52 protein-coding genes and 2 pseudogenes (1 of these 54 only partly in view) are annotated in these 56,351 nt (G+C 71.8%); 33 read left to right on the top strand and 21 right to left on the bottom strand.

Features of this window, described 5'->3' with window-relative positions; all coding sequences use genetic code 11:
• The 13 genes from ACFVXA_RS29235 to mug all read left to right on the top strand — a co-directional run.
• Positions 1-1,690: the 3' portion of an FtsX-like permease family protein gene (locus tag ACFVXA_RS29235; protein ID WP_383746317.1), read on the top strand. The gene continues 878 nt to the left of window position 1, outside the view; the window shows 1,690 of its 2,568 coding nt (coding positions 879-2,568); its start codon lies beyond the left edge, outside the window; the stop codon is at positions 1,688-1,690.
• A gap of 38 nt (positions 1,691-1,728) precedes the next feature.
• Entirely contained in the window at positions 1,729-2,619 is an 891-nt protein-coding gene (locus tag ACFVXA_RS29230) for an LLM class F420-dependent oxidoreductase (protein WP_383746319.1), read from the top strand.
• 55 nt (positions 2,620-2,674) lie between these two features.
• Positions 2,675-3,100, top strand: a complete 426-nt coding sequence (locus tag ACFVXA_RS29225; protein ID WP_383746320.1) for a GNAT family N-acetyltransferase — start codon at positions 2,675-2,677, stop codon at positions 3,098-3,100.
• Between the two features lie 160 nt (positions 3,101-3,260).
• On the top strand, positions 3,261-4,604 hold the full coding sequence (locus ACFVXA_RS29220; RefSeq protein WP_362034024.1) for a hemolysin family protein: 1,344 nt from the start codon (positions 3,261-3,263) through the stop codon (positions 4,602-4,604).
• The gene (locus ACFVXA_RS29215) at positions 4,601-5,614 is read left to right on the top strand and encodes a hemolysin family protein (RefSeq protein ID WP_362034027.1); all 1,014 of its coding nucleotides are present in this window, start codon (positions 4,601-4,603) and stop codon (positions 5,612-5,614) included. Before ACFVXA_RS29220 ends, ACFVXA_RS29215 begins: the two co-directional genes overlap by 4 nt.
• 481 nt (positions 5,615-6,095) lie before the next feature.
• Entirely contained in the window at positions 6,096-6,893 is a 798-nt protein-coding gene (locus ACFVXA_RS29210; protein ID WP_390027518.1) for an SGNH/GDSL hydrolase family protein, read from the top strand.
• A 36-nt stretch (positions 6,894-6,929) separates the two neighbouring features.
• Positions 6,930-7,268, top strand: coding sequence for a DUF4326 domain-containing protein (locus ACFVXA_RS29205; RefSeq protein ID WP_362027551.1), 339 nt, complete (start codon positions 6,930-6,932; stop codon positions 7,266-7,268).
• A 112-nt stretch (positions 7,269-7,380) separates the two neighbouring features.
• Positions 7,381-8,013, top strand: a complete 633-nt coding sequence (locus ACFVXA_RS29200; protein ID WP_383746323.1) for a hypothetical protein — start codon at positions 7,381-7,383, stop codon at positions 8,011-8,013.
• A 100-nt stretch (positions 8,014-8,113) separates the two neighbouring features.
• Positions 8,114-8,347, top strand: coding sequence for a ferredoxin (locus ACFVXA_RS29195; RefSeq protein ID WP_362027555.1), 234 nt, complete (start codon positions 8,114-8,116; stop codon positions 8,345-8,347).
• Positions 8,344-9,738, top strand: coding sequence for an NAD(P)/FAD-dependent oxidoreductase (locus ACFVXA_RS29190; protein ID WP_383746325.1), 1,395 nt, complete (start codon positions 8,344-8,346; stop codon positions 9,736-9,738). Before ACFVXA_RS29195 ends, ACFVXA_RS29190 begins: the two co-directional genes overlap by 4 nt.
• Positions 9,739-9,779: 41 nt before the next feature.
• Positions 9,780-11,012 (top strand): cytochrome P450, encoded by a 1,233-nt coding sequence (locus tag ACFVXA_RS29185; RefSeq protein WP_390027516.1) that lies wholly within the window; start codon positions 9,780-9,782, stop codon positions 11,010-11,012.
• Between the two features lie 150 nt (positions 11,013-11,162).
• Positions 11,163-12,605: an adenylosuccinate lyase gene (purB, locus tag ACFVXA_RS29180; RefSeq protein ID WP_383906921.1), complete on the top strand. Its 1,443-nt coding sequence runs from the start codon at positions 11,163-11,165 to the stop codon at positions 12,603-12,605.
• Positions 12,606-12,649: 44 nt separating this feature from the next.
• Positions 12,650-13,150, top strand: a complete 501-nt coding sequence (gene mug, locus ACFVXA_RS29175; protein WP_389468168.1) for a G/U mismatch-specific DNA glycosylase — start codon at positions 12,650-12,652, stop codon at positions 13,148-13,150.
• Positions 13,151-13,154: 4 nt separating this feature from the next.
• On the opposite strand, the gene ACFVXA_RS29170 is transcribed toward mug, so the two are convergent.
• Genes ACFVXA_RS29170 through ACFVXA_RS29160 form a run of 3 tightly spaced genes read right to left on the bottom strand, consistent with a single transcriptional unit; the run spans position 13,155 to position 15,365 of the window.
• Entirely contained in the window at positions 13,155-13,583 is a 429-nt protein-coding gene (locus ACFVXA_RS29170) for a hypothetical protein (RefSeq protein WP_383746328.1), read from the bottom strand.
• A gap of 58 nt (positions 13,584-13,641) precedes the next feature.
• Positions 13,642-14,427 (bottom strand): ABC transporter permease, encoded by a 786-nt coding sequence (locus ACFVXA_RS29165; RefSeq protein ID WP_362027567.1) that lies wholly within the window; start codon positions 14,425-14,427, stop codon positions 13,642-13,644.
• A 2-nt stretch (positions 14,428-14,429) separates the two neighbouring features.
• Positions 14,430-15,365, bottom strand: coding sequence for an ATP-binding cassette domain-containing protein (locus ACFVXA_RS29160; protein WP_390027514.1), 936 nt, complete (start codon positions 15,363-15,365; stop codon positions 14,430-14,432).
• 108 nt (positions 15,366-15,473) lie between these two features.
• Between ACFVXA_RS29160 and ACFVXA_RS29155 the strand changes: the two genes are divergently transcribed.
• The 3 genes from ACFVXA_RS29155 to ACFVXA_RS29145 all read left to right on the top strand — a co-directional run bounded on the left by ACFVXA_RS29155 (position 15,474) and on the right by ACFVXA_RS29145 (position 18,584).
• Positions 15,474-16,628, top strand: a complete 1,155-nt coding sequence (locus tag ACFVXA_RS29155; protein WP_390027512.1) for a sensor histidine kinase — start codon at positions 15,474-15,476, stop codon at positions 16,626-16,628.
• A 14-nt stretch (positions 16,629-16,642) separates the two neighbouring features.
• Entirely contained in the window at positions 16,643-17,305 is a 663-nt protein-coding gene (locus tag ACFVXA_RS29150; protein WP_362027576.1) for a response regulator transcription factor, read from the top strand.
• 121 nt (positions 17,306-17,426) lie between these two features.
• Positions 17,427-18,584, top strand: a complete 1,158-nt coding sequence (locus ACFVXA_RS29145) for an ROK family transcriptional regulator (protein ID WP_362027579.1) — start codon at positions 17,427-17,429, stop codon at positions 18,582-18,584.
• A 137-nt stretch (positions 18,585-18,721) separates the two neighbouring features.
• Here ACFVXA_RS29145 and ACFVXA_RS29140 read toward each other — a convergent pair whose 3' ends face one another.
• Positions 18,722-19,483, bottom strand: coding sequence for a GntR family transcriptional regulator (locus ACFVXA_RS29140; RefSeq protein WP_390027509.1), 762 nt, complete (start codon positions 19,481-19,483; stop codon positions 18,722-18,724).
• 260 nt (positions 19,484-19,743) lie between these two features.
• On the opposite strand from ACFVXA_RS29140, the pseudogene ACFVXA_RS29135 reads away from it, so the two are divergent.
• Positions 19,744-20,322, top strand: a pseudogene (locus ACFVXA_RS29135) (transposase); the annotation flags it as partial.
• Positions 20,323-20,357: 35 nt separating this feature from the next.
• Here ACFVXA_RS29135 and ACFVXA_RS29130 read toward each other — a convergent pair.
• Positions 20,358-21,242 (bottom strand): RNA polymerase sigma-70 factor, encoded by an 885-nt coding sequence (locus tag ACFVXA_RS29130; RefSeq protein WP_362027584.1) that lies wholly within the window; start codon positions 21,240-21,242, stop codon positions 20,358-20,360.
• A 362-nt stretch (positions 21,243-21,604) separates the two neighbouring features.
• On the opposite strand from ACFVXA_RS29130, the gene ACFVXA_RS29125 reads away from it, so the two are divergent.
• Positions 21,605-22,435 carry an alpha/beta fold hydrolase gene (locus ACFVXA_RS29125; RefSeq protein WP_362027586.1) on the top strand — a complete coding sequence of 277 codons (831 nt, stop codon included), beginning with the start codon at positions 21,605-21,607 and terminating at the stop codon, positions 22,433-22,435.
• 93 nt (positions 22,436-22,528) lie between these two features.
• Here ACFVXA_RS29125 and ACFVXA_RS29120 read toward each other — a convergent pair.
• Positions 22,529-23,317, bottom strand: a pseudogene (locus tag ACFVXA_RS29120) (EamA family transporter); the annotation flags it as partial.
• 47 nt (positions 23,318-23,364) lie between these two features.
• On the opposite strand from ACFVXA_RS29120, the gene ACFVXA_RS29115 reads away from it, so the two are divergent.
• The 3 genes from ACFVXA_RS29115 to ACFVXA_RS29105 all read left to right on the top strand — a co-directional run bounded on the left by ACFVXA_RS29115 (position 23,365) and on the right by ACFVXA_RS29105 (position 28,693).
• Entirely contained in the window at positions 23,365-24,813 is a 1,449-nt protein-coding gene (locus tag ACFVXA_RS29115; protein WP_390027506.1) for a PLP-dependent aminotransferase family protein, read from the top strand.
• 194 nt (positions 24,814-25,007) lie between these two features.
• The gene (locus tag ACFVXA_RS29110) at positions 25,008-26,603 is read left to right on the top strand and encodes an alkaline phosphatase D family protein (protein ID WP_389753182.1); all 1,596 of its coding nucleotides are present in this window, start codon (positions 25,008-25,010) and stop codon (positions 26,601-26,603) included.
• A gap of 647 nt (positions 26,604-27,250) precedes the next feature.
• A complete protein-coding gene (locus tag ACFVXA_RS29105; RefSeq protein ID WP_390027503.1) occupies positions 27,251-28,693 on the top strand; it encodes a GNAT family N-acetyltransferase in 1,443 nt (480 codons plus the stop codon).
• On the opposite strand, the gene ACFVXA_RS29100 is transcribed toward ACFVXA_RS29105, so the two are convergent.
• Positions 28,690-29,952, bottom strand: coding sequence for a trans-sulfuration enzyme family protein (locus tag ACFVXA_RS29100; protein WP_390027500.1), 1,263 nt, complete (start codon positions 29,950-29,952; stop codon positions 28,690-28,692). The two genes, ACFVXA_RS29105 and ACFVXA_RS29100, sit on opposite strands and share 4 nt — an antisense overlap.
• A gap of 60 nt (positions 29,953-30,012) precedes the next feature.
• On the opposite strand from ACFVXA_RS29100, the gene ACFVXA_RS29095 reads away from it, so the two are divergent.
• Together ACFVXA_RS29095 and ACFVXA_RS29090 are read left to right on the top strand one after the other, a co-directional pair.
• Positions 30,013-30,540, top strand: coding sequence for an Lrp/AsnC family transcriptional regulator (locus tag ACFVXA_RS29095; RefSeq protein ID WP_362027601.1), 528 nt, complete (start codon positions 30,013-30,015; stop codon positions 30,538-30,540).
• 63 nt (positions 30,541-30,603) lie between these two features.
• Positions 30,604-32,295 carry a DUF885 domain-containing protein gene (locus ACFVXA_RS29090; protein WP_390027497.1) on the top strand — a complete coding sequence of 564 codons (1,692 nt, stop codon included), beginning with the start codon at positions 30,604-30,606 and terminating at the stop codon, positions 32,293-32,295.
• Positions 32,296-32,414: 119 nt separating this feature from the next.
• On the opposite strand, the gene ACFVXA_RS29085 is transcribed toward ACFVXA_RS29090, so the two are convergent.
• Complete coding sequence (locus ACFVXA_RS29085) at positions 32,415-32,927, bottom strand: immunity 21 family protein (protein WP_383906945.1); 513 nt, start codon at positions 32,925-32,927, stop codon at positions 32,415-32,417.
• A gap of 99 nt (positions 32,928-33,026) precedes the next feature.
• Positions 33,027-33,491 (bottom strand): rhodanese-like domain-containing protein, encoded by a 465-nt coding sequence (locus ACFVXA_RS29080; protein ID WP_390027537.1) that lies wholly within the window; start codon positions 33,489-33,491, stop codon positions 33,027-33,029.
• A 366-nt stretch (positions 33,492-33,857) separates the two neighbouring features.
• Between ACFVXA_RS29080 and ACFVXA_RS29075 the strand changes: the two genes are divergently transcribed.
• Positions 33,858-34,304 carry an Lrp/AsnC family transcriptional regulator gene (locus ACFVXA_RS29075; protein ID WP_362027609.1) on the top strand — a complete coding sequence of 149 codons (447 nt, stop codon included), beginning with the start codon at positions 33,858-33,860 and terminating at the stop codon, positions 34,302-34,304.
• 85 nt (positions 34,305-34,389) lie between these two features.
• Positions 34,390-34,617, top strand: a complete 228-nt coding sequence (locus ACFVXA_RS29070) for a hypothetical protein (RefSeq protein WP_390027494.1) — start codon at positions 34,390-34,392, stop codon at positions 34,615-34,617.
• Positions 34,618-34,689: 72 nt separating this feature from the next.
• Here ACFVXA_RS29070 and ACFVXA_RS29065 read toward each other — a convergent pair whose 3' ends face one another.
• The 4 genes from ACFVXA_RS29065 to ACFVXA_RS29050 form a co-directional block, all read right to left on the bottom strand.
• Positions 34,690-35,007: a hypothetical protein gene (locus tag ACFVXA_RS29065; RefSeq protein ID WP_390027491.1), complete on the bottom strand. Its 318-nt coding sequence runs from the start codon at positions 35,005-35,007 to the stop codon at positions 34,690-34,692.
• A gap of 314 nt (positions 35,008-35,321) precedes the next feature.
• Positions 35,322-38,327, bottom strand: coding sequence for an AAA family ATPase (locus ACFVXA_RS29060; protein ID WP_390027488.1), 3,006 nt, complete (start codon positions 38,325-38,327; stop codon positions 35,322-35,324).
• 82 nt (positions 38,328-38,409) lie between these two features.
• Entirely contained in the window at positions 38,410-39,573 is a 1,164-nt protein-coding gene (locus tag ACFVXA_RS29055; protein ID WP_362027621.1) for an exonuclease SbcCD subunit D, read from the bottom strand.
• Between the two features lie 199 nt (positions 39,574-39,772).
• Positions 39,773-40,399: a YigZ family protein gene (locus ACFVXA_RS29050; RefSeq protein ID WP_390027486.1), complete on the bottom strand. Its 627-nt coding sequence runs from the start codon at positions 40,397-40,399 to the stop codon at positions 39,773-39,775.
• A 309-nt stretch (positions 40,400-40,708) separates the two neighbouring features.
• Between ACFVXA_RS29050 and ACFVXA_RS29045 the strand changes: the two genes are divergently transcribed.
• Positions 40,709-42,700, top strand: a complete 1,992-nt coding sequence (locus ACFVXA_RS29045; RefSeq protein ID WP_362027627.1) for an amino acid transporter — start codon at positions 40,709-40,711, stop codon at positions 42,698-42,700.
• A gap of 3 nt (positions 42,701-42,703) precedes the next feature.
• On the opposite strand, the gene ACFVXA_RS29040 is transcribed toward ACFVXA_RS29045, so the two are convergent.
• Together ACFVXA_RS29040 and ACFVXA_RS29035 are read right to left on the bottom strand one after the other, a co-directional pair.
• Positions 42,704-43,246 carry a SixA phosphatase family protein gene (locus ACFVXA_RS29040; protein WP_390027483.1) on the bottom strand — a complete coding sequence of 181 codons (543 nt, stop codon included), beginning with the start codon at positions 43,244-43,246 and terminating at the stop codon, positions 42,704-42,706.
• Entirely contained in the window at positions 43,243-43,983 is a 741-nt protein-coding gene (locus ACFVXA_RS29035) for a hypothetical protein (RefSeq protein ID WP_390027480.1), read from the bottom strand. The genes ACFVXA_RS29040 and ACFVXA_RS29035 overlap by 4 nt, the downstream gene beginning before the upstream one ends.
• Before the next feature lie 693 nt (positions 43,984-44,676).
• Here ACFVXA_RS29035 and ACFVXA_RS29030 point away from each other — a divergent pair.
• From ACFVXA_RS29030 to ACFVXA_RS29015, 4 genes are all read left to right on the top strand, one after another.
• Complete coding sequence (locus ACFVXA_RS29030; protein ID WP_390027478.1) at positions 44,677-45,639, top strand: alpha/beta hydrolase; 963 nt, start codon at positions 44,677-44,679, stop codon at positions 45,637-45,639.
• 172 nt (positions 45,640-45,811) lie between these two features.
• On the top strand, positions 45,812-47,458 hold the full coding sequence (locus ACFVXA_RS29025) for an APC family permease (RefSeq protein ID WP_390027475.1): 1,647 nt from the start codon (positions 45,812-45,814) through the stop codon (positions 47,456-47,458).
• Between the two features lie 244 nt (positions 47,459-47,702).
• Positions 47,703-48,110 carry a CoA-binding protein gene (locus ACFVXA_RS29020; RefSeq protein WP_384024208.1) on the top strand — a complete coding sequence of 136 codons (408 nt, stop codon included), beginning with the start codon at positions 47,703-47,705 and terminating at the stop codon, positions 48,108-48,110.
• Positions 48,111-48,180: 70 nt separating this feature from the next.
• Positions 48,181-48,621, top strand: a complete 441-nt coding sequence (locus ACFVXA_RS29015; protein ID WP_384024210.1) for a GNAT family N-acetyltransferase — start codon at positions 48,181-48,183, stop codon at positions 48,619-48,621.
• A gap of 25 nt (positions 48,622-48,646) precedes the next feature.
• Here the strand turns inward: ACFVXA_RS29015 and ACFVXA_RS29010 are convergent, their stop codons facing one another.
• Both ACFVXA_RS29010 and ACFVXA_RS29005 read right to left on the bottom strand, forming a co-directional pair.
• Complete coding sequence (locus tag ACFVXA_RS29010; protein WP_384024212.1) at positions 48,647-49,495, bottom strand: alpha/beta fold hydrolase; 849 nt, start codon at positions 49,493-49,495, stop codon at positions 48,647-48,649.
• 237 nt (positions 49,496-49,732) lie between these two features.
• Positions 49,733-50,092, bottom strand: coding sequence for an ArsR/SmtB family transcription factor (locus tag ACFVXA_RS29005; protein WP_383906966.1), 360 nt, complete (start codon positions 50,090-50,092; stop codon positions 49,733-49,735).
• 62 nt (positions 50,093-50,154) lie between these two features.
• Here ACFVXA_RS29005 and ACFVXA_RS29000 point away from each other — a divergent pair, with 62 nt between their 5' ends.
• Positions 50,155-51,432 carry a cation diffusion facilitator family transporter gene (locus tag ACFVXA_RS29000; RefSeq protein WP_383748425.1) on the top strand — a complete coding sequence of 426 codons (1,278 nt, stop codon included), beginning with the start codon at positions 50,155-50,157 and terminating at the stop codon, positions 51,430-51,432.
• A 211-nt stretch (positions 51,433-51,643) separates the two neighbouring features.
• Here the strand turns inward: ACFVXA_RS29000 and ACFVXA_RS28995 are convergent, their stop codons facing one another.
• Both ACFVXA_RS28995 and ACFVXA_RS28990 read right to left on the bottom strand, forming a co-directional pair.
• Positions 51,644-52,201, bottom strand: a complete 558-nt coding sequence (locus ACFVXA_RS28995) for a YbaK/EbsC family protein (RefSeq protein ID WP_383748427.1) — start codon at positions 52,199-52,201, stop codon at positions 51,644-51,646.
• A 43-nt stretch (positions 52,202-52,244) separates the two neighbouring features.
• A complete protein-coding gene (locus ACFVXA_RS28990; RefSeq protein WP_362027652.1) occupies positions 52,245-52,817 on the bottom strand; it encodes an XRE family transcriptional regulator in 573 nt (190 codons plus the stop codon).
• Between the two features lie 93 nt (positions 52,818-52,910).
• Here ACFVXA_RS28990 and ACFVXA_RS28985 point away from each other — a divergent pair, with 93 nt between their 5' ends.
• Entirely contained in the window at positions 52,911-53,768 is an 858-nt protein-coding gene (locus tag ACFVXA_RS28985; RefSeq protein WP_390027472.1) for an EamA family transporter, read from the top strand.
• 13 nt (positions 53,769-53,781) lie between these two features.
• On the opposite strand, the gene ACFVXA_RS28980 is transcribed toward ACFVXA_RS28985, so the two are convergent.
• On the bottom strand, positions 53,782-54,579 hold the full coding sequence (locus tag ACFVXA_RS28980) for an acyltransferase (protein ID WP_362027656.1): 798 nt from the start codon (positions 54,577-54,579) through the stop codon (positions 53,782-53,784).
• 156 nt (positions 54,580-54,735) lie between these two features.
• Here ACFVXA_RS28980 and ACFVXA_RS28975 point away from each other — a divergent pair, with 156 nt between their 5' ends.
• Positions 54,736-55,248, top strand: coding sequence for a gamma carbonic anhydrase family protein (locus ACFVXA_RS28975; RefSeq protein WP_362027829.1), 513 nt, complete (start codon positions 54,736-54,738; stop codon positions 55,246-55,248).
• Between the two features lie 278 nt (positions 55,249-55,526).
• On the opposite strand, the gene ACFVXA_RS28970 is transcribed toward ACFVXA_RS28975, so the two are convergent.
• Positions 55,527-56,177 carry a DedA family protein gene (locus ACFVXA_RS28970; protein ID WP_389753208.1) on the bottom strand — a complete coding sequence of 217 codons (651 nt, stop codon included), beginning with the start codon at positions 56,175-56,177 and terminating at the stop codon, positions 55,527-55,529.
• Positions 56,178-56,351 lie beyond the last annotated feature (174 nt).

Raw genomic sequence — 56,351 nt, 5'->3', positions numbered from 1 at the left:
CACCCGCGAACTGGGCCTGTTGCGCGCGCTCGGTGCCGACCGTCGCCAGGTGCGCCGGTCCGTGCTCACCGAGGCCCTGCTGCTCGGCCTGGTCGGTTCGACGCTCGGGCTCGCCGCGGGGATCGGGCTCGCGCTGGGACTGATCAAGCTCATGACCGCGTTCGGCATGAACCTCAAGTCGACCGAGATGGTGATCGGTTGGGCGACACCCGTCTCCGCGTACGTCGTCGGAGTCGGCGTGACGTTCGTGGCGGCGTATCTCCCGGCCAGGCGCGCGGCGGGCGTCTCTCCCATGGCTGCCCTCGCGGACGCCGAAGTCGCCGGTGTGGGACGGCCGTTGCGGGTGCGGGCCGTGGTGGGCACGGCCGTCGGCGCGGTCGGCGTGGCCGCGCTGGCGGGGTGTGCCGCGTCGTCGAAGACCTCGACGGCCGCCTCGCTGCTGGGACTCGGCGTCGCCCTGACGCTCATCGCGACCGTGATCGCGGGGCCGCTCCTGGTGCGGCCGGTGATCCGGATCCTGGGCGGTGCCTTCCCGGCGCTGTTCGGCTCGGTCGGCCGGATGAGCCAGCGCAACGCGCTGCGCAATCCACGCCGCACCGGCGCCACCGCGGCCGCCCTGATGGTGGGCCTCGCCCTGGTCGGCGGAATGTCCGTGGCCAGCGCGTCGATGACCAAGTCCTTCGACCAGCAGATCGACAAGACGCTGGGTGCCGACTTCGTGATCCAGAACAGCAATTTCGTGCCGTTCCCACAGGACCTCACCGACAAGGTGCGCGGCACGCAGGGCGCCGGGCTCGTGGTCCGCCAGCGGTTCTCGCCGGTCGCGGTGCGGCTGCCGGACGGCAAGAGGATCGAGACGACCGCGGCGGCCTACGATCAGCGGCTCGACGACGTCGCCCATGTGACGTACGCGCAAGGGAACACCGCCGCGGCGCTTGCCGACGGGCACATCGCGATGGACGTGAAGTTCGCGAGGAAGCACGGCGTGCGCGTCGGCAGCGTGATCCCCGTCGAGTTCCCGGCCGATCGCAAGACCGAGCTGACCGTGGGGGCGCTCACCGACCAGGACAACGGCGGGGGCTTCGGTATGCAGGGCGGCCTCTACTTCGGCTTCGGCACGATCGAGAAGTACGTGCCCGGCGGTCAGGACTCCGCGCTCTACGTGAACGCGGCCTCGGGTACCAGCGCCGACCGGTTGCGCGCACGTCTCCAGCAGACGCTCGACCCGTATCCGCAGGTGAAGGCGCTCGACCAGGCCGACTACAAGAAGCTGATCCACGATCAGATCGCCGTGCTGCTCTACCTCGTGTACGCGCTGCTCGGTCTCGCGATCGTCATCGCGGTGCTCGGCGTGGTCAACACTCTTGCCCTGTCGGTCGTGGAGCGCACCCGCGAGATCGGGCTGCTGCGCGCGATCGGGCTCGCCCGGCGCCAGTTGCGCCGGATGATCCGCCTGGAGTCGGTGGTGATCGCCGTGTTCGGTGCGGTGCTCGGCCTGGCGCTGGGGATCGTCTGGGGCGTCTGTGTGCAGCAAGTGCTCGCCCTCCAGGGCATGAAGGCACTCGCCATCCCCTGGACGACCATCATCGCGGTCGTGATCGGTTCGGCGGTGGTGGGCATCGTGGCCGCACTCCTGCCGGCGTTGCGCGCGTCACGGATGAACGTGCTCGCGGCGATCGCGCACGAGTGAGGTGCACGCTGCGAGTCGCCCCCGGATGAGGAGAGTCCATGGCCCAGTCCCCACGCCCCTTCCGTTTCGGCGCCAACATGCTCTCCCCCGCGCCCGTCGACGAGTGGCGGGCGAAGTGCCAGAGGGCCGAGGCACTCGGCTATGACGTGATCACGGTGGCCGACCACCTCGGTATGCCCGCCCCCTTCCCTGCCCTGGTCGCCGCCGCCGAGGCGACCGAGCGGCCCCGTCTGGGCACCTTCGTGCTCAACACGGGCTTCTGGAACCCGGCGCTGCTGGCCCGCGAGGTGGCCACCACGGACGCGCTCACGGGCGGCCGCCTCGAACTCGGCCTCGGCACCGGTTACGTACAGGCGGAACACGAGACCGCCGGGCTCCGCTGGGGGTCACCGCGTGAGCGCGTCGACCATCTCCTGCGTACGGTGGAGGAGTTGGACCGCCTCCTGGGCTCGGACGCGCATCAGCCGCAGGCCCTGCAGAAGCCCCGGGTGCCGCTGCTGATCGGGGCCAACGGCGACCGGATGCTGCGGATCACGGCCGAGCACGCGGACATCGCGGCGTTCACCGGCGCACGCACCCTGGAGGGCGGCACGCTGGTCCCGGTCACGGCCGAGGAACTCGACGCACGCGTCGCCGTCCACCGGGAGGCCGCCGCCGGGCGCAAGGAGCCCGCCGAGCTCAATCTGCTGATCCAGATCGTGAGCGTCACTGACGACCGCGCCGCCGCCGTGGCGCCCTGGCTGCCCCGGATTCCCCACTTGACCGAACGGCAGGTCCTGGAGCTGCCGATCGTGCTGGTGGGCACCGTGGAGCAGATCGTCGAGCAGGTGCGGGCACAGCGGCAGCGGTACGGATTCTCGTATCTGACCGTGCTCGAGCCGGCCATGGAGGCGTTCGCTCCCGTCGTCGCGGCGCTGCGCGGCGAGTGACGTCCACATCGTGGAATTCGGCGTCCGGGACCGGGCCACGTGATGGGATCGGCACATGACCGACGTGCGCATACGGGCCGCGGCGCCCGACGACCTCGACACCGTGCTGGCCTTCTGGAAGGCGGCCGCCGAGGGGGCGAGCATCAGCGATGACCGGGACGGCGTGGAGCGACTGGTCGCCCGCGATCCGCAGGCGCTGATCCTCGCCGAGGACGGGGGAGAACTCGTCGGCACGGTGATCGCGGGCTTCGACGGTTGGCGCTGCCACCTGTACCGGCTGGCGGTGCATCCGCAGCGGCGGCGTCTCGGCATCGGCTCGGCGCTGCTCGCCGCCGCCGAGGAACGGTTCGTACGGCTCGGCGGGCGGCGCGGGGACGCGATGGTGCTCCAGCGGAACGAGACCGGACAGCATGCGTGGCGGGCCGCCGGGTACACACCCGAGGAGCAATGGCGCCGCTGGGTGAAGCCGCTCGGCACGTAGGCGGAGCCCACCCGACGACCTTCTTTGCCGATCCTTTACCATTGAAGGGTCCCTGATCCTCCAAGGAAAGGTGTGAGCGTCCGCCCATGGGCGAGCCTCCCAGTACCCGACATCGCGCGTTCCCCCCGCCTCTGGCCGATCATGGGACGGAGGTGACCCGATGACCGAAGTGCTCCTCCTCCTGGTGGCGGTTGTGCTCTCCGTGGCCTGCGGCGCCTTCGTCGCGGCGGAGTTCTCGCTGACCACCGTCGAGCGCGGCGAGCTGGAGCGCGCCGTCGAGCGGGGTGAGCGCGGTGCGGCCGGCGCCCTCAAGGCCGTACGGAACCTCACCTTCCAGCTCTCCGGAGCCCAGCTCGGCATCACGGTCACCAACCTGGTCGTCGGCATGCTCTCCGAGGCGTCGATCGCCAAGCTGATCGCGGGTCCTCTGGAGGCGATCGGCGTCCCCCCCTCAGCGTCGAACTCGGTGGCCCTGGTCATCGGTACGGCCCTGTCGACGGTCTTCCTGATGGTCGTCGGCGAGCTCGTGCCCAAGAACTGGGCCATCTCCTCTCCCCTCGCCGTGGCCAGACGGGTGGCGACACCGCAGCGCTGGTTCAGCGCCGCGTTCCGCCCGTTCATCACCCATCTCAACAACACGGCGAACCATGTCGTACGACGCTTCGGCCTCGAGCCCGCCGAGGAGCTGGCGTCCGCGCGCGGGCCCCAGGAACTGGTCGCCCTCGCCCGGCACTCCGCCAAGGAGGGCGCCCTGGAGGCGGACACCGCCGAGCTGTTCGTGCGCACGCTGAACCTCGCCGACCTCACCGCGGAGAACGTGATGACCCCGCGCGTCCAGGTCATCGCGCTGGACGTCCAGGCGACCTGCGAGGACGTGGCGAACGCCACGAGGGCGACCGGACTGTCCCGCTTCCCCGTCTACCGCGGCAATCTCGACTCCGTCGTCGGCGTCGCCCACATCAAGGACGCGCTCGCCGTCCCCGCGGACCTGCGGGCCCGTACTCCCGTCTCCCAGATCATGCGCGAGCCGCTGTTCGTACCCGAGTCGCTGACCGTCGACCGGCTGCTCGACCGGCTGTCCGGCAAGCGCACCATGGCCGTGGTCATCGACGAGTACGGCGGCACCGCCGGCGTCGCCACCCTGGAGGACATCGTCGAGGAGGTCGTCGGCGAGGTCCGCGACGAGCACGACCCGCACGAGACGCCCGACCTGGCCCCGGTCGGCGAGGACCAGGAGGGCCGCGCGCTGTACTCGGCCGACGGGTCGGCCCGTACCGACCAGCTGGCCCGGGTCGGGCTGCGGGTGCCCGACGGACCGTACGAGACGCTGGCCGGTTTCGTCGCGGCCCGGCTCGGCCGCATCCCCGCCGTCGGGGACACCGTCGAGGTCGCCGGGTGGCGGCTCGACGTGGTGGACGCCTCGGGGCGGCGGGCCGCACGGGTGCTGCTGCACGCGCCGCACGACGAGAAGGAACCGCGGGACGAGGAGAAGGACGCGCGATGACCGCCGTACAACTGCTGATCGGCCTCGCGACCCTCGTCGTGAACGCCTTCTTCGTGGCCGCCGAGTTCGCGCTGATCTCGGTGCGCCGCAGCCAGATCGAGCCGCACGCCGAACAGGGCGACCGGCGGGCGCGCAGTGTGCTGTGGGGTCTGGAGCACGTGTCCGCGCTGCTGGCCGCCGCCCAGCTGGGCATCACCCTGTGCACGCTGGTCCTCGGCATCGTGGCCGAGCCCGCGATCGCGCATCTGCTGGAGCCGGTGTTCCACGCGGTGGGTGTCCCGCAGAGCGCGGGGCACGTGGTTTCCTTCGTGATCGCGCTCACCCTGGCGACGTATCTGCACATGCTGCTCGGCGAGATGGTGCCGAAGAACATCGCGCTCGCCGAGCCGGTGCGCACGGCGCTGCTGCTCGGACCGCCGCTGGTCGGGCTCGCGCGGGCGCTGCGCCCGGTGATCTTCGCGATCAACGCCTTCGCGAACGCGCTGCTGAAGCTGTTGCGGGTCGAGACCAAGGACGAGGTGACCGCGACCTTCTCCGACGACCAACTCGCCCGCCTGGTCCAGGACTCCACCGCCGCCGGACTCCTCGACGACCGCGCCCAGGAGCGACTGCACGACGCGCTGGAGCTGGGCCGCCGGCCCGTGCGCGACGTCGTCCTGCCGCTGGAACGGGTGGTCTACGCGCGCGTGGGCGTCACTCCGGAGGAGCTGGAGCATCTCGCCGCCGAGTCCGGCTTCTCGCGCTTCCCCGTGGTCGACGAGGGGCGCCGCATCGTCGGCTATCTGCACGTCAAGGACGCGCTGGACGCGACACCGCGGGACATGCCGTTCCGGGTGCAGGACATGCGGCCCATCGCGCGCATCCGGGAGAGCACCCCGCTGGACGACGTACTCACGGCCATGCGGCGCAGTCGCACGCACCTCGCCGCGGTCATGGGCAGCGACGGGCGGCTGGCAGGGCTGGTGACGATGGAGGACGTACTTCAAGAGCTGTTCGGGCAGCCGGCGTGAGCGCCTGCTGAGCGGGCGGCGAGCTCGGCGGGTGGGGGTGTCGGCGTGAGCGCCTGCTGAGCGGTCGGCATGAGCACGGCGGGGCCGTCGGCGTGAGCGCCTGCTGAGCAGGCGGCATGAGCACGGCGGGACGGCTGGCGAGCCCGACGTGAGCACGGCGGGACAGCCACCAGTACGGCTGAGCGCTCGGCGTGATCGCCTGCCAGGCGGCCGCGATGAGCAACGCCGGGGCCCGCGTGTGCGCACCCCGGCGGGGGCGGACCGCAGCGGAGCCGGACCGCGGGCGGGGCGGACCACGGCGGAGCCGGACCACGGCGCGGCGGAGCCGGACCACGGCGGGGCGGACCGCGGCGCGGCGGAGCCGCACCAGAGCGGAGCCGGGCCACGACCGGGGGCGGCGCCCCGCCGAGCCGCGCTCCTCCGGCCGGGCTCAGGCCCGACCGACCGACGGGTATGCACCCGGGTTACCATCTTTTCCGCCATGCAGACGAACGCCACCTACACCAGTCTTGTCGCGATCGGCGACTCCTTCACCGAGGGCATGTCGGACCTGTTGCCCGACGGTACGTACCGGGGCTGGGCCGATCTCCTAGCGGCCCGGATGGCGGCCCGGACGCCCGGATTCCGGTACGCCAATCTGGCGGTGCGCGGCAAGCTGATCGGGCAGATCGTCGACGAGCAGGTGGACGCGGCGGTCGCGCTGCGGCCCGACGTGATCACACTGGTCGGCGGGCTCAACGACACGCTGCGGCCCAAGGTCGACATGGGACGCGTCCGCGGGCTCCTGGAGGAGGCCGTGGAGCGGCTCGCCCCCGCCTGCGAGCAGCTCGTCCTGATGCGCAGCCCCGGCCGCAACGGTCCCGTCCTCGAGCGGTTCCGGCCGCGTATGGAGGAGCTCTTCACCGTCGTCGACGACCTCGCGAAGCGGCACGGCGCACTGGTGGTCGACCTCTACGGAGCGCCGTCGCTCGCCGATCCCCGCATGTGGGACGTGGACCGGCTGCACCTGACGGGCGAGGGCCACCGCCGCGTCGCCGAGGCGGTGTGGCAGGCGCTCGGGTACGAGCCGGAGGACCCCGAGTGGCGTACCGCGATGCCGCCCACGGCGCCGCCCGGCTGGGTCGCCCGCCGCACCGCCGACGCCCGCTTCGCCAGGCAGCACCTGCTGCCGTGGATCGGACGGCGGCTGACGGGGCGTTCGTCGGGCGACGGACGCCCGGCCAAGCGGCCGGAGCTGCTGCCGTACGAGGGGCCCGTGAGGCAAACACCCGGGATGTAGGCACTGTGGGGTAGACACACGGCCGAAGGGAGCCGCATGCCCACCACCGTGATCAATCTCAAGGGCCACATCCACGACTTCGGTCCCCGGCTCGAACACGCCCCCGCGGACCTCGTCTACATCGGCCGCCGCTGGACCATGGGCCACTGGGACCTCCCGCAGCACCCCCTGTACAACCCGTTCGCGTACGACACACCCACCAAGAAGCGGGACGGTACGCGCGCCGAAGTCATGGCCAAATACCGGGCGTACCTCCTCGAACGCCCCGAGCTGCTCGCCCAGGTGCCCGCCCTGCGTGGCCGGACACTGGCGTGCTGGTGCGCGCCCGAGCTGTGCCACGGCGACATCCTGGCCGAGCTGGCCGACGCCTCGTAGGCAGCGGGCTCCGGCCGTCACCCCTGCGGGTGTCCCCGGTGGCGTGGGCGCGCGCGTGCCTGCTTGCTGGACCGAGAGGGGACGGGGGGCTCGGAAGAGAAGGCGGGCGTCGATGGAGCCGAAGGACGAGCGCCTGCGGACACCGCGGGCTGCCGGTGTCGCGGGGGCGGTGTTCGCGCTCCTGCTCGCCGCGGCCATCGTGCTGATGCGGATCGCGATCCCCTCGGGGAACGCCGCCGGCTCGGTGGTCGAACCGGATCACCGGTGGGCGGTGCGAGTGGCGCTGGAGATCCTCCCGTTCGCGGGAATCTTCTTCCTGTGGTTCATGGGAGCTCTGCGCTCGCACGTCGGTGACGCCGAGGACCGCTTCATCGCCACCGTGTTCCTGGGCAGCGGGCTGGTCTTCGTCGCCACCGTGTTCGGGGCCGGCGCCGCGGCGGGAGCCGTGCTGAACGCGACGCAGCCCTCGGGCTTCGGCCGCCATTTCGCTTACACGCTGATGACGACGTACGCGCTCCGCATGGCGGCCGTGTTCGTCTTCACGACCTCGACCATCGGGCAGCGCCTCGGCGTCCTGCCCCGTCCGCTCGCCCTCCTCGGATATCTCGCGGGCCTTGTGCTGCTCGTCTTCGGGTCCAGCCTGCCCTGGTCCGAGCTGGTCTTCCCGGCCTGGGCGCTGGTCGTCAGCGTGCACATCCTGCGGACGGGTCTTCGCGAGCCGCGCCCCGTCCGGCACACGGGGTGAGCTCGTCGTTCCAACGGTCCAATCGTCGAGCGGCCCCGCGGCCTCTCCCCCATGCTGAGGAAGAGGGGGCGAGACGGGGCCACGGAAAGGCTGATCCTCGGTGAGGCTTGTCGTCGATCTCAACCGCTGCCAGGGATACGCGCAGTGCGCGTTCCTCGCTCCCGACGTCTTCGCCATGCACGGCGATGAGTCCCTGCTCTACGACCCACAGGCCGCGGAGGAACGGCGCGAGGAAGTGGCGCGGGCCGTCGCCGCGTGCCCCGTCCAGGCCATCACCGTGGAGGCGCACTCCGTGGCCGAGGCCTCAGGACCCGACCGGGAGGGCGACCGGTGAGCGGTGACGGATCCCTGGACCGGCTCAAGCGCGAAGGACGCATCGTCGTCGTCGGCGCCTCGCTGGCGGGCCTGCGGGCGGCGGAGACCCTGCGTGAGGAGGGGTTCACCGGCTCGTTGACCATGGTCGGGGACGAGCCGTACGAGCCCTACGACCGGCCCCCGCTGTCCAAACAGGTCCTGCTGGGCAAGGCCACGGCGGACCGCACGCTGCTCCCCCGGCGCCGGGCGATCGACGCCGAGTGGCGGCTCGGAGTCCCGGCCACCGGCCTCGACCTGGCGGCCGGACGGGTACGGCTGGCCGACGGCGACGAGGTGGAGTACGACCGGCTGCTCATCGCCACCGGTGTACGCGCCCGGCCGTGGCCCCGGGCGGAGGAGGCGGAGCTCGACGGGGTGTTCGTCCTGCGGACCCGCGACGACGCCCACGCGCTGGAGGCTTCGCTCGCGCAGGGCCCCCGCCGCGTGCTCGTCATCGGCGCCGGCTTCACCGGCTCGGAGATCGCCTCCGCCTGCCGGGAACGCGGGATCGCGGTCACCGTGGCCGAACGGGCCAACGCGCCGCTGGTCGGCGCGCTCGGCGGAGTTGTCGGTGAGGTCGCGGCCGCGCTGCACCGCGAGCACGGCGTCGACCTGCGCTGCGGCGTCATGGTGACCGGCCTGGAGGGCGACTCCGCGGGTCGCGTCCGCGCCGCCCATTTCTCCGACGGGAACAGCGTCGAGGCCGACGTGGTGGTCGTGTCCCTCGGCGCCCAGCGCAACACCGAATGGCTGGCCGGCTCCGGACTCGGCGCGGGCCCGCGGGGTATCGCCTGCGATGCCGGCTGCCGGGCGTTCGACGTCCGGGGCATCGTCACCGACGACATCTTCGTGGCCGGCGATGTCGCGCGCTCCCCGCATCCGCTGTTCGCCTACCAGTTCCTGTCCCTGGAGCACTGGGGCAACGCCGTCGCGCAGGCCGAGACCGCGGCGCACAACATGATCAGCGAAAGCGTGGACCGCCGCCCGCACATCTGGGTGCCCGCCTTCTGGTCCTCCCAGTTCGGGGTGAACATCAAGTCCGTCGGGGTACCGCCGATGGGGACGGAAATCGTCATCGTGCAGGGCTCCCGCGAAGAGCGCAGGTTCACCGGCGTGTACGGCTATCAGGGGCGTGTCATCGCCGCGGTCACCTTCGACCAGACGAAGTGGCTGCAGTTCTACCAGCAGCTCATCGAGACCGGGGCACCGTTCCCCCCGTCCTTCCCCACGGTGGACCGCCGCTCCGACGGGCAGCACCCGATGGACGCGGACTTCCCCGACCCGTCAGTGCCGACGCACGGGCCGACCGTCACCCTCAGCGGATATTCGCCGGCCGACCGGCGGATGACGTTCCACCCCGCCAGGCACTGAACATCCCCGCCGCGCAGATTCCACGTTCACGAGGACGGACCATGACGCAAGCCATCCTGCGGCAGATCATCGACTACGCCCACCGTGCCAATCCGTATCCGCTGTACGAGGAGCTCCGCAAGACGCCCGTCTTCAAGGACGGGGACGGGCCGTTCGTCGTCAGCACCTACTACGACATCCAGAGCCTGCTCCACGATCCGCGGGTCAGCTCCGACGCCCGGAATCTCAAGTCGACGGCGGCCGACCCGCTGGGCGAATCGGAGGAGGAGTCAGTCCTGCCCCCGAGCTTCCTGCGGCTTGATCCCCCGGAGCACGACCGGCTGCGGCGGATGACGAACCGGCCCTTCGGGCCGCCGCACTCCCCCCGTCGGGTCTACGAGATGCACGGAGAGCTGAAGAACATCGTCTCCGGGCTCATCGACGGCATCGACAGCCCTGAACGAATCGATCTGGTCGACCAGTTCTCGTACCCCTTCCCCGTGACCGTGATCTGCCGGGTGCTGGGAGTGCCGCGCGAGGACGAGGCGCGCTTCCACACCTGGGCGGACACCATCGCGGCCAGCCTGGACCCCGACCCGGACGTCGATCCCACCGAGCGCGCCAAGGTCTCGCAGAGCGCCCGTACAGAGCTGGGCATGTATCTGGCCGGGCTCATCGAGGAACGCCGCAAGAACCCCCGCAACGACATGCTGTCGGAGCTGGCCACCGCGCACGGGCCGGACGGCGCCATGACGACGATGGAGGTCATGAGCACCGCGGCACTCCTGTTGATCGCCGGTCACGAGACGACGGTCAACCTCATCACCAACGGCATGCTGACCCTGCTGCGCAACCCCGACATCCTGCAACGACTGCGCGAGGATCCGCAGCTGTCCGTGCCCATCGTCGAGGAGCTGCTCCGCTTCGAGCCACCGGTACAGCTGGTGCCGCAGCGCACCACCATCGCCGACATCGAGGTCCGCGGCGTCACCATCCCCAAGGGCGCGTCGCTGTGGCTGGTGCTGGCGGCGGGTAACCGCGACCCCGACCGCTTCGACCATCCGGACCGGTTCGACCCGGACCGCGGGGACATCCAGCACCTGGGCTTCGGCAGCGGCATCCACAGCTGCTTCGGCGCCCCGCTGGCGCGGCTGGAGGCACAGCTCGCGCTGAGCGAGCTGGCCCGCAGGCTGGAGAACCCCCGGCTGCTGGAGGACCCGCCTCCCTACCGGCAGAACGCGGTCCTGCGCGGCCCACGCCATCTGCCGATCGCCTGCGACGGCATCCGTCCCTAGGGCCCGTCGTCACATCCGCGGGGCGGGCGGGAAGGTGACGACAGGGCCCGGGGCTCCCGGCGAGGTCGGGTCGGTGGGTGATCCGTGGGGGCTCTCTGAGCTGTGGGGACGTCCGGGAGCCCCCCGGAACGCCAGGTAAACTCCGTCCACGTGACTGCCGCGCCCGCAAAGCCCCGTATCCCGAACGTCCTCGCCGGACGCTACGCCTCCGCCGAGCTCGCCACGCTCTGGTCTCCCGAGCAGAAGGTGAGGCTGGAGCGTCAGCTCTGGCTCGCCGTGCTGCGGGCCCAGAAGGACCTCGGGATCGAGGTGCCGGACGCCGCCATCGCCGACTACGAGCGCGTCCTCGACCAGGTCGACCTCGCCTCGATCGCCGAGCGCGAGAAGGTCACGCGGCACGACGTGAAGGCGCGGATCGAGGAGTTCAACGACCTCGCCGGGCACGAGCACGTGCACAAGGGCATGACCTCGCGTGACCTCACCGAGAACGTGGAGCAGCTGCAGACCCGGCTCTCCCTGGAGCTGATGCGCGACCGTACGGTGGGGGTCCTCGCGCGCCTCGGCAAGCTGGCGGGCGAGTACGCCGAGCTGGTCATGGCGGGCCGCTCGCACAACGTGGCCGCGCAGGCGACCACGCTCGGGAAGCGTTTCGCGACCGCCGCCGACGAGCTGCTCGTCGCGTACGGCCGGGTCGAGGAGCTGCTCGGCCGCTACCCGCTGCGCGGTATCAAGGGCCCGGTCGGCACGGCTCAGGACATGCTCGACCTGCTGGGCGGCGACGCGGCGAAGCTCGCCGAGCTGGAACAGCGCATCGCCGGGCACCTCGGCTTCTCGCAGGCCTTCACCTCCGTCGGCCAGGTCTACCCGCGCTCGCTCGACTACGAGGTCGTGACCGCGTTGGTGCAGCTGGCGGCCGCCCCGTCCTCGACGGCCAAGACGATCCGGCTGATGGCCGGGCACGAGCTGGTGACCGAGGGCTTCAAGCCGGGCCAGGTCGGCTCCTCCGCGATGCCGCACAAGATGAACACCCGCTCCTGCGAGCGTGTCAACGGCCTGATGGTCATTCTGCGCGGCTACGCGTCGATGACCGGCGAGCTGGCGGGCGACCAGTGGAACGAGGGCGACGTGTCGTGCTCGGTGGTACGGCGGGTGGCGCTGCCCGACGCGTTCTTCGCGCTCGACGGTCTGCTGGAGACCTTCCTCACCGTGCTCGACGAGTTCGGCGCCTTCCCGGCCGTCGTCGCGCGCGAGCTGGACCGCTACCTGCCGTTCCTGGCGACCACCAAGGTCCTGATGGGCGCGGTGCGCGCGGGCGTCGGCCGTGAGGTCGCCCACGAGGCGATCAAGGAGAACGCGGTCGCCTCGGCCCTCGCCATGCGCGAGCAGGGCGCCGAGCGCAACGAGCTCCTCGACAAGCTGGCAGCGGACGAGCGCATCCCGCTGGACCGCGCGCAGCTCGACGAGCTGATGGCCGACAAGCTGTCCTTCACCGGCGCCGCGGCGGACCAGGTCGCCGCCGTCGTCGGCCGCATCGAGGAGATCGTGAAGCAGCACCCGGAGGCCGCGGGCTACACGCCGGGGGCGATCCTCTGACGCGGCTGACTCCCGCGGATCTGGAGGCCGCCCGCGACCGGCTCGTGCCGGATGTCGTCGCGGACGGCCTCCATGTTCTGTTCTGCGGTATCAACCCGGGTCTGATGACGGCCGCGACGGGGCATCACTTCGCCCGCCCCGGCAACCGCTTCTGGCCCGTGCTGCACCTCTCCGGCTTCACCCCCCGGCTCATGAAGCCGTCCGAGCAGGGTGAGTTGCTCTCGTACGGGCTCGGCATCACGAACGTCGTGGCGCGCGCGACCGCCCGGGCCGATGAGCTCAGCGCCGACGAGTACCGAGAGGGCGGGCGGCTGTTGAGCGCCAAGGTGGAGCGGCTGCGGCCGCGCTGGCTGGCGGTGGTGGGAGTGACCGCGTACCGCGCGGCGTTCGGCGACCGCAAGGCCCACGTCGGCCCGCAGGAGCGGACGATCGGGCACAGCCGGGTGTGGGTGCTGCCCAACCCCAGTGGCCTCAACGCGCATTGGACGGCGGCGACGATGGCGGAGGAGTTCGGACGGCTGCGGGCGGCTGCCGCCGAGGGGTGACGGGTCAGGGCGGGTGGATCTCCGTGATCACGGCGAGCAGCCTGAACTCCTGGCCGGGACCGAGCCGGGAGACGCCGAGGGCGACCCACCGGCCATGGCCGTCCGGCTGCCACAGATGCACGTTCCTCACATGCGAGCCGAGGGAGGCCCATGGCTCCGGTATGTGCTCGTCACCCTGGTGGGCGCGCAGGAAGACGCCGTCCAGGCTGATGTGGTCCGGGGGCCCCCACCGGTCGGTGAGCCGCTGCGAGATGCCTTCCCGGTACGCCTCGTACTGCTCCGCCTCCTCGCCCTGCGCTGCGCCGGCGCTCCGCTCCAACTCGACGATGTGGAAACCGGGTCCCCCGGGGCCGACGAACGACCCGCCGTGCTCCGCGGGGAAATCCTGGGAGCACAGCCGGTCGATCGTGGCCAGATGCTGCGCGATGGTCATGACGTCCAGTAAACCGGCCACCACTGACAATTGGTGAGGTGTCAGGACGTTGCCGGGGTCAGGCGTCCCGGCGCCGCACGCTCCACGCGCCGGCCGTCAGGGCTGCCGCCGCCCAGGCCGCGGTCACGGCCAGCCCCGTCCACGCCCCGAGGGCACCGTCCCACGTCTCGTGGAGGACCACCTGCCCCGCCTTGTCCGGCAGGAAGTCGGCCAGGGTGCCGGACGCCGACCCGATGACGAACGAGACGATCAGGAGGAACGGGATCAGGATGCTCAAGGTGGCGACCCCGCTGCGCAGGAGGGCCGCGAGTCCCGCCGCGAGCAACGCCATCAGCATCAGATAGAGGCCGCAGCCGATCACACCACGGAACCCCTCGCTCCAGGTCAGGCCGCTCGCCCTGGTCCCGAGCGCCGCGGTGCCGACGACCAGGCTCACACCTCCCGTGACCAGGCCGACGACCAGCGCCGGTACGCCGATGGCCACGGCCTTTGCCGCGAACCACCGCACGCGGTCGGGGACCGCGGCGAGCGAGGCGCGCAGGGCGCCGCCCTGGAACTCGGCCGAGACCGCCTGCGCACCGAAGGTGATCGCCGCGATCTGCCCGAAGGTGACACCGAAGAACGCCGAGAACAGTGGGTCGAAGTCCGGGCCACCGGAGTCGTCGAGTCCCGCGAGCGCGGAGAAGACCGCCGTGGCGAGGACGACGGCGAGCAGGCCCCAGAGGAGCGACCTGAGCGTACGGATCTTGATCCACTCCGCGCGGAGTGCGGGCGCGAAGGCCGTGGTCGGGCCTTGCGAAGCCGATCTCGTCAGGACCGGGCGTTGTGCGGCCGGGGTCGTCATGCTCAGGCCTCCTGGGAGTGCGTCGGGGTCGGTGTGGCCGCGAATTCGGTCTCGGCCGAGGTCAGATCCAGGTAGGCCTGCTCCAACGTGCCTTCCTCCGAGGCGAGTTCGAGGATCGGCAGGCCGGCTCCGGACGTGAGGCGCCCGATGTCCTCCACGCGCGCGTCGAGGGCTGTCCAGAGTCCGTCCTCGTACTCGACGGCTTCGATACCGTGGCGCGCGAGCAGCTCCCTGAGCGCACCGCCGTCCGTGGTGCGCACCCGCACGCGCGGCTGCACGCGCGCGTGGATGAACTCCCGCACGGGCGTGTCGGCGAGGAGCCGGCCCCGGCCGAGGACGACGAGATGGTCGGCGAAGGACGCGGTCTCGTTCATGAGGTGGCTGGAGACCAGGACGGTGCGGCCTTGGCGGGCGAGCCGGCGCATCAACTCCCGGATCCAGATGATCCCTTCGGGATCGAGCCCGTTCGACGGCTCGTCGAGCAGCACCACGGGCGGGTCTCCCAGGAGCGCGGCCGCGATGCCCAGCCGCTGGCGCATGCCCAAGGAGTACGTCTTCACCCGGCGCCTCGCGACAGAGGCGAGCCCCGCCTCCTCCAATACCTCGTCCACGCGCCGTTCGGGGATGCGGTTGCTCGCGGCGAGCGCCCGCAGATGGTCGCGGGCGGTCCGTGATCCGTGCGCGGCCGCCGCGTCGAGCAGAGCGCCCACCTCACGCAACGGCTCGTGGAGAGTGGCGTAGGCGCGGCCGCCGATCGTGGCGGTGCCGGACGTGGGCCGGTCCAGGCCCAGTACGAGCCGCATGGTGGTGGACTTCCCGGCGCCGTTGGGGCCGAGGAAACCGGTGACGCGGCCCGGGAGGACGCTGAAGGTGAGCTGGTCCACGGCGCGCTCGCTGCCGTACTCCTTGGTCAGGTCTTGGACGTCGATGCTGGTCATGGCCCCAGCGTGGCCGCCGCTGAGGGTTCGTCACCTCCCCCGCGGGTGGAGATCGTCTCCCTCGCTCGGGGGAGGCCCGTTGTCAGTGCCGCCTGGCACGATGACGCAATGGCCCGCTTTCTGCACCCGCTGGTCCGGGGGACGACGTACACGCGCTGGTTGCACCTGTGGGTGCCGATGCTGTTCGTCAGCGTGTGGATGTTCGTCGAGCCGTCGAAGCCGTGGGCGCCCGCGGTGCCGCTGATTGCGCTGGGGCTGATCCCGGCCGTGCGGCGGGGCGAGGGTGTACAGGCGCGGTTCATGCTGGCGCCGGGCGGCGGGGACGCGGCCTTCTCGATCGCGCCCTCGGCCACGTGGCGGGACCGGTGGCGGACCGTCCTGTGGCTGGAAGTACGGATGGCCCTGGGCTTTGTGGCGAGCTTCATCACCGTCTGGTTGCCCGCTGCGGCCGTCCTCCTGGTCAAGGCCGCGCTGGACGCGGAACCGATCCACACACCGGTCATGACGCTGACGCTTCCGCAGTGGGCCTACGCGCCGCTCGTCCCCTTGCCGCTGCTCGCCCTGTACGGCTCGGTGGTCGGTCTCGGCGAGCTGATCACGGCGCTCGCGCGCCGCCTCCTGGGCCCCTCCCGGGCCGAGCGGCTCGCCGCCCTGGAGGAGCGCACCGAGCAGCTCCTGGAGCGCACCCGCATCGCCCGGGAGCTCCACGACTCGATCGGTCACGCGCTGACCGTGGCGGTGGTGCAGGCGGGCGCGGCGCGGGCGGCCGGCGACCCCGCGTTCACCGACCGGGCCCTGGGTGCGATCGAGGACACCGGGCGGGCCGCCCTGGAGGACCTGGAGCGGGTGCTCGGCGTACTGCGCGAGGCGGAGCGCCCCGCGAGCAGCCGCCCGACGCTCACCGAGGCCGACCGGCTCCTGGAGTCGGCGCGTTCGTCCGGAGCCAAGGTCGACGCCGAGGTGACGGGTCCGGTGGAGACCGTGCCGGGTCCGGTGTCCCGAGAGGGCTACCGCATCCTCCAGGAGTCCCTGACCAATGTGCTGCGGCACGCCGGGAGCGTCCCGGTCCGGGTCCGCATCGAGGTCGCGGACGAGACCCTCGGCCTGGAGGTCCGCAATCCGCTGACCGCGGACATACCGGGTCCCGGCCGCGGCAGCGGTCTGCGCGGTATACGGGAGCGTGCCGCGCTGCTCGGCGGCCGCGCGCGGACCGGGCCGGACGAGGGTGACTGGCAGGTGCATGTAGAGCTGCCGTTGCGCTGATCTACGCTGGCCGGATGCCGGTCACCGTTCTCCTCGTCGACGACGAACCCCTCGTACGCGCGGGTCTGCGCGCCGTCCTGGAGGCGCAGCCCGACATCGAGGTCGTCGGCGAGGCGGCCGACGGTGCCGCGGTGATCCCGCTGGTGCGGCAACTGCGGCCCGACGTGGTCGCCATGGACGTGCGCATGCCCCTCATGGACGGCATCGAGGCCACCCGTGCGGTGCTGCGCACGGTGAGTGATCCGCCGAAGATCCTCGTGGTGACGACGTTCGAGAACGACGAGTACGTCTACGAGGCGCTCCGCGCGGGTGCCGACGGCTTTCTGCTGAAGCGGGCGCGGCCCGCCGAGATCGTGCATGCGGTGCGGCTGGTCGCCGAGGGCGAGTCGCTGCTGTTTCCGGCCTCCGTACGGCAGTTGGCCGCCGAGTACGGGGACGGCGGGGGGAATCCGGCGGCGCGGGCGGCCATGGAGCGGGCCGCGCTGACCGAGCGGGAGGCGGAGGTGCTGCGGCTGATGGCCCGGGGGCTGTCGAACGCGGAGATCGCCGCGCGGCTGATCGTCGGGACCGAGACGGTGAAGTCCCACGTCAGTGCCGTACTGGCGAAGCTGGAGGCCCGGGATCGGACGCAGGCGGTGATCGCGGCGTACGAGTCGGGGTTCGTGGCGCCCGGCTGACGCGGACCGGCGGGCAGCGTGATCCCGACCCGTGGGTAGCAAAGGGGGTCCCGGCACTCGCCGGGGTCCGCCGCGCCGAGTACGATCCGGCCAACACGCGCACGAGCTGGGAGGACGGACGTTGGGGCGGTTGACCGGCGGGGACCCCTCTCTGCTGCGACGGATCAATTCCGCGGTGGTGCTGCACGCGCTGCGTGCCACGGACTGCGCGACCCTCACCGAGATCACCCGGGTGACGGGGCTGTCCCGGCCCACGGTCGAGGGCGTCGTCGAAGGGCTGATCGAGAACGGACTCGTCGTCGAGAAGGCGGCAGAGGAGGGCGCTGCACGGCGCCAGGGACGCCCGGCGCGCCGTTTCCGGTTCCGGGCCGAGGCGGGCCATCTGCTGGGCCTGGAGATCGGCCCGCACCGGGTCGCCGCGCTGCTCGCCGATCTGGACGGCCAGGTGCTGGGTGCCATGGCCAAGGAGGTGTCCGAGACCGCGTCGGCGGACGAGCGGCTCGAACGGTTGCGGGTGGCCGTCGCCGAGCTGCTGCGCCGCGCGGGTGTCGCCCGCAGTTCGCTCCGGGCGGTCGGTGTGGGCAGCCCCGGGATCGTGGAGGCCGACGGCACGGTACGCCTGGGGACGGCGCTGCCGGAGTGGACCGGCCTGCGGCTCGGTGAGCGGCTGAGCCGTTCCTTCAAGTGCCCGGTGCTGGTCGAGAACGACGCCAACGCGGCGGCGGTCGCCGAGCACTGGAAGGGCGCCGCCACCGAGTCCGACGACGTCGTGTTCGTGCTGGCGGGGCTGAGCCCGGGCGCCGGCTCGCTGATCGGCGGCAGGCTGCACCGGGGCTATGGGGGCGCGGCCGGTGAGATCGGCGCGCTGCATCTACTGGGCCGCGAGGTCACTCCGGAGACGCTGCTCTCCACGACGGACGAGCCGCTGCACCCGCTCGACGAGCAGGCCGTCGCCGAGGTCTTCGCGCTGGCCAAGGGCGGCGACCAGCGGGCCCGTGCGGCGGTCGACCGCTTCATCCAGCGCCTCGTGCACGACGTCGCGGCGCTCGTCCTCGCCCTCGACCCCGAGCTGGTCGTCGTCGGCGGCTGGGCGGCGGGCCTGGATGGCGTACTGGAGCCGCTGCGGCGCGAATTGGCCCGCTACTGTCTGCGGCCGCCCAAGGTGACCCTCTCGCTCCTGGGCGAGGCGGCGGTGGCGACGGGAGCGCTGCGGCTGGCCCTCGATCACGTCGAGGAGCAGCTGTTCGCGGTGGACGGGACCGTGACGGCGCGCCGCTGACCCGGCGCTGCACTGCCGCACGGCACGGCACGGCACGGCAGGAAACGCCGTGGCAGCGAACGACGTCGCGCCCCGGAGTTCTCCAGGGCGCGACGGGCGCGGCTCGGCGGGCATCCCGGCCCGGCGTGGCCCGCCGGTCAGGAAGCGCGGCGCTCCGGGTCGTGGTGGATCTCCACGCCGCCGGAGTCACCGAAGGTCAGCCGGCAGGTGTCGGCGCGATACGTGGCCACGGAGACCGCCGCGGTACGCCCCTGGCCGTAGAAGCGGGTCGTGACGACGAGGACGGGAGCTCCGGGAAGCCGGTCGAGTTCCTTGGCGTCGTCCGCGCGGGCCGAGCCGAGCTCCACGGCGCGGTCCTGGCCCTCCAGCTCCAGCCGCTGGAGTTCGCGCAGCACGGCACGCGCGCGTGCCGCACCCGAAGGCGCGTCGATGGCGGACAGATCGGGCACCGAGGAGGACGGGACGTAGAGCAGTTCGGCGGCGACCGGCTGGCCGTGCGTCACGCGGGAGCGACGCACCGTGTGCACCTGCTCGCCGTGGAAGGTCTGCAGGATGTCTGCGACCGACGCGGGCGGGGCGGCCAGCGTGCAGTCCGCGGGCTGCCAGGCGTCGCCGACCGCGCCCGGCCACACGTGCTGCTCGGATCCGACGGCCACGCCCATGCGCGGCGGGGCGACGGTGGTGCCCACCCCACGGCGGCGCTGCAGCCTGCCTTCCAGTTCGAGCTGCTCCAGGGCCTGGCGCAGCGTGGCCCTGGCGACGCCGAACCGGGCTGCCAGGTCGCGCTCGTTGGGCAGGATCTCGCCCACGGAGAATTCGGAGTCCAGTGCCTCACTGAGCACGGTCTTGAGATGCCAGTACTTAGGTTCCGGCACCGATTCCAGCTGCGTGGTCCCCACCCTGTCCTCCGCAATCGCCGTGGCCCGGCGGCGTTTTAGCGCCCTTGTTTATTAAAGGTTCTTGCACTATCCCTGCGACCATAGGGCCGCCCCCACCCTTGGTCAAGACCAATCCTCGATCCCTTACGGATTGCGCAGGGCCGTTGCCGCAGAGCGTTCACAGGGCGTTCGCGCTGGCGATGTTCACGACACAACGCCGAAAGCCCCTGTCCAGACTTCAGTTCTAGTGGTCGTCGCAACACCCCAGCTCAAGGGGTGCGATGGACTTCGAGATCCGGAAGAACCGGGGACCGGGGGGCGGTGGTCGTCTGCTGTGTGAGCGGGAGGTATATCTCCAGCTCATGCAGCAGGGCTACAGCAATCGAGAGGCCAGCCGGATCGTTGGCATCAACCCGCGGACCGGCAAGCGGTGGCGCAACGGCTGGCACTCTCCGCCGACGGGCAAGCCGAAGCCTGCCATCACCGTGGAGGCTCCCGCGGCCGAGCCGTCGCGATACCTGCGCGAGGCCGACCGCATCCACATCGCCGACCGGCTTCGGGAGAACACCTCCGTCCGGCAGATAGCCGCCGAGCTGCACCGCAGCCCGTCCACGATCAGCCGGGAGATACGCCGCAACGGCATCGCGCTGCGCGGGGACGCCTCCCGCTGGGCCTACCGGCCGCACGCCGCCCAGCGCCGCGCCGAGCAACGCCGCCCGCGCCCCAAGCCCGGCAAGATCGGACAGAACCCCAGCCTGCGGGACTTCATCCAGCACCGTCTCGGACTGCGCTGGAGCCCGGAACAGATCTGCAACGCTCTACGGACCGCTTTTCCCGACCGGCCGAAGATGCACGTGGTCCGCTCGGTTGCCGGGACCGGCGCGGCACGGAGTGCCTACTCGGTGGGCAGGGAGGCGAGCTTCTCGGGGTTGCGCATGATGTAAAGACACTGGATGCGACCGTCCGCGACGTCCACCTGGAAGACGCTGTCCGGCTTGCCCGCGGACAGGGTGAGCGCCGCGAACCCGCCGTTGATCTCCAGGAAGCGGAACGAGAGGTCGGGGACGCCCTTCTTGGCCACGCCGATGATGAAGCGGCCGACCTTGTCGGCGGAATCGAGGACCCGCAGCGGCGCCTGGGCCAGCCCGCCACTGTCGCCGACCAGCCGTACGTCCGGCGCCAGCAGCGACATGAGCCCCTCCAGGTCGCCCTCGGCGGCAGCGGCGAGAAACCGCTCGGTCAGATCACGGCGTTCGGCCGGGTCGACCTCGTAGCGCGGCCGCCGTTCCTCGACGTGTTTGCGCGCCCGTCCGGCGAGTTGGCGCACCGCCGGCTCGCCGCGGTCGAGGACGGCGGCGATGTCCGCGTACGGGTAGCCGAACGCCTCCCTGAGGACGAACACCGCGCGCTCCAGAGGCGACAGAGACTCCAGGACGACGAGGACGGCGAGCGAGACGGAGTCGGCGAGCACGGCCCGCTCCGCCGTGTCGGCCACGGTGTCCCCGAAGTCGGTGACGTACGGCTCGGGGAGCCACGGTCCCACGTACGCCTCGTTGCGCGACTGCACCTGGCGCAGTCGGTCGATGGCGAGGCGGGTGGTGACGCGGACCAGGTAGCCCCGGGGTTCACGCACCTTGCTCCGGTCGACGCCGGACCAGCGCAGCCATGCGTCCTGGACGACGTCCTCCGCGTCGGCCACCCGGCCCAGCATCCGGTAGGCGACGCCCATCAGGACGGGCCGGTGTTCTTCGAAGACATCGGTCGCGGTGTCGATTGCCACCGCTCCATCCCACCCCGACACGGCACACCGTGTCCAGGCGGAGTCGGTGTTGTGGTCGACATGTTCCAGCAGTTCGGGCACCGGAGTTCACCGGGCGAGTGCGCAGGGCGTGTTGAGGGCCGGCCACGCGTGCGTGCGTCCTTCAATGGGAGGCAGGCGGGCGTGGTGCTCGTCGGAATGCGTACAGGGGTTCTCGTCGGCACGGGGCCCTCGTGCTCGTCGGAGCGTGCGCCTGCCTCTCGACAGCAGGCGCACGCGACTCGCGCGGGTTCGTTCCGGTCGAGGGCTACCCGTCGGTAGCGGTTGCTGACAAGCTGTCTACGAGCCGGTCCGTCAGCCTGTCCCACACGAGGAGCAGCCCCATGTCCGCCACGGTCTCCTTCAGCCTCCCCTCTCCGCGCGGCCCCAGGACCGTGACGATGTCCTACGCGCGCGTGGGCACCGGGGAACCGCTGCTCCTGCTGCACGGCATCGGTCACCACCGGCAGGCGTGGGACCCGGTCATCCACATCCTGGCCGCGGAGCGCGACGTCATCGCCGTCGACCTCCCCGGGTTCGGTGCGTCACCGGCGCTGCCCGACGGGTTGAGGCACGACCTGTCGACCGTGGCGCCCGCGCTCGGCGCACTGTGCGAGGCGCTGGAGGTCGAACGGCCGCATGTGGCGGGCAACTCCCTGGGCGGGCTGCTGGCCCTGGAGCTCGGCCGCGAGAAGCTCGTACGGTCGGTCACGGCGCTCTCGCCCGCCGGATTCTGGTCACCCGTCGAGCGGCGGTACGCCTTCGGAGTGCTCATCGCCATGCGGCAGGCTGCGCGCCGGATGCCGCTCCCGGTGGTCGAGCGGCTGTCGCGCACGGCGGCCGGACGGACGGTGCTGACGAGCACCATCTACGCCCGCCCCGGCCGCCGTTCACCCGAGGCCGTGGTCGCCGAGACCCTTGCGCTGGCCCACGCCGAGGGATTCACCGAGACTCTCCAGGCGGGCACCTCGGTCCAGTTCACGGACGACATCCCGGGGCTGCCCGTCACCGTGGCCTGGGGCACCCGTGACCGGCTCCTGGTGCGCCGTCAGGGGATCCGCGCCAAGCACATCATTCCCCGCGCGCGACTGGTGCGGCTGCCCGGCTGCGGGCACGTCCCGATGAACGACGATCCGGCGCTCGTCGCCCGCGTCATCCTCGACGGCAGCCGCTGAGCGGCGCCCCACGAGCCCCAACGCGCCGGATCCGAGGGCGACTCCCGCGCCGACCAGGGCGCTCCCGGCGGCCTGTGCGACACCGTACGCACCCGTTCCGACGAGCGGGGCGGTGCCGGCGGCGGCGACGGGGATGAGGCCGGAGAAGAGCGTGGCGCGCTCCGCGCCGATGCGCTGCATGCCCATGTACCAGCACACGAAGCCGACGACCGTGACGACCGCCGCCTGCCACAGCAGCGCGGCGGCCTCGGTGGAGTCCGGCATCCGGAGCCAGGCCCCGCCGCCGGTGAGCACCCCGGCGGCGGCCGACTCGGCAGCGGCGATCCCGCAGACGGTGGCCGACAACAGCCGTGGCCCGAGGGGGCGCAGGACAGGCACGGCCAGCACGGCGAAGCCGACCTCACCCGCCAGCGCGCCCACGGAGTAAGCGATCCCCGCCGCGTCCGTACGACCCCACCCCTGGACGGAGAAGGCGCCCAGCGCGACGAGCAACGCCCCGTACAGGACGCGGCGTTGCGGCCGACGGCCCTCCTGAAGGGGTAAGACAACGGCCACGACCACAGGGGCACAGCCCACGAAGACTCCCGGAACCGCCGGTTCCGCCGTGCGTTCGGCGGCGATGACGGCGAGGTTGAAGCCCACCATGCCGACGGCCGCGAGCAGTGCGAGGCGGCCCCACTGGCGCGCCGCGAGCCGCCGCAGCGGGGCCGCGCCGCCCCGCCCGACCAACGGCAGGAGCAGGAGACAGGCCAGGCCGTAGCGCAGGAACTGGCCGCCCGCGTACGGGTAGTGGCCCAGGACGCTGTTGGCGGTGAAGGAGCCTCCGACGAGGACACAGGCGAGGGCGGCGAGCAGCGATCCCCGCGTGGTGGTGGCGTTCATGCCGGCGACGCTATGCGGGGACGTGGCCCGGTTTAAGGTCCACTTCCATGACGTCATCGGGGACCAATTCGAGCGGCCTGTCATCAGAATCGTCGGCACCCTCTTCTTGGGCCGCCGCCTGGGAACTGCTCGTACCCGCCGCTTCGGCTCCGGCACGCGCGCGTGGCCGCTCCCTGCGGGCCGCGCTGCGCGAGGCGGTCCGCTCGGGCCGGCTCGCTCCTGGCACCCGGCTGCCGTCCAGCCGTGAGCTCGCCGCCGATCTGGGCGTGTCGCGGGGGCTGGTCACCGAGGCGTACGAGCAGTTGACGGCCGAGGGCTATCTGCGCAGCGGCCGGGGTGCCGGGACCTGGGTCGGCGGCGCGGCCCGGGCGGCCGACCCACGCGCGCGTGATCTCGCCCCACGGCCTGCCGGTGCGCGGGCCGACTTCCTTCCCGGGGTGCCGGACCTGGCACTGTTTCCGCGCGCCGCGTGGGCGGCGGCGCAGCGCGGGGTGCTGGCCGAACTGCCGCACCACGCACTGGGCTACCCGGACCCGAGGGGGCTGCCCCGCTTGCGTACCGCCCTCGCCGAGATGCTCGCCCGGCGCCGGGGCGTGGTCGCGGCCCCGGAGCGGATCGTCGTGGTCTCCGGAGTCGCGCAGGCGATGACACTGCTCGGATTCGTGCTCCGGGCGCGCGGAGTGCGCGGTGTCGGGGTCGAGGATCCGGGGAGTCCGGAGCACGGCGCGCTGTACGCCTCGGCCGGCGTCGGCACCGTACCGCTGCCCCTGGACGAGGAAGGGCTGGCCACCGGGCCGCTGGAGGCGTCGGGCGTACGTGCGGTGGTGACGACGCCCGCCCACCAGTTCCCGTCCGGGATCGCGTACTCCGCGCGGCGGCGCGCGGAACTCCTGGACTGGGCGCGCGCGGTGGACGGACTGGTGATCGAGGACGACTACGACGGGGACTTCCGCTACGACCGTGCCCCGGTGGGCGCCCTGCAAGGCCTCGACCCCGAACACGTCGCCTACACGGGATCGGTCAGCAAATCCCTCGCACCGGGGCTGCGGCTCGGCTGGCTGCTCGTCCCCGCGTCCCTCTCCGAAGAGGTCGTCGAGCGCAAACGCACCATGGATCTCGGGAACCCGGTCGTCGACCAGGCGCTGCTGGCCCGCTTCGTGGAACGGGGCGACTACGACCGGCAGCTGCGCCGCTGCCAGCGCGCCTACCGGGAGCGGCGCGACGCCCTCGTATCCGCCCTGGACGAGCACTTTCCCGGCACGGAGGTGTCCGGAATCGCCGCGGGTCTCCATGCCATCGCCGCACTGCCCGAGCGGTACGGGCCGCTCGACCGGTTCCTGGGACGGGCCACCGCGGCCGGCGTGGCCGTGCGTCCGCTGGCGCACTACGGGAAGGCCGCCGAGGACGGCGTACGGCTGGTGCTGGGGTACGCGCACCTGTCACCCGGACGGATCCGCGACGGCGTACGACTGATGGCGGAGGCGGTCGAGGGCTGAGCCGCCCCGCAAGGTGCGGGGCGCGCCCCAGCGGAGCCGCCCGCGCCGTTGATCCGCCGCGCGATCGCACATCGGTCGCACACCGGTTCCCTTGCCGCCGGGGTCAGTTGTTCACTTGTGGTTTCCGTGTGCGCTGCGGCGCACCAGTAGTTGTGGCACTGCACACTGGCCGAATCCGTCCCGGAGGCGCATTCATGTCACACCGTCCGCAGAGCCCCTTCCCCGGTCGGCGCAGCGTTCTGCGCGGTTCCCTCGCCGCGTCCGCGGCGCTGGCCCTGCCCACCGCCCTCGGCGCGGCGCCCGCCCTCGCCCTGTCCGGGCGGCCGAGGGCGGGGTGGGGCGTCCAGGCCGGAGACGTGACGGCCGACTCGGGTCTGGTGTGGGTCCGGTCCGACCGTCCGGCCCGGATGATCGTCGAGACGTCCGCGACCGAGTCGTTCCGCAACCCGCACAGGTGGCACGGTCCGCTGCTCGACGCGGACACGGACTTCACGGGGACGACACGACTGCGCGGGCTGCCTTCCGGGGAGCAGATCCACTACCGCGTGCTGCTCGCCGACCCCGACGACGCCAGGCGCACCGGCGAACCGGTGACCGGCACGTTCCGTACGACCCCGGCCGGGCGGCGCGGCGGGGTGCGTTTCCTGTGGTCGGGCGACCTGGCGGGGCAGGGCTGGGGCATCAACCCGGACATCGGCGGTTACCGGATCTACGACGCCATGGCCGGGCTCGACCCGGACTTCTTCCTGTGCAGCGGCGACAACATCTACGCCGACGGGCCGATCGCGGCGACCGCGGCGCTCCCCGACGGCAGCACCTGGCGGAACATCACGACAGAGGAGAAGTCCAAGGTCGCCGAGACGCTGGCCGAGTTCCGCGGCAACTTCCGCTACAACCTGCTGGACGAGAACCTCAAGCGCTTCAACGCCCAGGTGCCGTCGATCATCCAGTGGGACGACCACGAGGTGCGCAACAACTGGTACCCGGGCGAGGTGATCGCGGCGACGGACACGCGGTACACGGAGAAGAGCGTCGACGTGCTGGCCTCCCGGGCCCGTCGCGCGTTCAGCGAGTACTTCCCGATCTCGACCCTGCGGCCGGGCGACAAGGAAGGCCGCGTGTACCGGGTCATGCGCCACGGCCCGCTCCTGGACGTCTTCGTCCTCGACATGCGGACGTACCGCAACGCCAACTCGCCCGACAACCAGACCACCGACCCGCAGGGCATCCTCGGCGCCGAGCAGCTGGAGTGGCTCAAGCGGGAGCTGTCGCGATCGCGTGCGGTGTGGAAGGTGATCGCCGCGGACATGCCGCTCGGCCTGGTCGTGCCCGACACGACCGAGGGCAAGCCGAACATCGAGGCCGTGGCGCAGGGCGACCCGGGCGCGCCGCTCGGCCGCGAGCTGCAGATCGCCGAGCTGCTGCGGTTCATCAAGCACCGGAAGATCACCGGCACCGTCTGGCTGACCGCCGACGTGCACCACACCTCGGCCCAGCACTACCAGCCGTCGCGGGCCGCCTTCACCGACTTCGAGCCGTTCTGGGAGTTCGTCTCGGGCCCGCTCAACGCCGGTGCCTTCCCGGCGAACACGCTGGACGACACCTTCGGTCCGGAGCGGGTGTTCGTGAAGGCGCCGACCGCCTCGAACGTCTCGCCCGCCGGCGGCTACCAGTTCTTCGGCGAGGTCGACATCGACGGGGACAGCGGTGAGCTGACGGTCCGGCTGCGCGAGCAGGACGGGAGCGTGCTGTTCACACAGGTGCTCCAGCCGGGGCGCGTGGGGCAGTAGCCGCGAGGCGCGGAGGCGGCAGCACGCGGCACGGCGCCGACAGGGCGCGGCGCGGGAGCGGCAGCGCGCGGTGCGGTGCAGCCGGGGCGCGGCGCGGGAGTGGCAGCGCGCGGTGCGGTGCAGCCGGGGCGCGGCGGGCCGTGGCACCCTCCGGCTCCCGTACCCTCGAACCGCTGGGCCGCGCACCGGAGTCATCCCCCGGTGCGCGGCCCGTCCGCCGTCCGTCGAGACCGGCCCATACGCGAGTTCCCGCAGGTCAGAGCCGATTGTCAGTGGTCGCCTCTACGGTTTTTCCATGACGCGATCTTTGCAGGCCGTGGCCTACACCCGACCCTCCGCGCTGGAATCCGCAGCGGGCGTACGGCGCCTGGGACTTGAGACCTCGCGGGCCCCGACGCCCACGGGGTTCGAGGACCATCCACCCGGTGGCCACGGGGGCCGGTCTCTCGACGGACGCGTCGAGCGGACCACCGGCGCGCGGGCTCGAGGCTCCGCCGCCTATCGCCGCCTGACCAGGGGCGTAAGCCCACCCGTCGGACCCGAGCAAAAGACCCGTAAAAAGAACTACAAAAAGGGCAGAACGACACTTAACCGATCAGTCACAAAGCGTTCGTGATCACGCAACACCCTTCCTCCACAGTGGTTGCATGACTCCAGACATGTCTGATGTGACGCGTGCGCGGCACGGTCGCCCCGTCCACCACTGGCGGCGGGATATCGTCGAACTCGCCGCGCTGTTCACGGCCGTCGCGGTCGCCGACGCCGTCGCCAACCTGATCGGGCACGGACCGGACGGGCCCGCCCTGCTGCTGACCTCGGCGATGGCGCTGGTCGCCACGGCCGGGTTCCACACATGGTGGGCACGCCAGCACGGTCACGCGCCGCCGACGGGCGATACCGACGGCAGGCCGCCCGCAGCCGGGCGAGAGGCCGGGCCGTCCGAGGAATCCGCCGCGACACCGGAGGCCGCCTCCGGGGAGACCGTGCTGTGGCGGATGCGCACCACGGTGAAGGACGCGCCGGGCTCGCTGGCCGCGCTGTGCACGGCGCTGGCGCAGCGGCAGGTCGACATCCTGAGCCTGCAGACGCACCCGCTGGCGGAAGGCACGGTGGACGAGTTCCTGCTGCGCGCTCCCGCCGAGCTGGCGGCCTCCGAGGTCACCCGCGCGGTGTCGCAGGCGGGCGGCACCGGGACCTGGATCGAACGGGCCGACGCCCACGACCTGGTGGACGCGCCGACCCGGGTGCTCGGCCTGGCCACCCGTACCGCCCTGGACGCGGCCGAACTTCCGCTCGCGCTGCGCCAGTTGCTCGGCCGTTGCACCATCCGCTCGCTGCCCGCCAAGTCCCCGGGTTCGGGGCGGGCGGAGGAGAGCGCTCCCGTGGAGGGGGTACTCGAAGGCACGGTGATGCGGCTGCGGGCGCCCGAGGGCGGGGTGATCACGGTGGAGCGGCCGTATCTGCCGTTCACGCCGACCGAGTTCGCGCGGGCGCGGGCACTGGTGGAGCTGGACGCGCGGCTCGGTCCGCGGATCCCGCGCAGCCAGGACATGCTGACGTTGCCGCAGGGCAATGCCATCACCGTGCGGCGCGCCGACGTCTCCGACGTCGAGGCAGCCAAGGCGATGCACGAGCGCTGCTCGTCGCGCACCCTGAGCATGCGCTACCACGGCCCGGTCGGTGACGCGGACCGCTACCTCAACCACCTGCTCAGCCCTCGCTTCGGACGCACGCTCGCGGTGCAGACGGCGTCCGGACGCATCGTCGGACTCGGCCACCTGCTGTGGGACGGCGACGAGACGGAGATCGCGCTCCTCGTCGAGGACGAGTGGCAGCGACGCGGCGTCGGCAGCGAACTGCTCGGACGCCTCGTGACGATGGCCGTCGAGGCGAGTTGCGAGAGCGTGTACGCCGTCACGCAGGCCTCCAACACCGGCATGGTCGCGGCCATGCGTGGCCTCGGCCTCCCCCTCGACTACCAGATCGAGGAGGGCACCCTGGTCATCACCGCCCGCCTGGACGCGACGCCGGTGCCGTCGCGGCTGCCGTACGACGAGGGGCAGCGCGGGGAGCGGGTCGTGCGGGACTAGAGAACGGGAGGGGGACAGGGGCCGTGCCCGGTGGCAGGGCCCCTTGCCCCGCCCAACGCCCCCTCCAGGTCGGCCCACAGGTCCTCCACGTCCTCCAGCCCCACCGACAGCCGCAGCAGTCGGTCGCTGACCCCCGCGTCGTGGCGGTCCTCGGCAGGCACGATGCGGTGGCTGATGGAGGCGGGGTGCTGGATGAGCGTGTCGACGCTGCCGAGGCTCACGGCGGGAGTGATGAGGCGGACGGCGGCGATGACGTCGTGCGGGTCCCCGTGCACCTCGAACGCGATCATGGCACCGCCGATACGTGGATAGTGCACACGGGCGACGCGCGGATCGGCGGCGAGGCGACGGGCCAGTTCGGCGGCGTTCGAGGACGCGGCCCGGACCCGTACGGGCAAGGTCGACAGGCCGCGCAGCAGCAGATAACCGGCCAGCGGATGCAGGACACCACCCGTCGCGAAGCGCACCTGGCGCAGCCGGCGGGCGAACTCCTCGTCGCAGGCCACCACTCCGGCCATCACATCGCCGTGGCCGCCCAGGTATTTGGTCGCACTGTGCAGGATCAGGCGCGCGCCCTGTTCGGCGGGGCGTTGCAGCACGGGTGTGGCGAAGGTGTTGTCGGCGAGCAGCGGGACGGAACCGCAGGCGTGCGCGACGGCGCGCAGATCGAGTTCGGCGAGCGTCGGGTTGGCCGGGGACTCGACCATCACCAGGCCGGTGTCGGGCCGCAGCGCGTCCGCGATGCCCGCCGGGTCGACCCAGGTGACCTCCGAGCCGAGCAGCCCGGCCGTGAGCAGATGGTCGCTGCATCCGTACAGCGGGCGTACGGCGACGACATGGCGCAGGCCCATCGCGTTCCGTACCAGCAGGACGGCGCTCAGCGCGGCCATGCCGCTCGCGAAGGCGACCGCACTCTCGGTGCCTTCGAGGCGCGCGAGGGCGGTCTCGAAGCGCGCGACGGTGGGATTGCCGAGCCGCCCGTAGACGGGCGGCCCCTCCGGCTCGGCGCCGTCGGCAGCGAAAGCGTCGATCCGGGCGGCCTCACCCCGGCTGTCGTACGAGGGATAAGTGGTGGACAGATCTATGGGTGCCGCATGCAGGCCGAGGGCGGCGAGATCCTCCCGCCCGGCGTGCACGGCCTCGGTGGCGAGCGCCCGTGCCGTGGGCGCGGCGAAGACGTGGCCGGTTCTGTTCGGGCCGTCCTGAGCGTCGTACCCGGGGTGGTATGCGTCGTATGTGTCGTACACGGCGGAGTCCATGCGCGGAAGCCTGAACACCGGCCGGGGTCCGGACGCCGCACCCCGTGTTACGTTCGCGCCATGGCCGATTCTGTCGTACTGGATCCGGTGGATCTCCATCTGCTGCGGCTGTTGCAGAACGACGCACGGACGACGTACCGCGACCTCGCCGCGCTGGTCGGCGTCGCGCCTTCGACCTGCCTGGACCGGGTGACGAGGCTGCGCAGGGCGGGAGTGATTCTCGGCCATCAGCTGCGGCTGGACCCGGCGAAGCTGGGACGAGGGCTGGAGGCGTTGCTGTCGGTGCAGGTCAGGCCGCATCGGCGGGAGTTGGTGGGCCCCTTCGTGGAGCGTATCCGGGCGCTGCCGGAGTCCCGTTCCGTCTTCCATCTCACCGGACCCGACGACTACCTGGTGCACGTCGCGGTGGCGGACATGGCAGATCTCCAGCGACTGGTGATCGACGAGTTCACCTCGCAGCGCGAAGTGGCACGGGTCGAGACGCGGTTGATCTTCCAGCAGTGGGACTGCGGGCCTCTGCTGCCACCCCAGCGGGACCCCCACGCGGCCAAGCCACCCACGGACAAGCCCTCGGCGAAATCAGGCTGATACGACCGCGAGGCCTGCCCCATCGGGGTGACGCCGACGGCGTCCCCGTATGAGGATGTCCGCATGTCAGAGACGAAGAGCCCGCTGCCCCGCGAGGTCGCCGACGCCTATGTCGACGACCTCGTCGCCCTCGACCCGGTCCTCGGTACCTACCTCGGTGTGAAGGAGAGTTCCAGCAGGCTCCCCGACACCTCGCCCGCCGGCCAGGAAGCCGTCGCGGAGCTGGCGCGGGCGACGCTCGCGCGGCTGGCGGAGGCGGAGCGGCAGCCCGGCGCGGACCGTGACATCGAGCGCCGCTGCGCCCGGCTGCTCCGCGAGCGTCTCACCGCCGAACTCGCCGTCCACGAAGCCGGTGAGGGCCTGCGCTCGGTCGGCAACCTGCATACCGCGGCGCACGGGGTGCGGCAGGTCTTCACCCTCACACCGACCGAGACGGACGAGGACTGGGCGGCGGTCGCCGAGCGGCTGCGCGCGGTGCCGGCCGCCCTGGAGGGGTACCGCGTCTCCCTCGCCCTCGGTCTGGAGCGCAAGCTGTACGCGGGGCCGCGCCCGACCGCGACCTTCATCGAGCAGCTCACCGAGTGGTCGGACACCGACGGGCAGGGCCTCGGCTGGTTCGAGGACTTCGCGTCGGCGGGCCCCGACGCGCTGCGCGCCGAGCTCGACGCGGCCGCCCGCGCCGCCACCGAGTCCCTCGTCGCGCTGCGCGACTGGATGCGCGACGTGTACGCGCCCACGATCGAGGGCGCGCCCGACACGGTGGGCCGGGAGCGCTACGCGCGTCTGGCGCGTTACTTCAACGGGACTGATCTCGACCTCGACGAGGCGTACGCGTACGGCTGGGCCGAGTACCACCGACTGCTGGCCGAGATGAAGAAGGAGGCCGAGAAGATCCTGCCGGGCGCCGCGACGCCATGGGTGGCGCTCGCGCACCTCGACGAGCACGGCAGGCACATCGAGGGCGTCGACGAGGTACAGGCCTGGCTCCAGGAGGTGATGGACGAGGCGATCGAGGCGCTGGACGGCACCCACTTCGAACTCGCCGAGCCGGTAAGGAAGGTGGAGTCGCGCATCGCGCCGCCCGGCGGCGCCGCGGCCCCGTACTACACCGCGCCGTCGGCGGACTTCTCGCGGCCCGGCCGTACCTGGCTGCCCACGATGGGACAGACCCGCTTCCCCGTGTACGACCTCGTGTCGACCTGGTACCACGAGGGCGTCCCCGGCCATCACCTCCAGCTCGCGCAGTGGGTGTACATCGTCGACGACCTCTCCCGCTACCAGGCCACCGTCGGCCGGGTCAGCGCCAACTGCGAGGGCTGGGCGCTGTACGCGGAGCGCCTGATGGATGAGCTGGGCTTTCTGACGGACGCGGAGCAGCGGCTCGGCTACCTCGACGCGCAGATGATGCGCGCCGCCCGCGTCATCGTCGACATCGGCATGCACCTGGAACTGGAGATCCCGGCCGACTCGCCGTTCCACCCGGGCGAGCGGTGGACCCCCGAGCTGGCGCAGGAGTTCTTCGGCGGCCACAGCAGCCGTCCGGCCGATTTCGTGGAGAGCGAGCTGACCCGCTACCTCACCATCCCCGGCCAGGCCATCGGCTACAAGCTGGGCGAGCGTGCCTGGCTGCTGGGCCGCGAGAACGCGAAGCGGCGGCACGGTGACGCCTTCGACCTGAAGACCTGGCACATGGCGGCGCTGTCCCAGGGTTCGCTGGGCCTGGACGATCTGGTGGACGAGTTGTCCCAGCTCTGACGTCCGGTCACGGCGGTCGGGACGCTCGGGCTCATGGCACGAGCCGGCGCCCCGGCCACCGGGGGTCGAGGCACTCTGCTCACAGGCGCTGCCCCTCGTGGGTGCCGGCCTGCGGCTTATTAAGTGAGTCGGCGCAGCTGGACCAGTCCGAGCCAGGTCTCCGGCCCCGGCTCGACGTAGGCGGCGCGCACCGCGTACCGCCCCGGCTGCAGGGCGACCCTCACGTGGTCGGTGCGCGCCGAAGCCGGCCCCGGCCAGGCCGCGTCGAAGAGAACCACGGGACCCGGCACGTTCCACTGCACCTCCGGCTCCCACACGGCCGCTTCGAGTGCCGCCGGGACGCCGGAGAGCAGTTCGTCCTCGGACTCGGCGGCGCACCACCGTACGAACGTGCCGTGCTCGGGGAGGTAGGCGGTCGAGGCTGGCTCGTCCCCGAGGACCAGGGCCCGGGTGTCGCCCACGGGCACCAGGCCGATGAACCCGTCCACTTCACAGGCCCGGTCGTAGTCGGAGGACATGTCGTCGCCGTCTGCCCCCGACCAGAACGGCAGGACGACCTCCGGAATCGCTATGAGCGGCCCGCCGCCCGACTCCACCCACTCGACCACACCTGGGTCCGCGTATCTGGCCATGCGCAGAAGCTACACGGCGTCGATCCGCGGCGGATTCGGTGTCCCCTCCCCTGCCCGATACGCGCCCTCCATCCGCATGGGGACGCCCGAACGGCGGGGTCAGCAGCCGCAGTCGTCCGCGCCGACCGGCGCCGTCAGAGAGTCCGCGTCGCGCCGCTCGCGGCCCTCCCAGGTCTCGAACTCGAAGCCCTCGCGCGCCCAGTACTCGAAGCCGCCGAGCATCTCCTTGACCTGGAAGCCGAGTTCCGCGAGGGCGAGCGCGGCGCGGGTCGCTCCGTTGCAGCCCGGGCCCCAGCAGTACGTGACGACGGGCACCGACATGTCGAGGAGCCGTTCGGCCTGCTCGGGGATGAGCGCGGTGGGCAGGTGGATCGCGCCGGGGATGTGCCCCTGGTCCCATGACTCGGTGGAGCGGGAGTCGAGGACGACGAAGCCCGGCTCGCCGTCGGCGGCGAGGGCGGCGGCGACGTCCGACACATCGGCGTGGAAGGCGAGGCTCGCGCCGAAGTAGGCGGCGGCCGCGGCCGGGGACGCCGGAGCGACGCGCAGAACGGGGTTCGTCATGATCGCGGTGCTGGCCTCGGTGCCGGTCACAGTGGTGGCAGTGGTGTCTGCAGTGTCGGCGGTGGTGGCGATATCTGCGGTAGCTGCGCTGTCTGCGGTAGCTGCCGTGCCTGCGGTAGCTGCCGTGTCGGCGGTATCTGCGGTGTCTGCGGTCAGAGTCATGGTCTGGCCTTCCCTCCCGGGTCCCGCGCTCCGGTGCCGCTGGGCGCGCACCGGGTGCCGCCTCCGACACCCCCGATGCTTCATTCCGCACCGGCCGCTCGGGACTTCCTGGCCAGAAATCTACGTCGAGTGATCCCACGTCTGAAGTGACGATCCCCGGCATCACTCTTGATCGGCCGGGGATTTCCCTGGTATCCATCACACATGACCGCGTATTCCCCGGACGCCACCGACTGGCGCATCCTCGATGTCCTCCAGCGCGAAGGCCGGTCCAGCTTCGCCGAGCTGGCCCGGGCCGTCTCCATGTCCGCGAGCGCGGTCACCGAGCGGGTGCGCCGACTGGAGGAGGCGGGCGTCATCCAGGGGTACGCGGCCGTCGTCGATCCGGAGAGCCTGGGGCTGCCGATTCTGGCGTTCGTCCGGCTCAGGTACCCCAACGGCCACTACAAGCCGTTCCACGACCTCGTCGAGGCGACGCCGGAGATCCTGGAGGCGCACCACGTCACGGGGGACGACTGCTTCGTCATCAAGGTCGCGGCGCGCTCGATGAGCCATCTGGAAGAGGTGTCGGGCAGGATCGGCGCCCTGGGCTCGGTGACCACGAGCGTCGTCTACTCGTCACCGCTGCCGCGGCGCCCGCTGGGCCACTGAATCGGGACGAACGGGCTCTGACGTGCCGCGTGTGGAGTGGGCCGGTCCGCTGCGTGACCATCGTCTCGGGCGGCAGTTCAGTCGCTTGGGACGGTGGGAAAGCCGTCTGCGGCATCGGCTGGGCGGCCTGACTCCCATAAGAATCCAATTCCCCTTCGCATCCACTAAGGAAGGCGCCGGCCTGGGCGACGGCAACTTCTCCGTCCGCTATGTGCCGGGCACGGTGAACGAGCAGGCGGGCCGTGAGCTGGGCACCTGGTACGGCAGTGACCGGATCCTGCACGGCAACGTGTACGGAATCTACGTGAAGTAACCGGCATCTGCCGGTAGCGCCGGTGGAGAGGGGGATCCGGCGCAACGCTGCTCCCCCTCTCCGCTGTGCACGTCAACGCATGTTCAGTGGCGGCTTTCCGTGCTGACGGGCAAGGCGGTCCCGTCGACTCTGCACCCGGGCGGGTTGCGGCGGCTCCTGTGTGCCCGAGGGGACGAACACGATCACGTAGCTCTCGAGCACGTCGAAGCTGTCCCGTTCGTCGCTCCGCGCCGCGGAGTCGAGCCGTTCGCGGGCATCGGCCCGGCCCTGCGCCCACACCTGCACCCGGTAGGTGCGGGCCGGGTCGAGATCGATGAAGGGCTCCCCCGGCTCAGCCTGCCGGCCAAAGACCTCGATGGGCGCTACGGCGCCACCGGCCGGGCCGTTCATACAACGACGACTGGTTCCTCTGTCTGGAACTCTGCCTTGTCCTCCCTGCGCTCGAATCCCGTTTCCCACAGCTCACCTACCGGGAAGTGGCTGTACTCGACACTGACGGCTCCGGCGCGACTGATGTGTGCCATGCACCGAACCCTGGCAGGAGAGCACACGCAGGGTCTACGAGGAGCCAAACCTTCCTGGGCATGGTGGTTGTCCGCCACCGTGCCGGGCTCCCGCTGGAGGCTTAGATCAAGGAAACGGACGGAATGACAGGTGACAAATCCATCCCGGCTGTCCGCAACGAACCGGCGGGCAGCGAAGGATCACGAGCCGTCCGAGCCCCGCTGCCGTACGACCGACCCCGTCCGCCCCTTCACCACCTCCAGCTGGGCGTGGATGCGCCGGCGCAGGTCCGCGACATGGCTGACGATGCCGACGCTGCGGTCGCGCTCCCGCAGTGAGTCGAGGACGTCGAGGACCTCGTCGAGGGTCTGGTCGTCGAGGCTGCCGAAGCCCTCGTCGATGAAAAGCGTGTCGAGCCGCACGCCGCCCGCCTCGTCCGTGACGACGTCCGCGAGGCCGAGCGCCAGCGCGAGGGAGGCGAAGAACGTCTCGCCACCGGAGAGCGTCGCCGTGTCGCGCTCCCGGCCGGTCCACGCGTCGACCACATGCAGTCCGAGGCCACTGCGGCCACGGCCAGAACGGTCGGCGGAGTGCACGAGGGTGTAGCGCCCCGAGGACATGCGCTGCAGGCGCACGGTCGCGGCGGCGGCCACCTGCTCAAGGCGCGCGGCGAGGACGTACGACTCCAGGCGCATCTTGCGTTCGTTGTCCGCAGAAGTGCCCGCCGCGAGTCCGGCGAGGCGGGCCACGCGGTCGTACTCCTCGCGCAGCGGCGCAAGACGGCGTACGCCTCTGGCCGCGCGCGCGGAGAGGCCGTCGAGTTCGGCGCAGCGCCGCGCGGCCGCGTCCTGCGCGGAGGCCGCGGTGCGCAGGCGGTGGTCGGCGGACTCGGCGGCGCGTTCGGCGGCCGGCAGGTCGGCGGGAGGCTGCTGGGCCGCGGCTGTCGTGTCGGTCTCGGCGAGCACCGCGCGTACCGCGGCCTCCTCCGACTGCCAGGCGTCGAGCCGCCGTTGGAGCTCCCGGTGGGCCGCGTCGTCGAGCAGTGCGGCGGCCGCCGCCTGCGGCGTGTCGAACCCGGCGCGGAAGGCCGCGTCGGCGAGTCGCGCGTCGGCGTCCTTGAGGCGTTGCGCGGTGTCCTGGGCGTCACGGACGGCGTCCGCGGCCTCGGTGAGCTGGGCGACCCGCCGCTCGAGCTGTGCGGCCCGCGCGGCTACGCTGTCGGCGGCGCCCCGCGCCTGCGTCAACTCCCCTTCCAGACCAGCTCTTTCGCGATCCAGCGCATCGCGGAGCGAGGCGCGGGACGCGACGTGGCGGGACGCTTCCTGTTGGGCGGCCAGCCGCCGCTCGTGCTCGCGCTCGGCGTGCTCCCGCGCCTCACGCGCCGCGTGCAGCCCGGAGGCGACGGTGCGGGCCTCGGTGTGCTGCCGCTCCCACTCCTGCGTCTGCGCTACGAGTTGTTCCGTGGGCGTGTCACCCGCCTCGGCGGTCGCGGCCGCCAGCGCCTCGCGTACGACGCCGAGCCGCCGCTCGGCCTCGGTGCGCACCTCCTCGGCGCGCTGATACGCGACGAGGGCCCGCTCCTCCGCCTCCCGGTCGACATGTCCGGCGATCTTCCGTGCGGGCGCCGGGTGTGCGGTGGCGCCGCAGACGGCGCAGGGCTCGCCGTCGACGAGGCCCGCGGCGAGTTCGGCGGCGATGCCCTGGAGGCGCTGTTCCTTCAGGTCGAGCCAGTGGTCGCGCGCCTCCGTGGCGCGTTCACGCGAGGCGAGCGCCCGCGTCCGGGCGTCGTCGGTGTCCCGGGCGAGCTGGTCGCGCTGACGAGCCGCGTTCAGCCGCTTGAGCGCCGGTTCGCGCTGGACGGCGAGCTGCTCGGCGCGCGTCGCGGCCTCCTGCGCGGACTCGATCCGTGCCTCGATCCCGGTGCGGGTCGCCTCCCAGCCGGCCAGCCAGCTCTCGGCCTCCTGGAGGATGTCCTCGTCGGCACGCTCCTGGCGGTCCAGGTCGGCCCGCTCCAGGGCGAGTTCCGCCAGTCGGCGTTCGGCGCGGCGGGCCGACTCCAGGCCGCCGAGCTCCTCGGCCGCCTTGCGCGCCGCCGCCGCGAGTCCGGGTGCGCCGGCGTCGGCGAAGGTCTCCGGCAGGGCGGCACGCGCGTGTGCCTCCTCGGCGGCCGCGCGCCGGTGCTCGGCCTCCGCGGCATCCCGCAGGTCGAGCGCGGGGGCCACCGCCTCGGCCTTGCGGCCCCGCTCCATCCGCGCCTGGGCCTCCCCATGGGCCTCAGCCCGCTCCTCCAGGCGCGCGGCACGCTCCCGCGCCTCCGCGAACCGGCGTTGCAGGCGGGCCACTTCCCGTACGTCGTCGAGTACGCGGTCCGCCGCGGCCTGCGCGGACTCCGCGGCCATCCGGGCGCAGTGGGCGATCGTGAGCCGTTCGCGGGCCGTGCTGCGAGCGACGGCGGCCCAGGTGAGGACGGACTCGGCGAGGCCCGGGTCGCCGGGCGTCAGGTCGGGCATCGGGACCTCGACGGCGCCCCGGGCCTCCTGCTGCATCCGGTGCGCGTCGGCCAGCAACGCGGCGTCCCCGGCGCGCACTTCGGCCTCGGCCGCGCGCCGCCGCTCGGCGAGGCGCTTTTCGACCTCGGCGAAGCGATGGGTGTCGAAGAGGCGGCCGAGCAGCTTGCCGCGGGCCTCGGCGTCGGCCCGCAGGAAGCGCGCGAAGTCGCCCTGGGGCAACAGCACGACCTGGCAGAACTGCTCACGGCTCATGCCGAGCAGCTGGGTGACCTCCTCGCCGATCTCCTGGTGCGAGCGGCTGAGGTCCTTCCAGGCCGCCGCCGACGCGTCGTACTCACGCAGCCAGCTCTGTGCCTTCTCGGTCGTCGTCCCGCTGCCACGCTTCTTCGGGCGCTCCCAGGGCGGCTGCCGGGTGATCTCCAACCGGCGTCCCGCGACGGTGAGTTCGAGGCGGATCTCGGTCCGGGTGGCGGGTGCCGCGTGATCGCTGCGCAGGCCGATTCCCTGGCCGCTCTGGCGGGCGCCGGGCACGGCTCCGTACAACGCATAGCAGACGGCGTCCAGGACGGAGGTCTTGCCCGCGCCCGTCGGGCCGTGCAGCAGGAAGAGCCCGGCGGCCGACAGCTCGTCGAAGTCGACCTTCTGGGCACCACCGAACGGCCCGAACGCGGTGATGTCCAGGCGGTGCAGCCTCATCGGGCCCCCTCGAAGTCCAGCGGGTGTCGAGCCTTCGGGGAGTCCTGTCCACAGGACATCACCGTGATCGGCGGTCGTCGCTTCACCGGGCGACCTCCCGGACCGCCTCGTCGGCGCGGACGGCGTCGAACGCGTCCCGCAGCACGGCCTGCTCATGGGCGTCGGGGCCCGCGCCTCGCACATGGGCCACGAAGTCCTCCGCGATCTGCTGTTCGCTGCGGCCCGCCAGGCGCCGGGCATAGGAGACGTCCGGGTCCTCGGGGGCCCGCTCCGGGTCGAAGGCGAGGCTGAGCGTGTGCGGGAAGCGCTCGGTCAGCCGCGCCATGGGGTCGGCCGGGCGCACCGGGTCGGTGAGGGTGGCCTCGACCCAGGCCTCTTCGTGGCGCTCCAGCCCGGGATCGGCGAGCAGGTCGTCCAGGTGTCCCCGGACGCGGGCGAGCGCGCGGGGGACCGGACAGTCGATCCGCTCGGCACTCACGGCTCCGTCGGGGCCCAGGTCCACCAGCCACATGGTCTTGCGGTGGTCGGCCTCCGAGAAGGAGTACGGCAGCGGGGAGCCGGAGTAGCGCACGCGCTCGGTGATGGTCTGGCTGCCGTGCAGGTGCCCGAGCGCGGTGTAGTCGACGCCGTCGAAGACCCCCGCGGGCACGGAGGCGACTCCACCGACGGTGATGTCCCGCTCGCTGTCGCTGACCTCGCCGCCGGTGACGAAGGCGTGGGCGAGTACCACGGAACGTGTGCCCGGCGCTCGCGTGGCGAGGTCGGCACGAACCCGGTCCATGGCGGCCGCGAGCACGGTCTCGTGTCCCGCCTTCTGCACCCCGAACTCGTCCTTCACCAGGGCCGGTTCGAGGTACGGCAGGCCGTAGAAGGCCACGTCGCCGTGGGCGTCGGTGAGCACCACCGGGGTGCCGCACGCCGATGCCTCGGTACGCAGATGGATGCCGGCGCGCCCGATGAGGCCGGCGCCGACACCCAGCCGGCGCGCCGAGTCGTGGTTCCCGGAGATCATCACCGTGGGCACGCCGAGGTCGGCCAGCCGGTGCAGGGCGTCGTCGAAGAGCTCGACGGCGGCCAGCGGCGGCACCGCCCGGTCGTACACATCCCCCGACACGACCACCGCGTCCACCTCGCGCTCGCGCGCGGTCGTGACGAGATGGCCGATGAACTCGGCCTGGGCGCCGAGCATGTTCACCCGGTGGAACGCCCGGCCGAGATGCCAGTCGGAAGTGTGCAGAAGCCTCATGATCCCCGAGACTAACGGGCGGGTCGGACATCACGGGCGGCTACTCCCGTATCGACCCTCGGCACACCGCGCCGGGCGCGCACCACGCGCGCGTGTCCCACGTGATGCCACGGCTCACGGTGACGCCACCGCTCGCGGCAGGCGTCGTGTCGCGCCGCTGAGCCCTGCGGTGGTGCGTGCCGTCACAGGGCGCCGCCGCTCACGCGTCCCCGTAGGCCTCTCCCCCGAGTTCGAACCCCGCCGTCCCCGCGGTCGCGTCCGCGAGCCACGCCCGGAAGGCCTCCACGTCGGCGTCCGGCAGCCCGATCTCGATCGTGACCGTCTCGCCGTAACGCACGTCACGCACCTCACGTCCAGTGGACCGCAGGTCGTTCTGCACCTTGCCCGCGCGCTGGTGGTCCACCGTCACCGTGGCCAGACGGAAACGCTTGCGCGTGATCGTGCCGAGGGCGTCGAGCGCCTCGCCCACCGACCCGCCGTACGCCCTGATAAGTCCGCCCGCGCCCAGTTTGACCCCGCCGTAGTAGCGGGTGACGACGGCGACCACGTAGCGCATATCGCGCCGCAGCAGCATCTGGAGCATGGGGACGCCCGCGGTGCCGCCCGGTTCGCCGTCGTCGCTCGCCTTCTGGACGCCGGCTCCGGCGCCGATGACGTACGCATAGCAGTTGTGCGTGGCGTCCGCGTGCTCCTTGCGGACGCCGGCGATGAAGTCCTGGGCCTCCCGCTCGGTGGCGGCCGGGGCGAGGGCGCACAGAAAACGGGAGCGGTTGACCTCGGTCTCGTGCACACCCGCGCGGGCCACTGTGCGGTACTCGTCCTGCATCACGCCAGCGTATGTGCTGCACGCGCGCGTGGAGCCAGCGGCCGGCCCAAGCCCCATACGCGCGCACCCCACGCACGTAGAGCCCCCGCCCGACACGTACGCGCCGCACGCACGTAGAGCCCCCGCCCGACACGTACGCGCCGCACGCGCGCGTGGAGCACGCCGGTTCGCCGTACGGCTGCCCCGGCAGCGGGGCGGGCGGCGCGGTGGTGGATACTCGCTCCTCGTTGCCCAAAGGCCCCAGGCCAGACCGCCCCAGGCCGGACCATCGGCCCCGTGGGGCCCGACCGATCGCAGGGAGATCGCAGCATGACCGGCACCCAGGTGGAGAGTAAGGACGCCTCCGAACCCGACGAACCGGGGCCCTCCGCTGCCACGCCCCGCTGGCGGGCCTGGCTCCTGGAGGGCTTGAGCGAGCGGTCGGCCCGTCACCCGGGCCCGCACGCCACCCCGGACGCCGAGCACCAGGGCCACAAGTGGTGGCGGGTGATGTGTCTGACCGGCGTCGACTACTTCTCCACCCTCGGCTACCAGCCGGGTATCGCCGCACTCGCGGCCGGCCTGCTGTCCCCGCTCGCCACCCTGGTGCTGATCGCGCTGACCCTGCTCGGCGCGCTGCCGGTCTACCGTCGCGTCGCGCACGAGAGCCCGCACGGCGAGGGCTCGATCGCGATGCTGGAGCGGCTGCTGCCCTGGTGGGCGGGGAAGATCTTCGTACTCGTGCTGCTCGGATTCGCCGCCACCGACTTCATGATCACCATCACGCTGTCGGGCGCCGACGCTGCCGCGCACGTCGTGGAGAATCCTTTCGCTCCGCACTGGATGCAGCACGCCAACACCTGGATCACCCTCGTCCTGGTCGCCGCCCTCGGTGCCGTCTTCTTGAAGGGCTTCAAGGAGGCCATCGGCATCGCCGTGGCGCTGGTGGCGACGTATCTCACACTTAATGTCGTCGTGCTGGCCGTCGCCGCCTGGGAGGTGCTGAGCCACCCGGTCAGGATCGGCAACTGGACGGACGCGATGACGGCCGAGCACTCCTCGCCGCTCGCGATGATCGCCGTGGCGCTCCTCGTCTTCCCCAAGCTGGCGCTCGGCATGTCCGGCTTCGAGACGGGCGTGGCGGTGATGCCGCAGGTCAAGGGCGAGCCGACGGACACGCACGCGAAGCCGACGGGCCGCATCCGCGACACTCGCAAGCTGCTCACCACGGCTGCCGTGATCATGAGCGGATTCCTGCTGCTGTCCAGCCTGGCGACGACGATCCTGATCCCTCAGGACGAGTTCAAGACCGGTGGCGCGGCGAACGGACGGGCCCTCGCGTATCTCGCGCACCAGCACCTGGGCGAGGCCTTCGGCACGGTCTACGACATCTCGACCATCGCCATCCTCTGGTTCGCGGGCGCGTCCGCGCTCGCCGGGCTCCTCAATCTCGTACCGCGCTATCTGCCGCGCTACGGCATGGCCCCGGAGTGGACCCGCGCCGTGCGTCCGCTGGTCCTGGTCTTCATGGCGGCCGCGGTGTTCATCACCCTGTGGTTCAACGCGAACGTCGACGACCAGAGCGGCGCGTACGCGACCGGCGTGCTGGTCCTGATGCTCTCCGCGTCGTTCGCCTCGACGGTCGCCGTGCACAAGCGGGGCCGGCGGGCCGCCGCGATCGGCTTCGGCGCGATCACCGCGGTCTTCGGATACACCCTGGTCACCAATGTGATCGAGCGGCCGGACGGCATCAAGATCGCGCTGATCTTCATCCTCGCGATCCTGATCACCTCCTTCGCGTCGCGGGTGCGCCGCGCCTTCGAACTGCGCGCCGCGGACGTCACCTTCGACGAGGCGGCGGCGCGGTTCATCGACGAGGCCGCGGCGAGCGGCCCCCTGCAACTGATCGCGAACGAGCCGCAGGAGCACAGCCGCCGGGAGTACCGCGCCAAGGAGTACAACCAGCGCGAGCACACCCACATCCCCGACGGCCGCCCGGTGCTGTTCCTGGAGGTCTTCGTGACGGACTCCTCGGACTTCACGGCCGACCTGGCGGTGCACGGCGACGAGAAACACGGCGTGCGCAGGCTGCGAGTGGAGGGCGCGACCGTGCCGAACACGATCGCCGCCGTCCTCATGCAGCTGCGCGACCGCACCGGCCGGGTTCCGAACGCCTACTTCAACTGGACCGAGGGCAACCCGCTCAGCCACCTCGTGCGCTTCCTCGTCTTCGGCGACGGCGAGGTCGCGCCGGTCACCCGCGAGGTGCTCCGCCGCGCCGAGCCCGAGCCGGAGCGCAGGCCCCGGGTGCACGTCGGCTGACGCTCAGCCCTTCTTGCCCCTCGGCACCGCCACGTCCGTCAACAGGGCCGTGCCGGGGGCGAGTTCCCGCCAGCTGCTGCCGTGCCAGGCGAGGACCGCGACGGCCGAGGTCGGAAACTTGGTCCGTACGTGGTCCAGCGCGTCGTCGAGGCCGTCCCCGGCCAGATCGAGGACCAGCTCCTCGAGGCCCGGGTTGTGCCCGATCAGCAGCAACGTCCCCACCTGGTCCGGGGCTTCGCGCACGGCCGCCAGCAACTCCGGTACGTCCGCCGCGTACAGCCGCTCGTCGAGCCGTACGGGGGGCGGGGTGCCCCACTGCTCCGCGGCCAGTTCCCAGGTCTGGCGGGCGCGTACGGCGGTGGAGCACAGCGCGAGGTCCGGCAGGCAGTCGGCCTCGGCGAGGGCGCGCCCGGCCGCCGGGGCGTCGCGGCGGCCGCGTGGCGCGAGCGGCCGCTCGTGGTCGGACACTCCCTCGGGCCAGGCGGACTTGGCGTGCCGCAGGACGACGAGTCTGCGCAGCGGTCCGGCGCCGTGGCGCGCCGTCACAGCGACGCCCCGATCTGCCGGGTGAGTTCGAGCCCCAGGAGACGGTCCGCGTAGGCGTACGTCTCGAAGCGTGCGCCCTCCGGAACGTCGGACGTCTCCACCCAGCGCAGCACGCTCAGCACCGCGGGGACGTCCAAGTCGTCCTCCCAGGCGTCGCGGAGCCGTTGGCGGACGTCGTCGGGGACGGGCCGGGACGGCCGGGTCGCCCAGCCGGCGACCGCGGCGCGCCAGCGCGTGAGCGTCTCGTCGGCGCCCGCCAGGGTGGCCGCGTCGAGCCGCACGGGCTCGTCCCTGCGGTGGGTGAGCAGGGCGAGCCGCAGGACGGTGGGATCCGCGGGACCGGTGCCGCCCGGTTCTTCGACGGGCGCCACCTCGACGCGCACGCCGCTTGCCGCCGCGCCGCTCCTCGTGTCGTCCTCCTTGGCGTCCGGGCCGAGTACGTGGATGGTCCGCGGCTCGCCCGGGCCGGTCGCGGTGTCGTGGTGGTCCTCGAACGGCCGGATGCCGAGCGCCGCGGCGCCCGCCCGGAGGTCCGCCTGGTCCGCTGTACCGCTCAAGGTCGGCCAGACGGGTGTTCCGCCCAGTTCCAGGGCCCGTACCAGGACGTCGGCGACGAGGAGCACCCGCAGACCCGTGGTGTCGTACTTGGACGCGCGTGCGTGCACGCGGACGGGGCTGCGTCGGGCGCGGGCGGCGTCGGTGGGCTCGCCCGTTCGGGCGTCGATGATACGGAGCACGGGGTGAGCGTAGGCGGGCCGGAGGCCGGGCGCAGGGAGGTGGGACCCATTCCGGACATGCGTACGTGATTCAGGTGGCCCCCGTCGGACGACCTCGGGGGTCGGCGACGACCTCGACAGCTGCAGTCCCCAGCGGTCTGCGACGACCTCGACTGCCACGGTTCTCAGCCCAAACGACGACCTCGACCGCCGCGGTTCCCGGCGATCTGCGGGGGCCTCGACCACTACGGACCCTGGCTGTCTCGGTCGGACGTCCGAGGTCCCCGGCGGTCTCCGCCGCGGATACTCCGGCAGCCTCGGTGCCACCTCGGCGCAATCGGGCGGCGGCCGGTCGGCGACCGACAGTGACGCGCCTGGACCTCACCGGAGTTCCCTTTGCGAGGCCGGTGGCGGCCGGGAGACAATCGGGGAAACGCGATGACCGCGGCCCCGCTGAACCGAACCCAATTCCAGGCGGGCTTTTCCGTGTGACGTATGTGACGTATGTGACGTACAGGCCCGGACCCCTGTGGCCCGCGACTGTTCCACCCTCGGGCCGTTTCGAGCCCGATCATCCTCGTGTCCCGGTGGATTCCCACTGTCCGCACGTTCTTGGCGTGGTTGTCGCCGACCCCGCAGATCTCCTTGCCCGATCCAGGAGTCGCGTCAGCTCGCCGAGGAGACCGGCGGACCACAAGTACCAAGGAGAGCCACATGTCAGACGCCGTCCAGCCGGTCCTGGAGCCCGCGGCAGCCGCGTTCACGGAGGCCACCGCCAACCCGCCCTACCTCTTCGACCTGCCGCCCGCCGAGGGCCGCAAGGCACTCGACGAGTTGCAGTCCGGCGACATCGAGAAGCCCGCCGTCGACGAGGAGTGGATCACCGTCCCCGGCGGCCCCACCGGCAGTGTCCGAGCCCGCATCGTCAAGCCCGCCGGAGCGGAAGGGACCCTGCCGGTCATCCTCTACATCCACGGCGCGGGCTGGGTCTTCGGGAACGCCCACACCCACGACCGCCTGGTACGCGAACTCGCCGTCGGCGCCAACGCCGCCGTCGTGTTCCCCGAATACGACCTCTCACCCGAAGCCCGCTACCCCGTCGCCATCGAGCAGAACTACACGGTCGCCCAGTGGGTCGTCGAGCAGGGCACATCCAAGAATCTGGACGGCTCCCGCCTGGCCGTGGCCGGCGACTCGGTCGGCGGCAACATGACCGCCGCCCTCACTCTGATGGCCAAGGAACGCGGCGACGTGCCCTTGGTCCAGCAGGTGCTGTTCTACCCCGTCACCGACGCGAACTTCGACACCGCCTCCTACCACCAGTTCGCCACCGGCTACTACCTGCGCCGCGACGGCATGCAGTGGTTCTGGGACCAGTACACGACCGACGAGACCGACCGCGAGCAGATCACCGCCTCCCCGCTGCGCGCCACCACCGACCAGCTCACCGGACTCCCCCCGGCCCTCGTCATCACCGGCGAGGCCGACGTCCTGCGCGACGAGGGCGAGGCCTACGCCAACAAACTCCGCCAGGCCGGAGTCCCCGTCACCGCCGTTCGCCACCAAGGCATCATCCACGACTTCGTGATGCTCGACGCCCTGCGCGAGACCCAGGCTGCCGAGGCCGCGATCACGATGACCGTCGGCACGCTGCGCACCGCGCTGCACGGCAACTGACACGACAGACACCGCGCACCGCCCACACTTCCCCACGTCACTCCGTGCATCAGCCCGCCGGGCCCGGCGGGCTGATGCACGGAGTGACGGACGACGGGCGAAGAGATACGATTTGTGACGCGCCTCACCTTGAGTGAAGATGCGCCTCACCTTGAGTGAAGGGGTGTGGGTCATGGGCGTATCCGAAGCGGCACCCGACACGCGCGACGGCCGGCCCGGCCTGAGGCGCGAGGTCGGCTTCGTGGGTCTGATCTGGGCATCCGAGGGGTCGATCATCGGATCCGGCTGGCTGTTCGGCGCGCAGAAGGCGCTGGGAGTGGCCGGGCCCGCCGCGATCATCTCGTGGGTCATCGGCAGCGTCGCGATCCTGATCCTGGCGCTGGTGCACGCGGAGCTCGGCGGGATGTATCCGGTCTCCGGTGGTACGGCCCGGTTCCCGCACTACGCGTTCGGCGGAGCCGCGGGAGCCTCGTTCGGATGGTTCTCCTGGCTCCAGGCGGCCACGGTGGCACCGATCGAGGTGCTGGCGATGATCACGTACGGCCAGCACTACTCGTGGGCGAGAGGCTGGCTGGAGATCAAGGGCGGCCAGGACATTCTGACCGCGTCCGGGATCGCCGTCGCGGTCGGACTGATGGCGGTCGTCACCGCCATCAACTTCCTCAGCATCCGGCTGCTGGCACGGACCAACAGCGCGGCGACGTGGTGGAAGGTCGGCGTCCCGCTGCTGACGATCTTCGTGTTCGCCATCATCCAGTTCCACGGGAGCAACTTCACCGCCGCGGACGGGTTCAACCCGTACGGCGCGAAGGGCATCCTGGCCGCGGTGTCCACAAGCGGGATCATCTTCGCGTTGCTGGGCTTCGAACAGGCCGATCAGCTCGCCGGGGAGAGTTCGAACCCGAAACGCGACATCCCGCGCGCGGTGATCGGCTCCATCGTGGTCGGCGCGATCATCTACATCCTGCTGCAAGTCGTCTTCCTCGCCGCGCTTCCCGCCTCACAGGTCCAAGGAACCTGGACCACCGCCGCGTTCAACACCCTCACCGGGCCGTTCGCCCAACTCGCCACGCTCCTCAGCCTGGGCTGGCTGGCCGCGGTCCTCTATCTCGACGCGGTGGTCTCCCCCGCCGGTACGGGCCTGATCTACATCACCGGGTCCTCTCGGGTCTCCTACGGACTCAGCCGCAACGGCTATGTGCCGTCGGTCTTCGAGAAGACCACCCGGAGCGGAGTGCCCTGGCCGGGTCTCATCGCCGCCTTCGTGACCGGCTGCGTCTGCTTCCTTCCGTTCCCGAGCTGGCAGTCGCTGGTGGGGCTGATCACGAGCGCCAGCGTGCTGATGTACGCCGGTGCGCCGCTGTCCTTCGGCGTCTTCCGCAACCGTCTGCCGAACGCCGACCGGCCCTACCGCCTGCCCGGCGGTTCCTGGATGTCGCCGCTGGCCTTCGTCGTCGCCAACTTCCTGATCCTCTGGTCCGGTTGGGCCACCGACTGGAAGCTGGGCGTCGCGATTCTCATCGGCTACGTCATCCTCGTCGCCAACCGGGTCTTCAACATGAACCCGATCACGCCGCAGCTCGATCTGCGGGCGGCGCAGTGGCTGCCCGTCTACCTGATCGGCATGGGCCTCATCGTCTACGCCAGCGACTTCGGGCCGCTCAAGCACCCCTGGTTCCCCCTCTGGTGGGACATGGCCGTCGTGGCGGCGTTCAGCCTCGCCATCTACTACTGGGCGATGGCGGTGGCTCTGCCGGCCGAGCAGATCCAGCGGATGGTCGACGAGGTGATCGTCCCGGAGGAAGCCGACATCCACTGACCCGCGTCCCGGATGACCGAGCACACCGCCGCACAGCGCGACGCACTCCCGGAGAACAGGCGCGCCGGCAGTGAGTGGGGACCACGCCGTTGCGTGCGGCCGCGCCGCTGTCTCTGCCGGGCGTCCCGTGGACGGGACCAGGCCCGCCTCGGGCGCACGGATCTCACCCCGGGAATGGCCGCCCGCCCCGCGCTGTTGCCCCGCTGGACGGACAGCACCGACAGAGACTCCAAGGAGGCCGACCGTGTACGGCGACCCGGCAACGATCCGCAAGATCCTCACGGAACTCGGCGACACCTGGGCCGTCGTCGGCCTCTCCTCGAACCAGCGCCGTGCGGCATACGGAGTCGCCGACGTCCTTCAGCGCTACGGCAAGCGCATCGTGCCCGTGCACCCGAAGGCCGAGACCGTCCACGGGGAGAAGGGCTACGCCACGCTCGCGGACATCCCCTTCGACGTCGATGTCGTCGACGTGTTCGTCAACAGCGACCTCGCCGGACCCATCGCCGACGAAGCCGCCGCCGTCGGTGCCAAGGCCGTCTGGTTCCAGCTGGACGTCATCGACGAAGCCGCGTACGACCGGACGCGGGCCGCCGGGCTCGACATGGTGATGGACCGCTGCCCGGCCATCGAGATCCCACGGCTCGGCTGAGCCGACCTGCCGTCGGCCTGTGGGCAAAAGCGGTTGACGTCCCGTGAGCCCCACGGGTTTCCTGCTCACCGTGCCTACCCTCCGTATAGAACAGCCGGACGACGAAGCCCGTCTCAAGGACTGGCAGCATGTCCACAACGTGATCGTCCCGCCCGCCGCCATGTCGCTCGACGACGTGCGCGAACGCGTCCGGCGGAACCTCCTGGAGGTCGCCTATCTCGGCGACGTCCTGGTGGGGTGCACGACAGTGCGTCCACCCACGGACGACACCGCCACGGCCACGGTGATCGCGCGCGTGCTCGCCGAACACCGTGGTCAGGGGTTCGGCGAGGAGTTGTACGTACGCGGCCTCGATCAGGCGCGTGAGCTGGGCGCCGGGGTGATCGAGACCGTCGTGCTGGCAGCGAATGAGGACGGACTGCGGTTCGCGTTCAAGCACGGGTTCGCCGAGATCGAGCGCTATGTGCTGCCGGGCGAGACCGCCGAGTGGGTCGACCTGCGGCTCGCCTGAGCAGGCCGCCGGTCGCCGGTCGCCGTCACTTCCGCCGGTCGAGGAAGGCGGCGACGGTCTCACTGAAGCCGTCCGGATCGTCGACCCAGGGGAAATGGCCGGTGTCCGGCTGAACGGTCACCTCGGCCCGGGGGAACAGCTCCGCGATGGCCGCGGCGACACGTGGCAGCGGCCCGCTGTCCAGCGCGCCCACGAGGAGCAGCACCCGCGCGTCCCAGGCGGCGACAGCCGCACGGGCTTCGTCGGGGCGGAAGGCATCGGGGGCCGCGTACCGCTCCGCGGCCTCCTCGTTGGTCTGTTCGACGTCGGTCGCGGCGTGCGCGCGGGCAGCGGCGTCCCAACGGCCGTAGAAGAACGGGGCGATGGCGTCCCAGTCCGGGTCGCTCGCGGTACCGGCCCAGACCCGTTCGTAGGCCTCGTGCGCGCTCTCGAACCACGGCTCGGTCTTGCGCAGGGCGGCCGCCTCCCTGCGGTGCTCCTCGGTGAAGTCGATGCCGAGGGCCCGCGCGCGGCCGGTGATCAGCGTGAGGGTGCGGATGCGCTGGGGGTGCCGGGCCGCGTAGAGGAGGGCGAGATCGGCGCCCGCCGAGTGGGCGAGCAGGTCGACCTGCTCCAGCCCGAGATGCGCCCGGAGCGCCTCGACGTCACCGATCTGCCGGTCGCAGCGGTACGTCGCCGGGTCGGCCGGGATACCGGAGTCGCCGGTGCCGCGCAGGTCGAGCATGACCAGCCGGCGGTGCCGCGCCAGTCCGCCGAGATCGCCGAGGTAGGCGGAGGCACGCATCGGCCCACCGGGGAGGCAGAGCAGCGGCTCACCCTGGCCCCTTACGTGATAGGCGAGTTCGGTCCCGTCGGATGCGGTGAGGGTCGGCATGGCCCCATCCTCATGACGGCCTGACGATCACGGCAAGCGGTTTGCGCGACGCGCGACAGCGACGTGCGGCAGCGGCAGCGGCAGCGGCAGCGGCAGCGGCAGCGGCGCACGCTCCCACCCCGTCCGAGGCCAAGCCGCACACGCCCCCACCCCGTCCGAGGCCAAGCCGCGCACGCTCCCCGCCAGGTCCCGCGAGGAGCGTGGCCCGATACGCCCGCGAACACACGTTCACCCTTTTCAGTCGTGCGCGGGCCGGTCCGTGATGCGGTGGTCGGCCAGGCTCAGCGCCTCGTCGACCACCCGGCGCAGATGGCCGTCGCCGAGTGCGTAGATCACCCGGCGCCCCTCCTTCCTGGTGTTCACGAGCCCGGCGAGACGCAGCCGCGCCAGATGCTGGCTGACCGCCGGGCGCGCGGCACCGCATGCCTCCGTGAGCGTGGTGACATCGGCCTCGCCGCCGGTCAGGGTGTGCAGCAGCGCGAGGCGGGTGCGGTCGCCCAAGAGGGCGAGGAGTTCGGCAGCGAGCGCGAACTGTTCCTCGCCGGGGCTACGCGGGTGCGCATCATGCGCAGGTGATAGGTGCATGCGTGCGCTCATACGCACATAATGGCTCCATGGACGCCGACACGTCCACTCCCGCGCATCGGAAGGGGCCCCACGTGAGCGACCACCACCATGAGCACGGCCAGGGCAGCGCGGACGGTCGCCGGCACGGCCAGGATCCCGCGTACGACGCTGGGCCCCGCCACGCCCCGCACGGCCACGAAGACCCGCACCACCACGGCGAGCATCGCCACGAACACGGATACCTTCACCACGAGCTTCACCACGACCTTCATCACGACCTTCGTCACGACGAAGTCGAGGAACCGGACGGGCGCGACCGCACCCACCGGCCCCACCAGCCCCACCAGCCCCACGGGCACAACCACCCGCACGCCCGCCCGCACTCCGGTCTCGCGAGTCGCCTGCGCCACCTCCTCACTCCCCACTCGCACGAAACCGCCGACAAACTCGACTCCGCGCTGGAGTCGTCGGCCCGGGGCATGCGGGCACTCTGGGTCTCGTTGGCCGTCCTCGGCGCAACAGCCCTGGCACAGGCGGTCGTTGTCGTGCTGTCGGGATCGGTCGCGCTGCTCGGCGACACCGTGCACAACGCCGCCGACGCGCTGACGGCCGTGCCGCTCGGGATCGCCTTCGTACTGGGCCGCCGCGCGGCGACGCGGCGCTTCACCTATGGCTACGGAAGGGCGGAGGACCTCGCCGGCATCGTGATCGTGCTGACCATCGCCGCGTCCGGGACCTTCGCGGCCTGGACGGCGGTCGACCGACTGCTCGACCCGCGCCCGGTGCGGCACCTCCCGGTCGTCGCGGTGGCCGCGTTCATCGGCTTCCTCGGCAACGAGTGGGTCGCCCGGCACCGCATCCGCGTCGGCCGCGAGATCGGCTCCGCCGCGCTGGTCGCGGACGGACTGCACGCCCGTACGGACGGGTTCACGTCACTGGCCGTGCTGGTGGGCGCGGGCGGCGCGGCGCTCGGGTGGCAACTCGCCGACCCGCTGGTGGGGTTGGCGATCACGGCGGCGATCGTGCTGGTGCTGCGCGATGCCGCCCGCGAGGTCTTCCGGCGCGTGATGGACGCCGTCGAACCGGAGTTGGTGGACCGGGCCGAGCGGGCACTGCGGGAGGTCACGGGGGTGCGTGACGTGGGCGAGCTGCGGCTGCGGTGGATCGGGCATCGGCTGCGGGCCGAGGTGGCGGTCGTGGTCGACGGCGAGGTGAGCGTGCGCCAGGCCCACCGCATCGCGGTCGAGGCCGAACACGCCCTGCTGCACGCCGTACCGAAGCTCACCGCGGCCCTGGTCCACGCGGATCCGGCACCGGCGCCGGGCGAGACCGACCCGCATCTGGCACTGGCCCATCACACGGCGGCCTGACCGGCGCCGGGACCCCCACGTGACCGGCACCGGGACGCACACAGCGCACTTTCACGGAGGCCACGCGTGGCACGCACGTACAACGAACCCTCCCGGCAGCCACGCACAGACGACCGCCTCGGCACGCATTCACGGCGCACCCCCTTGCGGCCACGCACAGCCGCCCCTCCCTGCCTGCACACCCCCCGCCCCCCCGCCACCGCGGCCGAAGTCAGGCGAGGCCCAGCCCTTCCAACACCACAGCGTTCGGCAGTTCCGCGAACGCCTTTCCCGGTACCAGGAGCTTCCCGCGCCGTCGGCCACTGCCCACCAGGACGTACGGCAGCTCGACGACGGCCGAGTCGACCAACACGGCCCAGTCGCCCGGGAGTCCGATCGGTGTGATGCCGCCGTACTCCATGCCGGTCTCGCCGGTCGCCATGTCCATCGGTGCGAACGAGGCCTTGCGGGCGCCGAGCCCGCGACGCACGACGCCGTTCACGTCGACGCGGGTGGTGGAGAGGACGACACACGCGGCGAGCGTGGTCTCGCCGCCGCGCTTGCCCGCGACGACCACGCAGTTGGCGGACTGGTCGAGCAGCTCCCGGCCGTAGTGCTCGACGAAGGTCGCGGTGTCGGCCCACTCCGGGTCCGTGTCGACGTAGACGATCTGGTCTGCGGGGATGCTGCCCCGCCAGTCGCGCACGGCGTCGGCGACCGGGCGGGTGAGCTCGTCGAGGCAGTCGGGGGCGGCCGTGGCGTGGTCGAAGTGTCCGATGGGTGCGCGCATGACCGCACGCTAACAGCCGTGCCACTGCGACCCGCCCGGTGTCTCAGTGGACGAGCGGGACGGACACCGCCATGACCATTTCGACCGGCACGTCGCCGTCATTGCCGTACGTGTGCGGGGTGTTGGCCTCGAAGGAGGCGCTCGCACCCGTCGGGACGCGGTGCGCCACGCCGTCGACCGTGAGGGTCAGCTCGCCCGCCATGACGTGGACGAGTTCGACCGTGCCGGTGGGGTGCGGGTCGGAGGGGCTGCCCTCGCCCGGCATGAGCCGCCAGTCCCACATCTCCAGGGGCCCCGGCGCCTCGGTGCCCGCGAGGAGGCGGTTGTAGCTGCCCGCGTCGGTGTGCCACAGCCGTACGGCCTGCTCGGCCGGGACGATCCGGACCTTGGGGCCCTGCTCGTAGTCGAGGAGGGTGGTGATGCTGACGCCGAGTGCGTCGCCGATCTTGACGACGGTGCCGAGGCTGGGGTTGGTCCTGGCCTGTTCGATCTGGATGAGCATGCCGCGGCTGACTCCGGCGCGAGCGGCGAGCGCGTCCAACGTGAAACCGCGCTCGCCGCGCCAGCGCTTCACGTTGCGTGCCAGGGACTGAGTCAGCAGGTCGAGATCCGACACATTCCGTCCAATATTCTGGATGACAGAGTTCAATCAGGTGAACTATTGTGTGGTGCACCCGATCGTTCACCGAACTGTACTGCGAGGCACCCCGTGACAGCACTCTTCGCCCTGGCCACCAGCCTCCTGTGGGGCCTGGCCGACTTCGGCGGAGGACTGCTGACCCGACGTACGCCCGCGCTGACCGTGGTGGTCGCCTCCCAGTCGATCGCGGCGGTGGTGCTGGGCGCGATCGTGGTCGCCACCGGCGGCTGGAGCGCGGCCGGACCGCAGCTGTGGTTCGCGTTCGCCGCGGGACTGGTGGGTCCGATCGCGCTGCTGTCCTTCTACAAGGCGCTCGCCCTGGGCCCGATGGGTGTCGTCTCCCCGCTCGGCTCGCTCGCCGTGGCCGTCCCCATCACCGTGGGTCTGGTCCTCGGAGAGCGCCCCGGCCTCACCCAGCTCGCGGGGATCGCGATCGCCGTGGTGGGCGTCGTCCTCGCGGGCGGCCCGCAGCTGCGCGGCGCCCCCGTGCAGCGGCAGGCGATCTTCCTCACGCTGATCGCGGCGCTCGGCTTCGGCACCGTGTTCGCGCTGATCGCGGAGGCGTCGTCGTCGGTCACCGGACTGTTCGTCGCCCTGTTCGTCCAGCGCGTCACCAACGTCGTCACCGGTGGCGCCGCGCTGTACGTCGCCGTGAAGCGGGGCGCCGACGCCCTCCCCGAGGGCGGTTTCCCCTGGGGCTCCCTCCCCGCGCTCGCCTTCGTCGGCCTCGCCGATGTCGCGGCCAACGGCACGTACTCGGTCGCCGCCCAGCACGGCCCGGTCACCGTCGCCGCCGTCCTCGCCTCCCTCTATCCGGTGGTCACGGCCCTGGCCGCGCGCGGCATCCTCAGCGAACGCCTGCGCGGAGTACAGGCCGCGGGAGCGGGACTGGCGCTGGTCGGCACGGTACTGCTGGCGACGGGCTGAGCTCGGGAGGGCCTCAGGACTCGGCGCGTACGTCCCCGGAGGCACCCTCGGCATCGAGGTCCAACTCCGCCAGGCGCGCCGCGGTCTCCTCGTCCATTCCCGACAGGGCGAGCAACTGCTCCGGCGTCACCCCGTCGGGAATCGGCACCGGCGCCGGTGTCCGCAGCGGCGGCTGCCACCCGTCCACCGGGTCCCAGCGCCGCACGACGCGTGCCGGTGCGCCCGCCACGACCGAGTGGTCGGGCACCGTGCCGCGTACCGCCGCACCGGCCGCGACCACGACGTTCCGCCCGATCCGCGCCCCCGGCAGGATCACCGCCCCGGTCCCGATCCAGCAGCCGGGCCCGATCTCCACCGGTTCCATCCGCGGCCACTGCTTGCCGATGGGCTCGTGCGGATCGTCGTACGAGTGGTTCGTGGAAGTGACGTAGACGTACGGCCCGAAGTAGCAGTCGCTGCCGATGGTGACCGTCGTGTCGGCGATGACGTGGCTGCCGCGGCCGAGCACGACGCCGTCGCCGATCCGCAGGATCGGGTCGGGGCCGAGGTCGAGGTCGGGCATCAGGCCGGCGGTCAGGGTGACCTGCTCGCCGACGATGCAGTGGTCGCCGAGGTGGATCCAGGGTTCGCCGAAGACCGTGCCGAGCGGGAAGGCCAGTCTGGTACCTGTTCCCATCGCGCCGAAGCGGAGCCGCCCGGGGTGCTCGGCCGTGACGGCACCCGTGCGCTGCACCCAGGCCCAGCCCGCGTGGACGGCGCGCTGCGCGAGGCGGCGCCGCCATGATGAGAACGTGTTCTTGCGCTTGGGCACCCGCTCACGGTACTCAGCACGCGGTGCGCCGATACGGTCGTACGGCTGTGATCTTCGCCCCACCGGAGCGGTCGGCGATGGCATACGGTGCCGGTGTACCGAACGACGACCGGACGACGAGATGGTGAGACGGTGACGACGCAGCAGGCGCTGATCATGGGAATCGGCGGCAAGGATCCGCAGGTGGACCCCGAGGCGTTCGCCGCGCCGACGTCCGTGGTCATCGGGGAGGTCACGCTGCACGAGGGCGCGAGCGTCTGGTACGGCGCGGTGCTGCGCGCCGACTGCGGTCCGATCGTCATCGGCGCCGACAGCAACGTCCAGGACAATTGCAGCCTTCACGTGGACCCCGGATTCCCCATCTCCGTCGGTGAGCGGGTCTCCATCGGGCACAACGCCGTGGTGCACGGCGCCACCGTCGAGGACGACTGCCTGATCGGCATGGGCGCCACCGTGCTCAACGGGGCCGTGATCGGGGCCGGTTCACTGGTGGCCGCGCAGGCCCTGGTGCCGCAGGGGATGCAGGTCCCGCCGGGCTCCCTCGTCGCCGGAGTCCCCGCCAAGGTCAAGCGCCAACTGACCGACGAGGAGCGTAAGGGCATCTCGCTCAACGGCACGTTGTACGTGGAGCTGGCGAAGGCGCATCGGAACGCGCACAGCGCCGGGTAAGGGGTGCGCCTGCAAGGGGTGCGCCTCTAAGGAGCGCGGGGCTGTCACGTCATGCGGCTCACCACGGGGGCGCGACCAGCCACCAACGGCGCGCGGTGCCAGGACGACCCGCGGTGGTCGGCGGAGCGAACCGGCGGAAGTCGGTGGAGCGAACCGGCGGAAGTCGGTGGAGCGAACCGGCGGAAGTCGGTGGAGCGAACCCGCGGAAGTCGGTGGAGCGAACCCGCGGAAGTCGGTGGAGCGAACCCGCGGAAGTCGGTGGAGCGAACCGGCGGAAACTACTCGGCCGCCGGTACGGGCTCAGGCTCCGCCGTCTCGTGCGCCGACGTGGCCTTCTTCGCCTTCCGGCGAACGACCAGCATCGAAGCGAGCCCGATGAGCACCGCCGCCACCAGCCCGAGCCAGGAGAACCGCTTCAGCCAGGACTCGGCGACGACACCCACGTAGTAGATGACCGCGGTCGTGCCACCGGCCCAGATGACGCCGCCGAGCACGTTGGCGATCAGGAACTTCCAGTACGGCATCCGCAGCACACCCGCGAGCGGTCCCGCGAAGATCCGCAACAGGGCGATGAAGCGGCCGAAGAAGACCGCCCACATGCCCCACTTCTGGAACGAGCGCTCGGCGGTGGCGACGTGGCCTTCACTGAAGTGCCTGGGGAACTTGGCGCCGAGCCAGGCCAGCAGAGGGCGTCCGCCCCTGCGGCCGATGGCATAGCCGATGGAGTCACCCACGATCGCACCGAGGCTGGCGCACGCCCCGAGGACGACCGGGTTGATGCCCGAGTGCTGCGAGGAGAGCAGGGCCGCCGAGACCAGGATGATCTCGCCCGGCAACGGGATGCCCAGGCTTTCCAGGCCGATGACCAGGCCCACCAGCGCGTAGATGCTGACCGCGGGCACCGTCTCGAGCCAGTCCTGGACGTGCAACGCCGGTTCCTCCCGTTTCGCGTACCTGCATTGCCGGTGCATTCCCGGCGTGGGGCCGGCCCGGGCGCCCCCCCGGCCGCCGAGCCGGCGCCGCCGGGGGGGGGGGGGCCACCCGGGGCCCCGCGCGGGGAGGGTGGGCGTGGGCCCCACAGGGGGGGGGGGGGGGGGCGGCGG

The organism is Streptomyces sp. NPDC058246 (assembly GCF_042881985.1).
Lineage (GTDB): Bacteria > Actinomycetota > Actinomycetes > Streptomycetales > Streptomycetaceae > Streptomyces.
This window is presented reverse-complemented; position numbering and strand designations above follow the sequence as displayed.

What these genes read in the sequence shown, in the direction of transcription:
- ACFVXA_RS29085 (WP_383906945.1), bottom strand. Translation starts at nt 32,927, where the DNA reads ATGGCCAGATACGCGGACCCAGGTGTGGTCGAGTGGGTGGAGTCGGGC.
- ACFVXA_RS29005 (WP_383906966.1), bottom strand. Translation starts at nt 50,092, where the DNA reads ATGAGCGCACGCATGCACCTATCACCTGCGCATGATGCGCACCCGCGT.
- ACFVXA_RS28975 (WP_362027829.1), top strand. Translation starts at nt 54,736, where the DNA reads ATGGGAATCGGCGGCAAGGATCCGCAGGTGGACCCCGAGGCGTTCGCC.
- ACFVXA_RS29185 (WP_390027516.1), top strand. Translation starts at nt 9,780, where the DNA reads ATGACGCAAGCCATCCTGCGGCAGATCATCGACTACGCCCACCGTGCC.
- ACFVXA_RS29090 (WP_390027497.1), top strand. Translation starts at nt 30,604, where the DNA reads ATGTCAGAGACGAAGAGCCCGCTGCCCCGCGAGGTCGCCGACGCCTAT.
- ACFVXA_RS29075 (WP_362027609.1), top strand. Translation starts at nt 33,858, where the DNA reads ATGACCGCGTATTCCCCGGACGCCACCGACTGGCGCATCCTCGATGTC.
- ACFVXA_RS29100 (WP_390027500.1), bottom strand. Translation starts at nt 29,952, where the DNA reads ATGGACTCCGCCGTGTACGACACATACGACGCATACCACCCCGGGTAC.
- ACFVXA_RS29165 (WP_362027567.1), bottom strand. Translation starts at nt 14,427, where the DNA reads ATGACGACCCCGGCCGCACAACGCCCGGTCCTGACGAGATCGGCTTCG.
- ACFVXA_RS29115 (WP_390027506.1), top strand. Translation starts at nt 23,365, where the DNA reads ATGACGTCATCGGGGACCAATTCGAGCGGCCTGTCATCAGAATCGTCG.
- ACFVXA_RS29225 (WP_383746320.1), top strand. Translation starts at nt 2,675, where the DNA reads ATGACCGACGTGCGCATACGGGCCGCGGCGCCCGACGACCTCGACACC.
- ACFVXA_RS28995 (WP_383748427.1), bottom strand. Translation starts at nt 52,201, where the DNA reads ATGCGCGCACCCATCGGACACTTCGACCACGCCACGGCCGCCCCCGAC.
- ACFVXA_RS29045 (WP_362027627.1), top strand. Translation starts at nt 40,709, where the DNA reads ATGACCGGCACCCAGGTGGAGAGTAAGGACGCCTCCGAACCCGACGAA.
- ACFVXA_RS29125 (WP_362027586.1), top strand. Translation starts at nt 21,605, where the DNA reads ATGTCCGCCACGGTCTCCTTCAGCCTCCCCTCTCCGCGCGGCCCCAGG.
- ACFVXA_RS29095 (WP_362027601.1), top strand. Translation starts at nt 30,013, where the DNA reads ATGGCCGATTCTGTCGTACTGGATCCGGTGGATCTCCATCTGCTGCGG.
- ACFVXA_RS29080 (WP_390027537.1), bottom strand. Translation starts at nt 33,491, where the DNA reads ATGACGAACCCCGTTCTGCGCGTCGCTCCGGCGTCCCCGGCCGCGGCC.
- ACFVXA_RS29215 (WP_362034027.1), top strand. Translation starts at nt 4,601, where the DNA reads ATGACCGCCGTACAACTGCTGATCGGCCTCGCGACCCTCGTCGTGAAC.
- ACFVXA_RS29150 (WP_362027576.1), top strand. Translation starts at nt 16,643, where the DNA reads ATGCCGGTCACCGTTCTCCTCGTCGACGACGAACCCCTCGTACGCGCG.
- ACFVXA_RS29105 (WP_390027503.1), top strand. Translation starts at nt 27,251, where the DNA reads ATGACTCCAGACATGTCTGATGTGACGCGTGCGCGGCACGGTCGCCCC.
- ACFVXA_RS29010 (WP_384024212.1), bottom strand. Translation starts at nt 49,495, where the DNA reads ATGCCGACCCTCACCGCATCCGACGGGACCGAACTCGCCTATCACGTA.
- ACFVXA_RS29170 (WP_383746328.1), bottom strand. Translation starts at nt 13,583, where the DNA reads ATGACCATCGCGCAGCATCTGGCCACGATCGACCGGCTGTGCTCCCAG.
- ACFVXA_RS29210 (WP_390027518.1), top strand. Translation starts at nt 6,096, where the DNA reads ATGCAGACGAACGCCACCTACACCAGTCTTGTCGCGATCGGCGACTCC.
- ACFVXA_RS29060 (WP_390027488.1), bottom strand. Translation starts at nt 38,327, where the DNA reads ATGAGGCTGCACCGCCTGGACATCACCGCGTTCGGGCCGTTCGGTGGT.
- ACFVXA_RS29050 (WP_390027486.1), bottom strand. Translation starts at nt 40,399, where the DNA reads ATGCAGGACGAGTACCGCACAGTGGCCCGCGCGGGTGTGCACGAGACC.
- ACFVXA_RS29110 (WP_389753182.1), top strand. Translation starts at nt 25,008, where the DNA reads ATGTCACACCGTCCGCAGAGCCCCTTCCCCGGTCGGCGCAGCGTTCTG.
- ACFVXA_RS29220 (WP_362034024.1), top strand. Translation starts at nt 3,261, where the DNA reads ATGACCGAAGTGCTCCTCCTCCTGGTGGCGGTTGTGCTCTCCGTGGCC.
- ACFVXA_RS29025 (WP_390027475.1), top strand. Translation starts at nt 45,812, where the DNA reads ATGGGCGTATCCGAAGCGGCACCCGACACGCGCGACGGCCGGCCCGGC.
- ACFVXA_RS29030 (WP_390027478.1), top strand. Translation starts at nt 44,677, where the DNA reads ATGTCAGACGCCGTCCAGCCGGTCCTGGAGCCCGCGGCAGCCGCGTTC.
- ACFVXA_RS29230 (WP_383746319.1), top strand. Translation starts at nt 1,729, where the DNA reads ATGGCCCAGTCCCCACGCCCCTTCCGTTTCGGCGCCAACATGCTCTCC.
- ACFVXA_RS29155 (WP_390027512.1), top strand. Translation starts at nt 15,474, where the DNA reads ATGGCCCGCTTTCTGCACCCGCTGGTCCGGGGGACGACGTACACGCGC.
- ACFVXA_RS29160 (WP_390027514.1), bottom strand. Translation starts at nt 15,365, where the DNA reads ATGACCAGCATCGACGTCCAAGACCTGACCAAGGAGTACGGCAGCGAG.
- ACFVXA_RS29200 (WP_383746323.1), top strand. Translation starts at nt 7,381, where the DNA reads ATGGAGCCGAAGGACGAGCGCCTGCGGACACCGCGGGCTGCCGGTGTC.
- ACFVXA_RS29055 (WP_362027621.1), bottom strand. Translation starts at nt 39,573, where the DNA reads ATGAGGCTTCTGCACACTTCCGACTGGCATCTCGGCCGGGCGTTCCAC.
- ACFVXA_RS29065 (WP_390027491.1), bottom strand. Translation starts at nt 35,007, where the DNA reads ATGAACGGCCCGGCCGGTGGCGCCGTAGCGCCCATCGAGGTCTTTGGC.
- ACFVXA_RS29205 (WP_362027551.1), top strand. Translation starts at nt 6,930, where the DNA reads ATGCCCACCACCGTGATCAATCTCAAGGGCCACATCCACGACTTCGGT.